Origin of the sequence: Gloeothece verrucosa PCC 7822 (genome assembly GCF_000147335.1) — a bacterium.
Classification (GTDB): Bacteria; Cyanobacteriota; Cyanobacteriia; order Cyanobacteriales; family Microcystaceae; genus Gloeothece; species Gloeothece verrucosa.
The window spans coordinates 4,549,472-4,607,142 of sequence record NC_014501.1 but is presented as its reverse complement, the minus strand read 5'-3'; the positions used below and the strand labels follow the sequence as shown (position 1 = coordinate 4,607,142).

At 41.0% G+C, this 57,671-nt stretch carries 49 protein-coding genes (1 of these 49 cut by a window edge); 17 read left to right on the top strand and 32 right to left on the bottom strand.

Annotated features, from left to right (window positions below):
- Positions 1-958 carry the 3' portion of a purple acid phosphatase family protein gene (locus CYAN7822_RS20495; protein WP_013324165.1) on the top strand. Its footprint begins 749 nt before the window's first position, so only the last 958 of its 1,707 coding nucleotides appear in the window; the start codon falls outside the window, past its left edge; its stop codon occupies positions 956-958.
- Between the two features lie 29 nt (positions 959-987).
- Here the strand turns inward: CYAN7822_RS20495 and CYAN7822_RS35880 are convergent, their stop codons facing one another.
- From CYAN7822_RS35880 to fbp, 13 genes are all read right to left on the bottom strand, one after another.
- The gene (locus tag CYAN7822_RS35880; RefSeq protein ID WP_013324164.1) at positions 988-3,705 is read right to left on the bottom strand and encodes an EAL domain-containing protein; all 2,718 of its coding nucleotides are present in this window, start codon (positions 3,703-3,705) and stop codon (positions 988-990) included.
- Between the two features lie 28 nt (positions 3,706-3,733).
- Positions 3,734-4,174, bottom strand: a complete 441-nt coding sequence (locus CYAN7822_RS20485) for a response regulator (protein WP_013324163.1) — start codon at positions 4,172-4,174, stop codon at positions 3,734-3,736.
- 236 nt (positions 4,175-4,410) lie between these two features.
- Positions 4,411-6,555, bottom strand: a complete 2,145-nt coding sequence (locus tag CYAN7822_RS34740; protein WP_013324162.1) for an ATP-binding protein — start codon at positions 6,553-6,555, stop codon at positions 4,411-4,413.
- A 278-nt stretch (positions 6,556-6,833) separates the two neighbouring features.
- Positions 6,834-7,205 carry a hypothetical protein gene (locus CYAN7822_RS20475; protein WP_013324161.1) on the bottom strand — a complete coding sequence of 124 codons (372 nt, stop codon included), beginning with the start codon at positions 7,203-7,205 and terminating at the stop codon, positions 6,834-6,836.
- Positions 7,206-7,290: 85 nt separating this feature from the next.
- The gene (locus tag CYAN7822_RS20470; RefSeq protein ID WP_013324160.1) at positions 7,291-8,157 is read right to left on the bottom strand and encodes a 6-pyruvoyl trahydropterin synthase family protein; all 867 of its coding nucleotides are present in this window, start codon (positions 8,155-8,157) and stop codon (positions 7,291-7,293) included.
- A 113-nt stretch (positions 8,158-8,270) separates the two neighbouring features.
- A complete protein-coding gene (locus CYAN7822_RS20465) occupies positions 8,271-8,975 on the bottom strand; it encodes a J domain-containing protein (protein WP_013324159.1) in 705 nt (234 codons plus the stop codon).
- Positions 8,968-9,933, bottom strand: coding sequence for a cysteine synthase A (gene cysK / locus CYAN7822_RS20460; RefSeq protein ID WP_013324158.1), 966 nt, complete (start codon positions 9,931-9,933; stop codon positions 8,968-8,970). The genes CYAN7822_RS20465 and cysK overlap by 8 nt, the downstream gene beginning before the upstream one ends.
- A gap of 358 nt (positions 9,934-10,291) precedes the next feature.
- Entirely contained in the window at positions 10,292-12,202 is a 1,911-nt protein-coding gene (locus CYAN7822_RS20455) for an iron uptake porin (RefSeq protein WP_041933326.1), read from the bottom strand.
- 541 nt (positions 12,203-12,743) lie between these two features.
- Positions 12,744-14,147: a cobyrinic acid a,c-diamide synthase CobB gene (locus CYAN7822_RS20450; protein ID WP_013324156.1), complete on the bottom strand. Its 1,404-nt coding sequence runs from the start codon at positions 14,145-14,147 to the stop codon at positions 12,744-12,746.
- Positions 14,148-14,243: 96 nt separating this feature from the next.
- Positions 14,244-15,611, bottom strand: coding sequence for a glucose-6-phosphate dehydrogenase assembly protein OpcA (gene opcA, locus CYAN7822_RS20445; protein ID WP_041933883.1), 1,368 nt, complete (start codon positions 15,609-15,611; stop codon positions 14,244-14,246).
- Positions 15,612-15,829: 218 nt separating this feature from the next.
- The gene (gene zwf, locus CYAN7822_RS20440; protein WP_013324154.1) at positions 15,830-17,359 is read right to left on the bottom strand and encodes a glucose-6-phosphate dehydrogenase; all 1,530 of its coding nucleotides are present in this window, start codon (positions 17,357-17,359) and stop codon (positions 15,830-15,832) included.
- A gap of 270 nt (positions 17,360-17,629) precedes the next feature.
- A complete protein-coding gene (tal, locus tag CYAN7822_RS20435; RefSeq protein ID WP_013324153.1) occupies positions 17,630-18,781 on the bottom strand; it encodes a transaldolase in 1,152 nt (383 codons plus the stop codon).
- A 91-nt stretch (positions 18,782-18,872) separates the two neighbouring features.
- Positions 18,873-19,922 (bottom strand): class 1 fructose-bisphosphatase, encoded by a 1,050-nt coding sequence (gene fbp / locus CYAN7822_RS20430; RefSeq protein ID WP_013324152.1) that lies wholly within the window; start codon positions 19,920-19,922, stop codon positions 18,873-18,875.
- A gap of 216 nt (positions 19,923-20,138) precedes the next feature.
- Here fbp and CYAN7822_RS20425 point away from each other — a divergent pair, with 216 nt between their 5' ends.
- The 3 genes from CYAN7822_RS20425 (at position 20,139) to CYAN7822_RS20415 (ending at position 21,315) form a co-directional block, all read left to right on the top strand.
- Positions 20,139-20,750, top strand: a complete 612-nt coding sequence (locus CYAN7822_RS20425; protein WP_245602612.1) for a DUF1499 domain-containing protein — start codon at positions 20,139-20,141, stop codon at positions 20,748-20,750.
- Between the two features lie 8 nt (positions 20,751-20,758).
- Positions 20,759-20,893, top strand: a complete 135-nt coding sequence (locus tag CYAN7822_RS20420; protein WP_013324150.1) for a hypothetical protein — start codon at positions 20,759-20,761, stop codon at positions 20,891-20,893.
- Between the two features lie 224 nt (positions 20,894-21,117).
- Positions 21,118-21,315, top strand: a complete 198-nt coding sequence (locus CYAN7822_RS20415) for a hypothetical protein (RefSeq protein WP_013324149.1) — start codon at positions 21,118-21,120, stop codon at positions 21,313-21,315.
- 196 nt (positions 21,316-21,511) lie between these two features.
- Here the strand turns inward: CYAN7822_RS20415 and psb34 (CYAN7822_RS37825) are convergent, their stop codons facing one another.
- From psb34 (CYAN7822_RS37825) to rfbC, 9 genes are all read right to left on the bottom strand, one after another.
- Entirely contained in the window at positions 21,512-21,682 is a 171-nt protein-coding gene (psb34, locus tag CYAN7822_RS37825) for a photosystem II assembly protein Psb34 (protein ID WP_013324147.1), read from the bottom strand.
- 52 nt (positions 21,683-21,734) lie between these two features.
- On the bottom strand, positions 21,735-21,905 hold the full coding sequence (gene psb34, locus CYAN7822_RS37820; RefSeq protein ID WP_013324147.1) for a photosystem II assembly protein Psb34: 171 nt from the start codon (positions 21,903-21,905) through the stop codon (positions 21,735-21,737).
- A gap of 52 nt (positions 21,906-21,957) precedes the next feature.
- Positions 21,958-22,128, bottom strand: a complete 171-nt coding sequence (gene psb34 / locus CYAN7822_RS20400; protein ID WP_013324147.1) for a photosystem II assembly protein Psb34 — start codon at positions 22,126-22,128, stop codon at positions 21,958-21,960.
- 52 nt (positions 22,129-22,180) lie between these two features.
- Complete coding sequence (gene psb34, locus CYAN7822_RS20395; protein ID WP_013324147.1) at positions 22,181-22,351, bottom strand: photosystem II assembly protein Psb34; 171 nt, start codon at positions 22,349-22,351, stop codon at positions 22,181-22,183.
- 52 nt (positions 22,352-22,403) lie between these two features.
- A complete protein-coding gene (psb34, locus tag CYAN7822_RS37815; protein ID WP_013324147.1) occupies positions 22,404-22,574 on the bottom strand; it encodes a photosystem II assembly protein Psb34 in 171 nt (56 codons plus the stop codon).
- Positions 22,575-22,967: 393 nt separating this feature from the next.
- Positions 22,968-24,032, bottom strand: coding sequence for a dTDP-glucose 4,6-dehydratase (gene rfbB / locus CYAN7822_RS20385; RefSeq protein WP_013324146.1), 1,065 nt, complete (start codon positions 24,030-24,032; stop codon positions 22,968-22,970).
- 18 nt (positions 24,033-24,050) lie between these two features.
- Positions 24,051-25,124, bottom strand: coding sequence for a glucose-1-phosphate thymidylyltransferase (locus CYAN7822_RS20380; protein WP_013324145.1), 1,074 nt, complete (start codon positions 25,122-25,124; stop codon positions 24,051-24,053).
- Complete coding sequence (rfbD, locus tag CYAN7822_RS20375; protein ID WP_013324144.1) at positions 25,121-26,005, bottom strand: dTDP-4-dehydrorhamnose reductase; 885 nt, start codon at positions 26,003-26,005, stop codon at positions 25,121-25,123. Before rfbD ends, CYAN7822_RS20380 begins: the two co-directional genes overlap by 4 nt.
- Before the next feature lie 38 nt (positions 26,006-26,043).
- Entirely contained in the window at positions 26,044-26,586 is a 543-nt protein-coding gene (gene rfbC / locus CYAN7822_RS20370) for a dTDP-4-dehydrorhamnose 3,5-epimerase (protein ID WP_013324143.1), read from the bottom strand.
- A gap of 609 nt (positions 26,587-27,195) precedes the next feature.
- Here rfbC and CYAN7822_RS20365 point away from each other — a divergent pair.
- Complete coding sequence (locus CYAN7822_RS20365; protein ID WP_013324142.1) at positions 27,196-29,229, top strand: FAD-dependent oxidoreductase; 2,034 nt, start codon at positions 27,196-27,198, stop codon at positions 29,227-29,229.
- Between the two features lie 115 nt (positions 29,230-29,344).
- On the opposite strand, the gene CYAN7822_RS20360 is transcribed toward CYAN7822_RS20365, so the two are convergent.
- Positions 29,345-29,581 carry a CDGSH iron-sulfur domain-containing protein gene (locus CYAN7822_RS20360; RefSeq protein WP_013324141.1) on the bottom strand — a complete coding sequence of 79 codons (237 nt, stop codon included), beginning with the start codon at positions 29,579-29,581 and terminating at the stop codon, positions 29,345-29,347.
- A gap of 126 nt (positions 29,582-29,707) precedes the next feature.
- Here CYAN7822_RS20360 and CYAN7822_RS20355 point away from each other — a divergent pair, with 126 nt between their 5' ends.
- A complete protein-coding gene (locus CYAN7822_RS20355) occupies positions 29,708-30,622 on the top strand; it encodes a LysR family transcriptional regulator (RefSeq protein WP_013324140.1) in 915 nt (304 codons plus the stop codon).
- A 72-nt stretch (positions 30,623-30,694) separates the two neighbouring features.
- Here CYAN7822_RS20355 and CYAN7822_RS20350 read toward each other — a convergent pair whose 3' ends face one another.
- On the bottom strand, positions 30,695-33,625 hold the full coding sequence (locus CYAN7822_RS20350; RefSeq protein ID WP_013324139.1) for a pentapeptide repeat-containing protein: 2,931 nt from the start codon (positions 33,623-33,625) through the stop codon (positions 30,695-30,697).
- Positions 33,626-33,708: 83 nt separating this feature from the next.
- Positions 33,709-34,362: an L-threonylcarbamoyladenylate synthase gene (locus tag CYAN7822_RS20345; protein ID WP_013324138.1), complete on the bottom strand. Its 654-nt coding sequence runs from the start codon at positions 34,360-34,362 to the stop codon at positions 33,709-33,711.
- Positions 34,363-34,373: 11 nt separating this feature from the next.
- Between CYAN7822_RS20345 and larC the strand changes: the two genes are divergently transcribed.
- The 4 genes from larC (at position 34,374) to CYAN7822_RS20325 (ending at position 38,275) form a co-directional block, all read left to right on the top strand.
- Entirely contained in the window at positions 34,374-35,621 is a 1,248-nt protein-coding gene (larC, locus tag CYAN7822_RS20340; RefSeq protein WP_013324137.1) for a nickel pincer cofactor biosynthesis protein LarC, read from the top strand.
- Between the two features lie 171 nt (positions 35,622-35,792).
- On the top strand, positions 35,793-36,842 hold the full coding sequence (locus CYAN7822_RS20335) for a leucine-rich repeat domain-containing protein (RefSeq protein ID WP_013324136.1): 1,050 nt from the start codon (positions 35,793-35,795) through the stop codon (positions 36,840-36,842).
- 18 nt (positions 36,843-36,860) lie between these two features.
- A complete protein-coding gene (locus CYAN7822_RS20330; RefSeq protein WP_013324135.1) occupies positions 36,861-37,484 on the top strand; it encodes a DUF1176 domain-containing protein in 624 nt (207 codons plus the stop codon).
- 239 nt (positions 37,485-37,723) lie between these two features.
- Positions 37,724-38,275 carry an REP-associated tyrosine transposase gene (locus tag CYAN7822_RS20325; protein ID WP_013324134.1) on the top strand — a complete coding sequence of 184 codons (552 nt, stop codon included), beginning with the start codon at positions 37,724-37,726 and terminating at the stop codon, positions 38,273-38,275.
- Positions 38,276-38,359: 84 nt separating this feature from the next.
- Here the strand turns inward: CYAN7822_RS20325 and gltB are convergent, their stop codons facing one another.
- Positions 38,360-43,015 (bottom strand): glutamate synthase large subunit, encoded by a 4,656-nt coding sequence (gene gltB, locus CYAN7822_RS20320; RefSeq protein WP_013324133.1) that lies wholly within the window; start codon positions 43,013-43,015, stop codon positions 38,360-38,362.
- Between the two features lie 523 nt (positions 43,016-43,538).
- Positions 43,539-43,928 carry a hypothetical protein gene (locus CYAN7822_RS20315; protein ID WP_013324132.1) on the bottom strand — a complete coding sequence of 130 codons (390 nt, stop codon included), beginning with the start codon at positions 43,926-43,928 and terminating at the stop codon, positions 43,539-43,541.
- A 159-nt stretch (positions 43,929-44,087) separates the two neighbouring features.
- On the opposite strand from CYAN7822_RS20315, the gene queA reads away from it, so the two are divergent.
- On the top strand, positions 44,088-45,185 hold the full coding sequence (gene queA, locus CYAN7822_RS20310; protein WP_013324131.1) for a tRNA preQ1(34) S-adenosylmethionine ribosyltransferase-isomerase QueA: 1,098 nt from the start codon (positions 44,088-44,090) through the stop codon (positions 45,183-45,185).
- 294 nt (positions 45,186-45,479) lie between these two features.
- Positions 45,480-46,217, top strand: coding sequence for a hypothetical protein (locus tag CYAN7822_RS20305; RefSeq protein ID WP_013324130.1), 738 nt, complete (start codon positions 45,480-45,482; stop codon positions 46,215-46,217).
- A gap of 89 nt (positions 46,218-46,306) precedes the next feature.
- On the opposite strand, the gene CYAN7822_RS20300 is transcribed toward CYAN7822_RS20305, so the two are convergent.
- Positions 46,307-46,894, bottom strand: a complete 588-nt coding sequence (locus CYAN7822_RS20300) for a pentapeptide repeat-containing protein (protein ID WP_013324129.1) — start codon at positions 46,892-46,894, stop codon at positions 46,307-46,309.
- Positions 46,895-47,225: 331 nt separating this feature from the next.
- Complete coding sequence (locus CYAN7822_RS20295; RefSeq protein WP_013324128.1) at positions 47,226-47,804, bottom strand: hypothetical protein; 579 nt, start codon at positions 47,802-47,804, stop codon at positions 47,226-47,228.
- A gap of 159 nt (positions 47,805-47,963) precedes the next feature.
- Here CYAN7822_RS20295 and CYAN7822_RS20290 point away from each other — a divergent pair, with 159 nt between their 5' ends.
- The 3 genes from CYAN7822_RS20290 to CYAN7822_RS20280 all read left to right on the top strand — a co-directional run bounded on the left by CYAN7822_RS20290 (position 47,964) and on the right by CYAN7822_RS20280 (position 52,731).
- Positions 47,964-50,333: a bifunctional serine/threonine-protein kinase/ABC transporter substrate-binding protein gene (locus CYAN7822_RS20290; protein ID WP_013324127.1), complete on the top strand. Its 2,370-nt coding sequence runs from the start codon at positions 47,964-47,966 to the stop codon at positions 50,331-50,333.
- Positions 50,334-50,446: 113 nt separating this feature from the next.
- Positions 50,447-51,499, top strand: coding sequence for an S-methyl-5-thioribose-1-phosphate isomerase (gene mtnA, locus CYAN7822_RS20285; RefSeq protein ID WP_013324126.1), 1,053 nt, complete (start codon positions 50,447-50,449; stop codon positions 51,497-51,499).
- Between the two features lie 2 nt (positions 51,500-51,501).
- Entirely contained in the window at positions 51,502-52,731 is a 1,230-nt protein-coding gene (locus CYAN7822_RS20280) for an NAD(P)/FAD-dependent oxidoreductase (protein ID WP_013324125.1), read from the top strand.
- A gap of 38 nt (positions 52,732-52,769) precedes the next feature.
- Here the strand turns inward: CYAN7822_RS20280 and bioD are convergent, their stop codons facing one another.
- Positions 52,770-53,456, bottom strand: a complete 687-nt coding sequence (bioD, locus tag CYAN7822_RS20275) for a dethiobiotin synthase (protein WP_013324124.1) — start codon at positions 53,454-53,456, stop codon at positions 52,770-52,772.
- Between the two features lie 291 nt (positions 53,457-53,747).
- Between bioD and CYAN7822_RS20270 the strand changes: the two genes are divergently transcribed.
- The gene (locus CYAN7822_RS20270; RefSeq protein ID WP_013324123.1) at positions 53,748-54,740 is read left to right on the top strand and encodes a ribose-phosphate pyrophosphokinase; all 993 of its coding nucleotides are present in this window, start codon (positions 53,748-53,750) and stop codon (positions 54,738-54,740) included.
- Positions 54,741-54,828: 88 nt separating this feature from the next.
- On the opposite strand, the gene lepB is transcribed toward CYAN7822_RS20270, so the two are convergent.
- Entirely contained in the window at positions 54,829-55,449 is a 621-nt protein-coding gene (gene lepB / locus CYAN7822_RS20265) for a signal peptidase I (protein ID WP_013324122.1), read from the bottom strand.
- Between the two features lie 136 nt (positions 55,450-55,585).
- On the opposite strand from lepB, the gene CYAN7822_RS20260 reads away from it, so the two are divergent.
- Positions 55,586-56,905: a dihydroorotase gene (locus CYAN7822_RS20260; RefSeq protein WP_013324121.1), complete on the top strand. Its 1,320-nt coding sequence runs from the start codon at positions 55,586-55,588 to the stop codon at positions 56,903-56,905.
- Positions 56,906-56,979: 74 nt separating this feature from the next.
- Here the strand turns inward: CYAN7822_RS20260 and CYAN7822_RS20255 are convergent, their stop codons facing one another.
- Complete coding sequence (locus tag CYAN7822_RS20255; RefSeq protein ID WP_013324120.1) at positions 56,980-57,378, bottom strand: hypothetical protein; 399 nt, start codon at positions 57,376-57,378, stop codon at positions 56,980-56,982.
- Between the last annotated feature and the right edge of the window lie 293 nt (positions 57,379-57,671).

Sequence of the window (57,671 nt, the reverse complement as noted above, 5' to 3'; positions counted from 1 at the left end):
TCCTCGTCTGCAAGCCGATAAATTATATCCAGAAGTTGCTGCTGAGGTGAACCCGAATGATGATCCTCTTGTTCAAAAAACTTGGGTGAAAGATTCTTCATTTAATACCGATACTTATGAAGAAATTTTTACGCTTCCTCAAGATAGTCCAGGGGGAAAACAATATTATGCGGTGACTTTTGGGGATATTCGCTTAATTGTTTTGTATGTGACGAATATTTGGCGTTCTCCTCATCTTAGTTCGGATGTCAAAGGGAGATATCAAGAACGGGAAAAAGACTTGGAACATCCGCAAAATTGGGGCTATGGACAACTGATTTTTGAACCGATTTCTCAGGGAAGTCCTCAATATAAATGGTTAGCAGAACAATTGCAGAGCGAAGAATTTCAAGCGGCTAAATATAAAATGGTGATGCTTCATCATCCGCCGCATAGTTTAGGGGCTAATATTGTTCCTCCTTATACAAATCCTCTGCCGAAAATTAGTTATGATTCTCTAGGAAAAATTCGTGCTGTTAATTATATTTATCCTCAAGAAAAAGATTATATTATACAAGATTTGATGCCTTTGTTAGAGTCAGCCGGCGTTCAATTGGTTTTTTATGGACATTCTCATTTATGGAACCGTTTTGTGAGTCCAAGCGGCATCCATTTTTTAGAGTCTTCTAATGTGGGTAATAGTTACGGAGCCTATTTAGGCAGTCAAAAACGTCCTATTCCGATGGGAGAACTGAACTATAATTATGCTTTAACAGGTAATCCGAATGGGTTAGAGGCTGTGCTGCCTAATCTTGCACCTTTATTAGATGAGCATCATCAACCCTTGCCTTATATTGCTAGTAATGATATAACAGTATTTAGTATTTTAGATACAGGAAAAGGAACGGTAAGTAGTTATTATTTTGATACCCGCGACCCGAAAGGGCCTGTTATTAAATTTGATGAATTTAAAGTTTAGGCAAGAGGCAAAAAAAGGGTTTTAGCTATTTACCAAGTGTGTAATTTATTGGTCATTAAATTGCTTAATTTTGTGCTATCAATGGGGGGAGAAAACCAGTAACCCTGTCCATAATGGCAACCTAAAGACTGTAAAAATAAGCGTTGTTCTTGGGTTTCGACTCCCTCAGCAATGACTCTTATTCCTAATTCTCTTGCCAGGGTGATGATAGTACGAATAATGCTAGAATTAGAGCGGTTCTGTTCTATATTACTGACAAAAGATCGGTCAATTTTTAAGATATCCAGAGGAAAGCGGTGTAAATAGCCTAAAGAGGAGTAGCCTGTGCCAAAATCATCTAAGCAAACTTGAATTTTTCTTTCGATCAATTGCTGTAACATTTCGGCGGCTGAGTTAGGATTTTCAATTAATACGGTTTCAGTAATTTCTAGTTTTAAATATTTTCCCTCTAAACCAGTTTGATTAAGAATAGAGTCAATTTTTTTGATTAAATCTGGTTGAGAAAATTGCCGACCAGAAAGATTAACACTGACCGTTATGGGTTCTAAATAGGGGTATTCTTGTTGCCAAAGCCGCATTTGCTCACAAGCGGCATTCAACACCCACTGATCGAGAGCGACAATTAAACCGGTTTCTTCGGCGATCGGAATAAATTCAGCCGGGGAAACCATTCCCTGTTGAGGATGTCGCCAACGGACTAGAGCTTCTACTCCTTGCAAAGAACCTGTCGTTAGAGAAATTATCGGTTGATAATAGACCACGAGTTCATCTCGTTCGATGGCCCGACGTAAATCATTTTCTAAATGTAGTTGTCTGAGCGCATGAATGTGCATTGAGGGATCAAACACTTCATATCTGGCTCGGCCACGATTTTTGGCATAATACATTGCTGTATCAGCATCTCTAAGAATTTGTGCAGGTTGTTGGTAGCGGTAGGCACTGAAAGCAACACCGATACTAGCAGTAATAAAAACTTCTTGCTGATCAATAATAAACGAGGAGGAGAGAACCTGATTAATGCGTTCTGCCACGAGGATCGCCTCTTCAACTTTACAAAGATCTTCAAGCAAGATGACAAATTCGTCTCCTCCTAGACGAGCGATGGTATCTGTGGAACGGCGAACTTGTTGTAGGCGTTCAGCAAAAGCCACTAAAAGCTCATCTCCGATTAAATGACCAAGACTATCATTTAATAGTTTAAATCTGTCTAAATCCAGAAATAAAACCGCAAAATTACTGCCAAAACGTCTTTTTTCTCGTTTAATAGCCTGAGCTAAACGGTCCATTAATAAAGCTCGATTGGGAAAACCGGTTAAGGTATCATGAAGGGCATCATGTCGCAATTGGGCTTCGATTTGTTTACGCTGAGTAATTTCGTGGCAGTTGAGGACGATTCCCTGCACACAAGGATCATTGAGTAGGTTGCTTAAGAGGGTCTCGACAATTAACCAAGTGTTATGGTAAGTTCTGATCCGATATTCTAGTGGATTGAGAGTGGTGGCTGGATTTTCTATGATGCGGTTGAGAGCTTTGGTAAATTCGGCGGCTTCATCAGGATGAATGAGTGTAAAAATGCTGGTGTGCATCAGTTCATGGGAATGATATCCTAAGATCCTTTCTACAGAGGGGCTGAGATAGGAAAAGCGTAACTGAGCATCTAAAATGACAATAATATCGGCGGCGTTTTCAATGAGCGCTCTAAAGCGTCGTTCGCTTTGTCTGAGGGTCATTTCTACTCGCTGACGTTGGGCGAGTTCGGTTTGAGCTTGTTGATAGAGTTGAGTATGGTGAATGGCAATAGCACAATGATCGGCAATGGTTTTTACTAAAGCAATTTCATTGTCTGTCCATTCCCGTTGGTAATCACATTGATGTAGTGCGATTCCGCCTAAATAACATTGCTGATACAACAGAGGGATCAGCAGCAAGGAACGAACTTGATAAGTTCTGGCGATGGCTTGAAGTTCAGGGGGGAGATGGTCATCAATTTTGTTAATAACGACGGCCTCTCCTTTAGCTAAGTCAGCACCATAATGTCGATAAAAATTACAATAAATCCCTAATAAACTATGGCCTTCACGGGTAGATTCACTGGGGGACCGAACGAGTTCCGCACTGACATACTGAATTCGCATTTGTTGCTCAAGGTCAGGCTGAAAAATTATACAACGACTGACTTGAAGGGCTTGATGTAATTCATTAACGGTAGTAGGCAGGATGATTTCTAATTCGAGCTTTTCTCGGATGGCTTGAACGATACGATTAATAATTGCCTCTCGCTTGGCGGTGGCTTGAATTTGGTCAATGGCTTCCTGTCGCTGACGACGAAGTTCAAATTCTTCTAAAGCACGAGATAAGACGGTGGGTAGACGAAACAAACGTTCTTTGAGAACATAGTCAGTCATGCCGGCTCTTAAACACTCAACAGCGCCTTCTTCTCCTAAGCTGCCGGTTACTAAAATAAAAGGGATCTCTTGTGTAGACTCTTGTAGTAATCTAAAAGCCGTTAAGCCGTTGAATTCTGGTAATCGGTAGTCGGCTAAAACAGCATCATAACTATTTTCTTGTAAATATTTATGATAGAGGGCGCTAGTTTCAACCACATCGTAAGTAAATATTAAACCGGCGGTTTGTAGACTCAGAACGATTAGTTCTATATCTTCTCTTAGGTCTTCTAGGATTAAGAGTTTCAGAGGAGATGACTTTTTTAATAAAGGTTGTGCCCCTAGGGGGGATCGTTCTGACATAATTGCCTGCCAGTTAATTGTTGTTAAGTTATATCGGCGGCTCATTTATCCTCATCCAATAAATACCTACCTGACGCGCTACATCAAGATATTGAGCAAAATTAATGGGTTTGACGATATAGCTATTGACACCTAAATTGTAGCAGGTTTGTATATCTCTGTCTTCTGCTGATGAAGTCATAACAACTACTATTAAGTCTTGTGTACGGGGGTGGTTGCGAATTCTTCTCAGAACTTCAGTACCATTAATTAAAGGAAGATTTAAATCGAGTAACACAAGTCGAGGAAGTGGCCGAGATAACAGATCGGCTTCTGCTCCTAACAAATAATCTAGAGCTTCTTGCCCATCAGTGGCTATGTCTATACTAATGTGACTCCCTAATTCTTCGTGATTTAAGGCTAGAGATATTAAGTCAATCTCGCGGGGATCATCCTCTACTAGGAGAATTTTGCTAATTCCTATAAACATTATAGATTTTAATTTTTTTTGCTAAAATTTTTAAGCTAAATAATTTTACCATTTTAAGCTTTTTTTAATCTTTTAATAGGTATAACTTTTGTCCAATTTATGTAATTTTTAGACTTAAAAACTTAAGTTGTAAGCCTTCTCTATAAAATCCTTTATAGTTAAAGCTTCATCCGGGCAATTTTATTTTATTTGCTATAGCTTATGCTAAATTTTTTTGAGAAAATTAAGGGAATTCATCAAGCCAACTTAAAATAAAACGTCGCTCCTTTATCTAATTCACTTTCAGCCCAAATTTCTCCCCCATGACGATGAATAATACGCTGCACAATTGACAAGCCAATACCAGTCCCTTTAAATTTATTTTGAGTGTGCAATCGTTGAAAAGGACCAAAGAGTTTATCAGCATATTCTCTAGCAAAACCCACCCCATTGTCTTTAACAAAAATCGTTCCATCTGGGAAAGAGTTGATCTCAATGATCGCCGGAGAGCGATCGCGACTAAATTTAACAGCATTATCAATTAAATTGACAAACACCTGTTTTAATAAAGTAGCATCTCCCTTGACAGAGGGTAAATCTCCGATAATAAATTTAATTTTTTGGGTATTTTTAGGAAAAGTGACAAGATGAATTGCAGAGTCCACTAAAGGACGTAAGCAGACAGTTGTTAAAATTAGCTCTTTTCGTCCAACCCTTGACAGAGTAAGTAATCCATCAATTAAATCTCCCATTTTTTGGCTACTTTCTTCGATGATTTCTAAATAATGATTAATGGTAGTAAACTCAATAATTTTATAATTTGTCAGTTCTCGTTTCAAAGCATGAACAAAACCATTAATATGTCGCAAGGGAGCGCGTAAATCATGGGAAATTGAATAGCAAAAAGAGTCAAGTTCTTTATTAATAGCTTCTAACTGTACAGTTCGTTCAGAAAGTGTTTCTAATAATTTTTCTAATTCTTCTGTACGTTCTTTAACCCGTTGTTCTAGGTTTTGATTGAGGTCAAGGATTTCTTCTTCTGCTTGCTGACGGCGTTGCTCATTACGATAAGCTTCAATAATATTAGCACAAGTGGTTAAAAGCGGCTGAAGATAATTAATTAAATCTTGATTGTAACCTTGGGTTCGGTTAGCAATGCCTATGAGGCCAATTAATTTATTATTGCTGTAAAAAGGAAGCCCTAAAAAATCTTGAATAGATGGGAATTTTGGGGGGACTTGTCCTTGAGGAGTCTCGGCGGGAGATAAATTATTAGAAATAATGGGTTTGCCGGTGAGAATGACTGTGCAAAATAGGGGATTAAGCTGGTAAAATTGCCTTTCTTCAGGGCTGGTATTTGCCGAGAGGGTTTGAGTTTCTTCAGGCAAAACAGTCGTTTTTAAATTCGCTTTGGAACGCATTTTTAAAAAGGTTTTTTCGAGGTCAGGTTCTTGATTATTCCTGTAAAATATTTCTCCAATAAATCCATATTCACTCTCGGTTAAGTCAAGGATATTAGAGAGCATTTGATCAAATAAATCATCAGCAGCAACAGCCATGATATATTTTTCTTGAATCTTAGTAATTAATTCAAGTAAGGCATGACTCTCGTTCAGGGCTTTCTCGGCTTTTTTCTGTTCGCTGATATGGCGAATAATAATGATTATTTCTTGTTTTTCTAAGGGGACTAAACGGGCTTCGTAATATTGCTGTCCACTGGTCATCAATAAGCTATACTCGATCCTAACTAATGCTTGTTTCTGTTGTACTTGGGTAATAGCCTGCTCAAATTGCTGGCCAACCATCGGCGGTAAAACATCTTGCATTCGTTTACCGATAAATTTTTCTGGAGTGAGATATAAATCATCACTAGATTTAGTTCTATACTCAAAAATTGTGCCGTCTGAACTGACGCGGAAAAATAAATCGGGTAAGGCCTCAATAATGGCTTCTAGTTGAGCATTTTGGGCGGTAAACTTTTTTTCTATTTGACTACCTGGGTCTGCCGCCTGAAAGATTAGATTGATTTTTTTAAGCCGCTTGTTCGCATCAATACTATAAATTATTCCCACAATACTGATTAACAACAAGCCAGTTATCCCAACAATGATATTAATATAAAACTTCTCTGGCTCATATCCTTTAAAATCTAGTGGCGGCTGTATAGGGGGTCCCGACAAGCTCACCAGCACTGGGAAAGCATCTACAGCAAAAGTAGGAGGAGTATCAGTAAGAGTTAACTTATATTTCTCGGCTATATTTTGGAACATTTTAGCCGCTATTATCCAAGGGTTTTCCAGCACCAAAGGTTGATTAACCCAAATACTAATTATAATAACTGCTATGGTTGCTGTTACAATCAATTGCCATAGAAATGTTATGGCTATCACTAGGTTTTTCATAGACTATTGATAGATTTTTTTCTCAGTTATCTATTGCCCTTGATTAGTTAAACAGCAGGATTTGAATTAAATTTTCAGCACAGAATCAGATATTTCTTTTATTTTATAGCCGAACTTCAGAAGAGTTACAGGGTTTTAAATTCTTCTTTACTAAATGTCACCCCATCAGCTTGAGCATATTATATTTAAATGCGTCTTAGCTTAAAATACTTAAATAAGACCCCGCCAGAGAGGGCAGGGTGGAAAATAAAGCTATTTTTGGCGAAATACCCTAAAAATTAGGAGCCGCCGAACAATTTACTGAAACTTTTAAATAATTGGGCTAGAGGGTTATCCTCTTGAGAGGATTTTTCAGGAGATGTGGTGACTGTTGGTTGAGTCTGTGTGGGTTTAGCTTCGGTAGCCACTGAAGAAGCCATGTTGTTACCCTTGAGAAACTTCTTTAAGCGATCTTGATCATTGAGATTAGCTTGACGCGCTTCTCTGGCTTGTTGAGCGGCTTTGCTGTCGCCAATATAATTGAGCCAATTTTCAAAATCACCTCGAACGAGGTAGTTAATACTATCTTGAGGAAATTGTTCAGATATTTTTTTTAAATCTGCTACTGTGTAGGCTAATTGACCGTTGGCAAATCTAAAAGGTTCTGCCATATCTTACCTCCAAAGCTAGACAAATGGTTGACTAATCGGGTGCGACCTTCAATAAGATAACGCACCTGAACAAAATTTCCCAACTTTAACTAACTAATGCTACTTCTTGTTTGATGGGTAAGGGAGAATGAAGCCGGGTGCGGCAATAAATTTCACAGGAGTTATTAGGACTTTCAATCAGTTTTACCTTATCGAGTTCTGCCCCTAATTCAAGAATGGGTTGCTGTAATAATTGAGCAATATAAAAGGCGATATTTTCTGCGGTTGGGACTACTTGAGCAAAATAGGGAATATCTTTATTGAGGAAACTATGATCAAACGGCTCTACCACATACTCATCGATAATCTTTTGTAATGCCCCTAAATCTACCAGCATTCCCGTGCGAGGGTCTATTTCTCCGGTAACGGATACTTCTAGATGATAATTATGCCCGTGACCGTGAATTCGAGCGCATTTTCCATAAATTTCGCTATTTTCTTCTAAACTGAGTTCAGGTAAGGCCAAGCGATGAGCCGCACTAAAGTGAGTTTTAACGGTTAAAGTTGCTTCCATAAGGTTTCCTTGATAATCTGCCCAGAGTTCAGGGTGTTCAAACAGTTGTATATTGACTAAAGGTAAATGGGGGGCAAGACGTTGCCAAATCACCCGCGCGATATTTTCTGTAGTGGGTAGGGTTTGTTCAAATTCGGGCCATACCTCGTTAAGATAGGCATAGTCAAGTTGACTGGTAATTTCGTCTTTAATGACTCGCTTGACATAGGATAGATTTTCTACCATCCCATAGTGATCGAGTTCTCCATATAAAGAAACATAGAGGACATAGTTATGTCCATGACCCGGAAAGCGGCTACAAAGGCCAAAAAGTTTTTGATTTTCTGCTTCAGTGAGTTCTGGCAACCAGTACCGATGACTCGCAGAAAACTGTGCCCTACGATTGATAATGCAGTACATATAAGCTGATGTGTAAAGTTATGTTAACAACACCCTATCCTCAGCATAAACTAATTTGGGCTGGATTTACGAGATAAGATAGGCCAAAGACGAAATGGATAATTGACGAATAACTATCTCACGCAAGCTTTAGCATATTCTTGTGCTTCACTGCGTAAGCGAGACGCGATTCTAAAGAGTTCTTTACCGGTATGTAAATGATGATCGTCGTAGTTGAGGGTAAATAGTTCTAACTCTTCTATGCCATCGTTAACTTGATTGAGACAATAGTAAAGATTTGCCGCTACTTTAGCCAATTTAGGGGGATTGGGGCGAGAGGAAAAGAGCAGTTTAGCTTGGTTCAAATAATGGCGGCAGGTTTCTAAGTAACTTTGGAACACTTCCATCAGTTGATCATCAAATGGATCAGCCGACAAAGCTTCAATCTGACTATCCAAGGGTTTAATGATCTGATTAATTAAACGAATCACTTGGCTATAGGTTTGTTGATACCATTGATCCTGATAAGCCTCGCCATTTTTTTCGGCTTGACGATGATGTTGATAGATATCTTGAGCATCGGCGGTTCTTCGTTGTCGTCGCTTAGAGAAGTCATAAGTATCCCCAACGCTGAGTTGTTGATCGTAGGCACGACGGCGCTGAGGATCGCCTAAAACTTCGTAAGCTGCATTAATCATGACGATTTTGTCATGATCAGCAGTTTCACAGCGACTATCTGGGTGAAACTGCTTTGCTAATCGCCGATAAGCTTGTTTTATCTCCCCTTGAGTCGCTTGTTGACTCACTTCAAGTGTTTTATAGTGATTTGATTTAACCATGAAGCATAGCAATCATCCTCGGCTCTAATTCTTGGAACAGAGGGGTACTTAAATAACGTTCACCAAAACTCGGTTGAATGACTACTATTAGTTTACCTTCATTCTCAGGGCGTTTGCCAATTGTTATGGCGGCACAAAGAGCCGCGCCGCTTGAAATTCCTGATAGTAGTCCTTCTTCTCGTGCTAAACGACGACCAAAAATCATGGCATCATCATCGCTAACGGGGATAACTTCATCAATGAAATTGATGTTGAGAACTTCTGGGATAAAACCGGCACCTATTCCTTGAATCTTGTGAGGGCCGGGTTTTCCGCCTGATAAAATGGGGCTATTGGCGGGTTCAACGGCGATGGCTTTAAAGGAGGGTTTACGCTGTTTAATGACTTCGGATACACCGGTAATGGTGCCGCCGGTTCCCACGCCTGCGACGAGAAAATCGACTTTTCCGTCTGTATCTTCCCAAATTTCCTCGGCTGTGGTTTGACGGTGGATTTCTGGGTTAGCTGGATTATTAAATTGTTGCAACATATAGGCATTGGGCAGCACTCGCACGATTTCGTAGGCTTTTTGAATACATCCGCGCATACCTTCTGTTCCTGGGGTGAGTTCTAACTGGGCCCCATAAGCTCGCAACATGGCCCGCCGTTCTAGACTCATGGTTTCTGGCATGGTGAGAATGAGTTGATATCCTTTAGCCGCCGCGGCCATGGCCAAGGCTATACCGGTATTGCCTGATGTGGGTTCTACTAAAACGGTCTTTCCTGGAGAAATTAACCCGGCTTTTTCGGCGGCATCAATCATATTTACCCCGATGCGGTCTTTGACGGATGAGGCGGGATTCATGCCTTCCAATTTAACCACTATTTGAGCCAGGCAGCCTTCGGCTTGAGGAATACGGTTTAACTGAACTAAGGGCGTGTGACCAACTAATTCGGTAATATTGTTCGCAATTCGCATAATTTTCCCATGATCGTTTTAATCAAATGGTAACAAAAATTTTTTTTCTTAAACTGTTATTGATGATCTTGTTTTTGAACTGGCGTTATTTTCTGGTAAGAGCCATTCAATTTTTCGGACACGGCTCTTGTTTTTAAGACTTTTTTGCAGATTATTTATTAATTCTTTTTATGGTCTTTTAGCTAACTAATATTTTTTTAGATGACGACTTTTTTCGGGATAATTTTTATAAATCTTTTAGATTTGTCCTTGATTTATCTTAACTATTTTTGCCGAAAATAGCTACTTTAATTAGCTACTAAAAATCCCGCCTTGGGGCGGGTAATAAGATTTTTTAATCGATTAAGCTTTCGTCCTTTTAGAAGGTGAAAGTGCCACGCAGAGTTCCGATAACTTCGTCCACAGTTTGTTTAGCTTGTGAAGGCTTAGAAATCCAGATCACACCTGGGGTTAAAGAGATATTATCTGAAATTTGATATCTGTAGAATAGTTCTACGTGAACGGGGTTAAAGTCTTGCGCTCCAAGAAAACGAGTTTGATAACCTGGAATATCGTTATTATTTAAGTAGGGCTGCACACCAGCAAAGATGCCTAACAAGTTCCCTTCTTTAAATAAGTCAGGGAAGGCAAAACCACCACCATAAGTCCAGATTTCACCATCTCCAATACCGATGAGCTTAACATCAGTATAGGTTCCAAAAGCGCTGAAGCTTACCCAAGGGAAGAGTTGAACTGCCATTTCAGCACCGTAGCTGTTGGTGATTTTTTGGCGGAAGTCGTAGGGTTGAATGTTATCAATGAATCCTGGATTGTTAGCAAAGGATTGACCGTTCCCTGTGGGGGCGAAGTCAACTGTACCACTGTTATAAGAATTTCTAAGCTGACGGTGAGACAGGTTAGCGAGGGCAGTACCATTTAGCCCGATGTTGTTATCACCGTAACCTAAGCCCTGACCGAAAATTGGGCTGTCTGCACTGTGGTAAGCGTTGCTGTAGGTGAAACCTAGATTAACGCGGTTGAATAAGTTGAAATTAAGTTGAGCTAGGGCAGCATAGTCCCCGTTGAAAAGACCGGTGCCGGGTTGAGGATTGTTGGGTTGCGCTGCTAAGTAACCGCCGCTTAATGTGGTGGGACCGAGAATACTGTCTAGGAAGCCCAGACGCACACTAACACCTGCACCTGCACCACCACCGATGTTATAGATGGGGTTTCTTTGGGCAAAAGAGCTTAGTGAACCGTTACCACCGTCGAAGTCTTCAAAGTAGGGGTTGAGGGTAGGAATAAAGTCAGGGAAGATACCGCCCCAAGGAGTCACGTAGGTGTTAACTACAAAGTCTTTGCTGATTTCAATGGGCGCGTAGTAAGCTAACCAGTCTACGTAAACGTTGTTATCTGTACTGGGAGAGGTTTGCCAGGTTTGTGAGTAGGTGGGAGATTGCAGGTTATCATACTGAACGGTTCTTACCGTACCATTCTTGTCGGTGGCAGTGGTTCTGAAATCATCCCCGAAGAACTGGCCGGTCCCTGCTGATAAACGAGTGACTAAGCGGTCTTTCCCTGTGAAACTGGTGTTAAAGTTTAAACGAACCCGGTCTTGGAATACCGCTTGGGTTTGGCGGCGAGTTCCGTTAGAGTTTTCTCCAAAGGTATCGCTCAGAGCAAAGATGACTTCCCCTTGTAATTTGGTGGTCGTAGAGAACTGGTGGTCTTCTAAGAAGGCTACCCGCGCTTCTAAGTTATCTACTCTTGCTCCTAATGCCGCTAGTTCGGCTTCAAATTCTTGCATTAACCGTTTGAGCTTTTCGAGGTCTTCGCGTACTACGGCAATACCTTCTTGAATTAAACGCTCCATGACGTTTAAGCAGGCGTTTAAACCAGCCGCAAATTCCCAACGGGTTAGAGCGCGGTCGCCTCGGAATGTCCGGTCTGGATAACCGACGATACATCCGTAACGTTCTACTAAGCTCCGTAATGCTTCATAAGCCCAGGCTGTCGGCTCAACGTCGCGTAGTTGGTTGACGTTGGTGACTTGACCTTGGCTAGTGGTTCCGCCTTCGTTCCCATATTGTTCTATCTGCTGCAACATCTGATCGTTATTTTGAGCGATCGAGTCTGGCTGAACTTGGGCTATTTGAGAATTAACAGAATCTGCTTTTAGGGTTTCTGTCTTGGTTACATCTTCTGATGCACTTGCATTAGATGAAACTACGAAGACTGCCCCTAGAATAGCTGGACTAACCAGCAAAGATTTCCAGAAGAGTTTTAACATTGTCGGCTTTTCCTCACACCTAAGGTTGACTATATAGTTCATAGCCTTATTCTCCATCCTATTATACATCTCTTTTTTGGATAGATAGTAAGGTAAGTAACTTTTTTTTTGAGACTCTTCTGAGGCAGTTACTCTCTGGGTTTAATGGGTTTTTTGTTTGAGAGCGTCCTCTTCAAGTCCGTATCTATATTAATAGTTGTTATAACGCTAACTGTAGGGAACTATTCTAAACTTAAAATTTTTCTTAAATTTTTTTTCTCATGACCTTTAGAAACTATCCGCTCCCCCTTCTTCATGTTACAGATTAATCTATAACAGAGGATGGGAGAGCGGTCTAGCGGGTCTTCTGATTGAAACCTGACTGCCGGAAGGAACTCCTACATTCAGTATGGGAATCTAACTGTTTGTTAGAGAACGGCCCCGGCACACAGCCGGCTTACTTCAACCAGGAGACCCATGATATTACTACTACTATCTATCATAGGCATCACCTCCTTTTTTTACCCTGAACGGTTATGTTCTTATGATTACTTATGTAATATTAGCGTACCTGAAAAGAAAATGCAAGACAGTGAGCTAAAAATTTTGCGGCTAATGGTTGAGTTTCACCGAAATGAAGATGGATGTAAGACGCATGAAGTTTTTTCAAGTTCCATCCTTCCCAAAAAACGGCATCGGGGGAGGAAATTTTTTTGACTTCAAATAGAGAATCAGGGAATGGGGGAGTGGGGGTGAGCTTGGAACGATGAAATTCATGTCCGCATACAATTTCACCGGCTTTTAGCAGAAGACTGTCTGTGTGAGCGGCGGCTTGACGATAACCTAATGTTAAAGTTTCACTCATGATGGCGACAGTGGGCAAAATCCCTACCATTGGCCAAGTTTTTCCCTCAAAATCGCTGATTTTTTCCGATAAATACATTAACCCTCCACATTCAGCAATGGTGGGCATTCCCTGGGAAATGGCGCGAGCAACCGAGGCGCGGGCGGTGGTATTTTCTGTTAAAGCTTGGGCAAACACTTCAGGAAATCCGCCCCCAAAATAGAGTCCTTGAGTGCATTCTGGTAAATGGGGGTCAAGCATTGGACTCCAAAAAATCAGTTCTGCTCCTAATTTAACTAAAATGTCTAAATTATCGGCATAATAAAAATTAAAAGCCTTGTCTTGAGCTACCGCGATTTTAATCGAAGCAGGGGAAAGCGGCGGATGCAGCGAGATGTCTGAATGAGGAGAAGTAGAAGTTTTCAGCAAGGGGAAGAGTTGCTGCCAATCAAAACTTGTAGCCGCAAGCTGAGTCAGTTGCTCAAAGAGCGAAGATAAATGAGAAAGTTCACCAGCAGGCACTAAACCTAAATGTCGATCAGCAAGAGTAATTTGATTTTGCCGCCGTATAACGCCTAAAATGGGTAAACAGAGGGTTTCTAGGGCTTCTTGGAGCAATTGCAGATGGCGATCACTGCCCACTCGGTTTAAGACGACACCGGCAAGGTTCACGCGAGGGTCCAAGTCACGATATCCGGCGGCGATGGCGGCCACTGATCCCGATAAGCGGCTACAATCAATCACTAATAAGACGGGTAAATTTAACAGTCGAGCGATGTGGGCGGTACTGGCATAATCATTAATTCCATTGCCTCGGTTAGCTTGGGAAACCGGAGAAGCAATACCATCAAATAATCCCATTACTCCCTCTACTATAGCCATTTCCACCCCTTGACAATGACGAGCAAAGCACGACTGCACGTAAGTTTCCGAGGTGAGAACCGGGTCTAAATTTCGACAAGGGCGACCGGTGATTGCCGTATGATACATGGGGTCAATGTAATCAGGACCCACTTTAAAAGATTGTACTTGATGAGAGTGTGCAGATAAAAAACAAAGCAGGGAGAGAGTTACCGTTGTTTTTCCTACCCCGCTTCGTTCACCAGCAATAATAATAGACATTTTTTGAGTTAACAGTAATCAGTTAATAGTTAAGAGTTGTCAGCAGATAGGGGTTAGTCCCTTACCTTATCACCGATCACTGTTAACAGTTAAGGTTTAAGTGTTAAGTAATTTAAGGATTTTGTAGGTTAGCTCCATAGTTTCTTGATAGAGGTGATCTTGTCCCCAACGGCGTAATTGCTGACCTAATAATTGTTCGGTGTTTTGGTCCGCTAAAGAGGTCACTTGTTCAATGCGGCAAGATTGGGCCCCGCCTGACGCTTCCATTCGCATACATCCTTTAGTTTCTGAACACAAAACCGTACAACAGTCAGCCTGTAAATTGGTTGAACTGAGTTTGATGCTGATCAAGTCACCGGCGATATCTCCGTAGTCTTCGAGAGGTATGGCGGCTAATTCAGCTTCAACGGTACGTTTATCAGGACTCATGAAGGTCACGCGCCGTAGGTCATAATCTCCGCCTTCTTGTTTGTAGGCTACTGGTAACCATTTTAGACGACTGGCTACCCAACCTAAGAACATCCAAGCTTGAGCCGGGTTTCCTTTTTCATAATCAATGACCACTCGGTCAATTTCTCCGATCGCGCTACGACGTTCAGGGGCATCAAATGCCTCTGCTGTCAATTCTTGCCAAGCCGCCAGTCTGCCCCAGTTTAAATCAGCCATAGGCATTTTTTTCTCCAGCATTTCGCCGATTTTCAGGAGGTCGGTTTCTGGGTTTGTGAAGGTGCTAGAGTCGATGATTACGCTATCACTTTGAGCCGCTAGACGTTTAAATAAGCCGTATTCTGGCTCGGGGCTGGCTTTCCACCAGATATATTTAGGCAGTTCGGTAATCGCTAACTCGGATATCATGCCGCCAATTCTGTCTAATGCCTCGGCGGTTCCCCGCAGGGTAATATATTCACAACAGATTAAGGTTTGTTGTGAGCGTTTGTTAATCGGGCAATAAGCCGATACTTGAGCGGTTACGCCTTCATCTTCGCCCACTGTGGGACATAGGGTAATGATACGACAGGGGTTAACGGCGGCAATTGCATCCGCGAGTCCGGCTCCTTCTAAGTCCGAAGGGTACATTTGTACCGCTTTCTCTTCGGCATTGGTTAATCGTCCCTCAGCGATGGCTTGAGCGTAAGTTTCTTGTAATTTGGTCAGTAATTGCTGATTAGATTTGCCGGTGATTTCTAATCCATAGGCTTTTTGAGCGGCTTTGATAGCGAGGACGGTTCTAGGTCCGGCGATGCCATCAATTGGGCCAGAATAGTAGCCTAGGGCTGTTAATAACTGTTGAGTGCCTTCGGTTTCATAGACGATAAAAGTAAAGGTGGTTGCTCGAGTTGCCGCCAGCCCATCATCTTTATTATTGTAGGTTTGCCATATATTGGTTAAGGATGTTTCTAGTTCATCAATCGAGACATCCTTGGGAGCTTGTAACGATACCAACGGAGGTGTGTCTGTGGTCATCATAGTTCGTTATTGCTTATGTAGTCATGGGTCAATGGGTCATAGGTCATTAGTCATGTATCACCGAGTCATGGCTATGGGGGATCATTGATGATTAATCTGGGTTATTTTTTTAACGGTTATCCTAATCACTCATGACTAGGGACTATTGACTAATGACTAGAGACTATTAACTATTAACGATTAACTGTTAACTGATTACTGTTTACTGTTAACTATTAGAGTCTGCGCCAACGGCGACCATCGCGGTTAATGAAAAATTCAGCTTCTGGGGGGTCCCATGTGCCGGCTTCATATTGGGGAATGGTGCTGGGATCTGAAGGTGCATCCCAAGCGGCTAAGGCGGGAGTTACCACGCGCCAAGCTTCTTCTACTTCATCGCCTCGGGTAAATAGGGTTTGATCGCCTAACATACAATCAAGCAGGAGACGAGAATAAGCATCTGCGGTTGCCATCCCAAAAGAAGACCCATAACTAAAGTCCATATCGACGGTCCGAGTCCGTAAGTCGGCTCCGGGCATTTTTGCCTCAAAGCGTAAGGATATGCCTTCATTGGGTTGAATCCGCAAGCTTAATACATTAGGATTAGCTTGATGAGCGACGGATTCAAAAATCAGTAAGGGGACTTCTCGAAACTGAATGGCTATTTCTGAGACTTTTTTCGGCAGACGTTTACCACTACGTAGATAGAAGGGGACACCTTTCCAACGCCAGTTATCGATCATTAATTTTAACGCGACGAAGGTGGGGGTAGTGGAGTTAGGGTTGACCCCGGGTTCTTCGCGGTATCCGGGTACGGGTTTTCCTTTCATCCAGCCGGCTTTATATTGTCCCCGGATGGCTGATTTTTCTAAGTTATGAATATCGGCTAAATGAGTCGCTTGTAGAACTTTTACTTTTTCGTTGCGAATACTATCAGCATTGAGTCCGTTGGGCGGTTCCATCGCAGTTAGACAGAACAGTTGCATGAGATGATTTTGAATCATATCTCGCAGGGCACCGGATTTATCATAATAGCCAGCCCGGTCTTCTACACCAACGGTTTCTGCCACTGTAATTTGAACGTGATCGACAAATTGGCGGTTCCATAGGGGTTCAAAAATGGCGTTAGCGAAGCGGAACACCAAGAGATTTTGAACGGTTTCCTTGCCTAAATAGTGGTCAATACGATAGACTTGTTCTTCTTTACAAACATTTTGCACCACTTGGTTGAGGATCTTAGCGGAACTGAGGTCCTTACCAAAGGGTTTTTCAATCACAAGGCGGTTTTTGATCGGATCGGCGAGCATTCCGTGAGAACCGAGCAGTTTAATGGCAGGGGCGAAGAAATTCGGCGCTACTGATAAGTAAAAGACTCGATTTCCTCGGGTTCCTCGTATTCCATCTAGTTCTTCGAGGAAGTCTTTTAATTTTTGATAACTGTCTGGGTCATCCATATTCCCAGAACTATAATATAGTCCTTGGGCGAAGTCGTTCCAGAGTTCTTCGTTTTCTATGCCGCCGCCAAATTCTTCAACGCCTTGGCGCATCTGTTCTCTAAAATAGTCGTGACTCCATTCGCGCCTCGCCACCCCTACTACTGTCAATTCTCGCGGAAGCCGTCTTTCTTTTCTAAATTGATATAAAGCGGGTATAAGTTTTCTTTGGGTTAAGTCTCCTGATGCCCCAAATATGACCAGAATTAGGGGTTCAGGCGTTTTCTCTTGCGAGAGTCCAACGCGGAAGGGATTTTCTAATAGTGTTACCATGGGATTGTTTTTTCTCCTATGATTGTTTTTAGTTTACCTATTTGGGGTTAACCATATTCCTAAGAGAAGATTAAATTCATTGGATTAAAAGCTATTTTTGCTGTTCGGTTTGTTTTTTTGATTTTTGAGAAACTAATACTTTTTTGAGGATTTATCCTTGAGATTGAAGTTTAAGATGGTTCTTTTTTAATTGAGTCACTAGCCAAAAGTCTTATTTATTAATCTTTTAATGTCAAAGACTAATGACTAATGACAGCAATTGGTAATTATTTACACAGTTGCTAAGTGATTGACTTTTTCTGCCAAAGAAGATATTAAAGACTCAAAGGGTTTGATAAATTTTTCAATCCCATCCTCAAGTAATTCTTCCATCACGGCATCGAGATCGATGTTAATGTCGGGGTCTTTGAGACTTTCTATGAGATTATAAGCGCTCTCGACATCACTTTCAAGGCGGCTAGCCGGGTGACAGTGATCTGCACAAGCTTCGATGGTGGTCGGGGGTAGGGTGTTAACGGTATCGGGACCGACTAACTCGTCAACATACATCACATCGCTGTATTCTGGGTTTTTGGTTCCCGTAGAGGCCCACAGCAGACGTTGAACTTTTGCTCCTTTGGCGGCTAAAGCTTGCCAACGCTCACTGCTATAAATTTCTTTATACTTTTGATAGGCAATTTTGGCGTTAGCAATGGCTATTTTGCCTTTAATTGCTTTTAATTTTACCTCTTGTTCGATGGTATCTACACCGGCGGCTAGTTTAGCATCAATGCGATCATCAATATTGGTATCTATTCGAGAGAGGAAGAAACTTGCCACAGAAGCAATATGACTAATATCTTTTCCTTCGGCGGCGCGTTTTTCTAGTCCTCGAATATAAGCCCAAGCGGTATTAACGTAGCTATCCACTGAAAACAGCAAGGTCACATTAACATTAATTCCCTCACTTATAGCGGTTTCAAATGCCGGCAATCCTTCTTTTGTGCCGGGAATTTTAATCATTAAGTTCGGGCGATCTAGGGTTTGGAAATACCGCCGAGCTTCGGCGAGGGTACTTTCAGTATCTTTAGCAATATTGGGAGGAACTTCGATACTGACATAACCATCTAGTCCGTTGCTTTGCTGATAAACTGGCTTGAAAATCTCACAAGCGTGGCGAATATCGTCAAACACTAATATTTCATAGATTTCTTGAACGGATTTTTTGTCTTTGATGCCTGCGTCAATATCTTGGTCATAGATTTTATTGCCTTTGATGGCTTTTTCAAAGATGGCTGGATTAGAGGTAAGGCCTTGAATGCCTCGATTAGCGATTAAGGCTTCCAGTTCTCCAGACTGAATTAAATCTCGGTTCAAATTATCCATCCAGATACTTTGACCGTATTTTTGCTCAATTTCTAAAATAGGATTTGCTGCTGTCATAAAGTTGCCCTCCGATGTGTTTTTTTACCTCAAAATCTCGCAAAAAGTTGAATAGAAATGAGGTAAAGTTTGAAGTTTTTTAAGAGTGTTGTTACTTTTGAGCCGCTCGGCGTTTGTGGTCATCAATAAAGGATTCTACGAGTTTGACATCTTCTGCACTGCCAATAATTAAGGGGGTGCGAGTGTGTAGATGAGTGGGAACCACATCTAATAAGTTTTGTTCGCCATTACTAGCCCGTCCGCCGGCTTGTTCGATCAAAAAGGCTAGGGGGGCGGTTTCATAAAGTAATCTTAGCTTCCCTTCGGGTTTTTTGACTGTACCTGGATATAGAAAAACTCCACCCTGTAATAAGATGCGGTGAATATCTCCGACTAATGCCCCACTATAGCGGGCTGTATAGCCTTCGTGACGGTGTACGTAGCGAGTATAGTCTCGAATGGCTTCATCCCATTGCCAGAAATTGCCCTCGTTGGTGCTATAAACGGGGCCGTGATCGGGGATGCGGATATTTTCTTGGGCTAAGATAAATTCGCCTAAACTGGGGTCGAGGATAAAGGAGTGTACCCCATAACCGAGAGAATAGACTAAGACGGTGGATGGACCGTAAAGAATGTATCCTGCGGCGAGTTGTTTGTGTCCATCTTGGAGTAAATCACTGGCATCACCATTTAAGTCTTCGCCGATGCCTTGTCTGATGGAGAAGATGGAGCCGACATTTAAGTTAATATCGACGTTAGAAGACCCGTCAATGGGGTCATATAGTAGGGTATAGCGTCCAATGGGACAGTTTTCGGGGATGTAGTAGGGGTCATCCATTTCTTCTGAAGCAAGGCGGCAGACTAACCCACTTTGTTTAAAGACGGCGATGAATACGTCATTGGCAAAGACATCCATTTTTTTGACTTCTTCGCCTTGTACGTTGGTTTCACCGGTGAATCCGAGGACATCGGCCATTAAACCAGCGCGAGAAAGGCGGCGGGAAATGAGTTTTCCGGCTAGGGCAATGCGATTCATGATGGCACTGAGGTCTTGTGCATCGGGTGAAAAGCTTTGTAATTGTTGTAAGACGTGACGGGACAGGGTGGTACAATCCCTATCTAGACTCATTTCTTGCTTAACAATGGGTTTTGCACTGAGCATACTCTCTATCTCCCAAGATGTGGCGAATGTAGTGACCTTAATGACAACGAGGCTATCAAGGTTTTTTGGTCGCTTTTACTGATCTATGGTAGGCAAGAATTCTTGATTTGGTTAAAAACTTTAGACAAGTTTCAGGTTGGCAATGTTTTTGTGACAATTTGAGTATATTTTAAGCACTTTTGCTTAAGTCTTTGGGGAGAAATAGCGGTTTAAGTATTGGCTATTACATTTTTAGAAAATTTAATTATTAGGTCAAAATGGTTTAATAATGTAGATCAACTTAAGCTTAATAATCCAAACATGAGCCGCTATCTAATTGCACTAATTTTAGCCGCATTTATCACCCTGTCAAACGCTGTAACTCCCGCCTCGGTTTGGGCGTTGGAATACCCCTCTACTCCCCTAGCCGCATTACCTTTAATCAATCAACTGTTTAAAGGAACTGCCCCTGACAATATCGGAATACATGAGGGTAAATTAGCGGCTTGTCCGTCTACTCCTAACTGTGTGGTTTCTCAAGATGCTGATTCAACCCATACCATAGCACCCATTACCTACCAAACGGACCGAGATGCCGCTAAACAAACTCTAATTAAAGTTCTCGGGGTAGTCCCTCGTACCACCATCATTGAAGAAACCGATGATTACATTCGGGTAGAATCTGAAAGTCGTCTGATGGGATTTATCGATGATGCAGAATTTTACTTTCCCCCGGATGAAAAAGTGATTCATGTCCGTTCAGCGTCACGCTTAGGAGAATCTGATTTAGGAGTTAACCGCAGAAGATTAGAACAAATACGCCTAGCAATGCAAGATTTAGGAGTTTAAGCAGAATTATGAACCAAACTTGTCCGCATTGTGAGGGAAAAGGATACATTGAGATTCGAGACTGTAGCGGCGAAGTTCAGCGTGAGGAAACCTGCTTATTTTGTGGGGGTACTGGGCACCTAACCCAAGATGATGATGATTAATTAATTGAAAAATTTTAGGCGGAGTATGTCAACACTTCGCCACCCCGCCTAGAACATTATGCTACAAAAATATTACAAACAAGGGCTTGATTTTTCCATTTAATTCCACTTTGATAGAGAGTCCTCTAACTATCAGACACTATATTTTCCAATAATTTTGGGACTGACATCACCCCAGGCCGCCTCGTATTCTAAAGATGTCGAGAGCAATAGAGGCAACCAAAATGTTAAACGCTACCACCCACAACACCCAACTAATTCGCAACTACATCATCGCCGCTACTACTGTTATGTTAATGAGTGCTGGGGTAGCTGATATGTTTAACAATCCTCAAAGAATTGCTCAACAAGACAAATTAGATGGCTATGGCCGCTACATTGGTGCAGGGTTAGTTAGCTATGGTAAAAGCCTTGCTCGTTAAACCGTCTATTTTCTAAATTTTTGCCTTAATAAAAACTCTTGTCAACTTTTCCTGCTTATAACAGCAGGTTTTTTTATGACTTTCAAAAACAGCACAAATAGCTAATCCCCCAACCCTCAAAATTAAAAACCTCGGTTGTCCGAGGTCGAGAGTAGGAGAAATCCAAAATGTCGATGCTTTTTTGTCAAAAATTTGATTAGCTGATTACCAAGGAAACTACTACCAGTGTGGTGACTAATAGAGTAGCGAAAATGCCTTGAAGTAAATAGCGGCGCTGTTGATAGGGAGCGGGATATTCAGCATAGTACATATCAGGTTCGGTGGCGTAGTTGTTGAGATGTCCTTGTTCGTTAACTGTAGTGTACATAGCTTGTTCCTCCGTTTGCGTTTTTTATTGAGATGTTTACTTAAAAATTTGATTAGCTGATTACCAAGGAAACCACTACCAGTGTGGTGACTAATAGGGTAGCGAAAATGCCTTGGAGTAAATAGCGGCGCTGTTGATAGGGAGCGGGATATTCAGCATAGTACATATCAGGTTCGGTGGCGTAGTTGTTGAGATGTCCTTGTTCGTTAACTGTGGTGTACATAGCTTGTTTCTCCGTTTGCGTTTTTTATTGAGATGTTTATTGAAAAATTTGATTAGCTGATTACCAAGGAAACCACTACCAGTGTGGTGACTAATAGGGTAGCGAAAATGCCTTGGAGTAAATAGCGGCGTTGTTGATAGGGAGCGGGATATTCAGCATAGTACATATCAGGTTCGGTGGCGTAGTTGTTGAGATGTCCTTGTTCGTTAACTGTGGTGTACATAGCTTGTTCCTCCGTTTGCATTTTTTATTGAGATGTTTACTTAAAAATTTGATTAGCTGATTACCAAGGAAACCACTACCAGCGTGGTGACTAATAGAGTAGCGAAAATGCCTTGGAGTAAATAGCGGCGTTGTTGATAGGGAGCGGGATATTCAGCATAGTACATATCAGGTTCGGTGGCGTAGTTGTTGAGATGTCCTTGTTCGTTAACTGTGGTGTACATAGCTTGTTCCTCCGTTTGCATTTTTTATTGAGATGTTTACTTAAAAATTTGATTAGCTGATTACCAAGGAAACCACTACCAGCGTGGTGACTAATAGAGTAGCGAAAATGCCTTGGAGTAAATAGCGGCGTTGTTGATAGGGAGCGGGATATTCAGCATAGTACATATCAGGTTCGGTGGCGTAGTTGTTGAGATGTCCTTGTTCGTTAACTGTGGTGTACATGATTTGTTCCTCTGTTTGTTTCCTCATGTAAATAAATGTAACAAATTAGTAACGAATTGTAAAGTATGCTTGACAAATTTTTTTAGATAGTATCCATAAGTTATAGTTATCTAAGGAGACTCTTCTGTTGGGAGACAGGCATCAATAATAAGCCCCCTCACCTGGTAAGCTGTTACGCATCTAAATTATTAGTCCAGATAAAGAAGGGGGAAAGGGGAAAGGGGAAAGGGGAAAGGGGAAAGGGGAAAGGGGAAAGGATTGAACCTTTGTACCAAAAATAAAGTTATAAAAATTAAATGCGTCTTAGCTTAGGCGAAGGGGATGGAGGAGAAGTATCAATAATAAGCCCCCTCACCTGGTTGGCGAAGGGGTTGGGGGAGAGGTCAATATTGATTAAACACTGACACCATAAACTTTTTGATAATAATCCTGATATTCTTGGGATAATAAAGGTTGCCACCATTCGCGGTTGTTGAGAAACCATTGAATGGTTTTGCGTAACCCTTCTTCTACGGTGACCTCTGGAGTCCAGCCTAATTCAGTCTTAATTTTTGTGGCATCGATAGCATAACGTCTATCATGTCCTGGACGGTCTTTAACAAAAGTAATTAACTGTTTAGAGGGTTTAACGGGTAAATCTGGGGCTAATTCATCCATCAATTCACATAATAAAGTGACTAAATCGATGTTTTTAACCTCATTATTTCCCCCGACATTATAAGTCTCTCCGGGTTGTCCTTTATGGATGACAATATCTAAAGCCTTACAATGGTCTAAGACAAATAACCAATCTCTAATGTTTTGCCCATCTCCATAAACTGGTAACGGTTTTCCTAAGAGGATATTAATACACATCAACGGTATTAACTTTTCCGGAAAATGATAAGGGCCATAATTATTAGAACAATTGGTAATAATGGTGGGAACCTTATAAGTATGAAAATAGGCTCTCGCTAAATGATCACTAGCCGCTTTTGAAGCTGAATAGGGGCTATTAGGCGCATAAGGGGTTGTCTCTGTAAAAGCCGGATCATCTGGGCCTAAGCTTCCGTAAACCTCATCGGTTGAAACATGAAGAAAACGGTAATTTTCGGGGCTTCCTTTTTCCGTCCAATAATGACGAAAACTATCTAATAGTGTAAAGGTTCCCACCACATTAGTTTGAATAAAAGCATCAGGGCCTAAGATAGAACGGTCTACATGAGATTCTGCCGCAAAATGAGCCACTGTATCCACATTTTCCGCTCTTAAAAGACTATCAATCAAAGAGCGATCTCCTATATTGCCCTGTACAAAACGAAAGTTTTCAAGGGATTCTAAAGGGGCTATATTTTGACGATTTCCGGCATAAGTCAAAGCATCCAAAACAATCACCCGGTCATTGGGATAATTATTACACCAATGATGAACAAAATTCGAGCCGATAAAACCTGCACCACCTGTAATTAAAATAGTCATTTGTTAGTCCCTATGATCTTATGCTAACTCGATGTGAGAATCATCTCCAATCATAAATCGTAAAGCAATTGGACGTTGTGGTGCCGGTTCGAGTTTAGCCCGTTGTCCAATGACGCTATCGACGATTCTTTGTTTAATGCCAATTATAGAAGCTTTTTGTAAAATTACGCTGTGTTCTAAATCGGCATCTTTGAGGCTCACTTCATCGGCAATACTGGTATAAGGGCCAATAAAGCAATTTTCTATGTGGCAATTATTACCAATAATAACCGGTCCGCGAATGGTACTATTAACAATTTTCGTGCCGGCTCCGATTTCTACTCGTCCAATGATTTGACTTTGAGCATCAATCTCTCCATTTTTAGAAATTTCTAAACAGGTATCTAAAATAATACGATTAGCTTCTAACAAATCATCTTTTTTCCCGGTATCTAGCCACCAACCGGTTAGTTGTAAAGCTTCTACTGGTAATTGTCGATCAATTAATTCTTGAATCGCATCTGTAATTTCTAATTCTCCTCTAGCTGAGGGTTGAATGGCGGCTATGGCATCATGAATAGCGGGCGAAAATAGATAAATTCCCACTAAAGCCAAATTAGAAGGAGGATTTTTCGGTTTTTCGATTAACTGTAAAACCCGTCCTTTTTCATCCACTTTAGCCACACCAAAAGCCGTTGGATTAGATACAGTACGTAACAAAATTAGAGCATCTAGGTGTTGTTTAGAGAAAGTTTCTACAAAGGGAATGACTTCATCTTGAATTAGGTTATCTCCGAGATACATAATGAAAGGAGAATCCCCTAAAAAGGGTTGAGCTATTTTAACGGCATGGGCTAATCCTAGGGGTTCATCTTGAAGAATGTAAGTGATGTTAGCGCCAAAGCGCTCTCCATTACCGGTTTTAAGTTGAACTTCTTGGCCGGTTTCAGGACTAATAATAATACCAATATCTGTAATTCCAGCTTTAACGATCGATTCTATTCCGTACCAGAGAATCGGTTTATTAACCACAGGAACTAATTGCTTTGCTCCTGTATAAGTTAAGGGACGTAATCTTGTACCTTTACCGCCAGATAATATAAGTGCTTTCATGAGTTTTGAGAATATAGTTGAAAGAGCATTTGTTTCAGGGAGTCTCGCCAGTAGGGGGGGTAGTTTCCCAACAGAGGGCGAATTTTTTGCTGAGAAAGGACTGAATAGGCGGGACGTTTTGCCGGGGTGGGATATTCAGCAGTAGTAATGGGGACAACCTCGTTAATTTTTAAGGGAAAACCGATTAATTTGGCTTCCTCAAAAATTGCCCTAGCAAAATCATACCAACTAGCTACCCCACTATTAGTAAAGTGATAAATTCCGGTGGGAGTTTTTTCTTCTAACTCAAGCAATTTTGCGATAGCATCTGCAATATCTTTGGCCCAAGTAGGAGTTCCCACCTGATCGGCAACTACTCGTAGTTGTTCTCTTTCTGCTCCTAGGCGCAGCAGGGTTTTGACAAAGTTACTTTTTCCATAGGTGCCGTATACCCAAGCCGTCCTAAGAATAATATAACGCTCACAATTTTCAGCAATTGCCTTTTCTCCGGCGAGTTTAGATTTAGCATAAACACCGATGGGGTTAGTTTCATCGGTTTCGGTGAGGGGAATGCCTCTAGTGCCATCAAAAACGTAATCTGTAGAAACATGTAAGAAGGTTGCCGCTAATTTTTGGCTTTCTCTGGCGAGAATTTTGGGGGCTATTTCATTGACAGCATAAGCGAGTTCTGTTTCACTTTCTGCTTTATCCACTGCGGTGTAAGCAGCCGCATTAACAATCATTTCAGGATGAACTTGTGCGATGAGTTGACGGATACTCTCGGTTTGAGTCAAATCTAATTGATCTCGTGCGACTGAGATGATTTCGCCTAGAGGGGCTAGGGTAGTCTGTAATTCTTGCCCTAATTGCCCGTTGCTTCCTAGCAGTAAAATTCGTTTCATAGGTTATGGATCATTCTCTATTGATTATTAGTCACTGATTAAAAGACCTCTGCTTCTTTGAGAAGTTTGCCGGCTAGGTCTTTATTAGACAAAATTGGCTCACCTTGAAGGGGCCAATCAATGGCTAAGTCGGGATCATTCCAGAGAATAGATCTTTCATATTCTGGGGCATAATAATCTGTGGTTTTATATAAAAATTCGGCTGCCTCTGAAAGAACCAAAAAACCATGAGCAAAGCCGGCTGGAATCCAGAATTGTCGTTTATTTTCTGCGCTGAGTAAACAGCCTACCCATTGGCCGAAAGTCGGGGATGAAGAACGAATATCAACAGCCACATCAAAAACTTCTCCCACCACAACCCGTACTAACTTGCCTTGAGGTTGTTGAATTTGATAATGCAAACCTCTCAAGACGTTTTTCAGGGAACGGGAGTGATTATCTTGGACAAAATCAGTTATTATCTCGGTTTTGTCTTGAAAAGCTTTTTGATTGAAACTTTCATAAAAAAAACCTCGATCATCCCCGAAGACTTTAGGCTCTATGATCAAAACGTCAGGTATTTCTGTAGGTATAATTTTCATGAGTCAGTCATCAGCGATTAATTTTGTTTATTGGTTTCCCAGGCTGTCAGACCTAGAATTTTACTCTGTGTAAGTAGTTTATCAACAATTGAGCCTCTGCTAAAAACCAGGAGCCAGATATTAGGCCTCTTGTAGTTAGAAGATGTAGATCCTTATCGAAAACGAAGAAAGCTTAACGGAAAAAATCCAGTTTTCCAGCTTGCTCCACATTAACTCTACACTTTGAGTAGCTTTACCTAGGATCAACCCAGTAGGCTATCATGTTTGGGCATGAGTTTCAAGCTGATCCCCTATAGCGATTAAAGGGCGGCGACGAAGTGCGGCTTAGGTGGCTATCCAATTTTTTGTTTATTTAATTGGGAATGAAAAATGAAGTTAAGTAAAAACTCGTAATAAATTTTACTTTTTTATTAAAGATTATGAGGTAATACCTGCCCGTCTAAATACGTAAAAATCGGGCAATTATTGAATTAAAGTTAATTTTATTGGCACTTTAGAAAATAAAAAGTTAGATATAGAAAATAGAGATTAATTAATTCTTCAATGATTTTTCGGGTGAAGTGCTGACTTCTCCTTACTTTAATCAGGTTGAAGGCTTAGGGTATATCAATGAAAAAAAACGATATTAGACGATTTATTCGTCTGAATACTTTCTCACGACTCACACTGCCTATTATTTTATTAAGTCAATCCATTTTACCAGCCACCGCATTAAATAAAAATCATATAAAGCCAGATGAAACAGTAAACTGTGAAATTCTGATCGTTGGAGGCGGATTAGCTGGTGTGGCTAGTGCTTATGAAAGTTTACTTGCTGGTCGTACCGTTTGTTTAACGGAGATTACAGACTGGGTAGGCGGGCAAATTACGTCTCAGGGGACTTCGGCGCTTGATGAAGGAGAAAAACAACGCTCTCTGAATTATTTTCCTCGCGGCTATCAAATTCTTCGCAGTGGTATTGAGCGATTGTATGGTCAACTTAATCCTGGCAATTGTTGGGTTAGTCACAGTTGTTTTATCCCTAAAGATGCTCAACAAATTCTCTTTCAAGAATTACAGTGGGCTGCCAGACAAGGTAATGGTCAACTGAAATGGTTTCCTTCGACGGTAGTTAAAGAATTAGAAATCTCTGCTGATGGTGATCAGATTAACGGAGTGATGGCTATTCAACATACCCCTAAACCCGGTCAACCTCCTATTAATAGCTTTCCTCTGTCGAAAATCTATCAAGATGCTTACCGTTATGAAGATTCTCCTCAATTAAGTAAAAAAGTCATCCACTTTGTGCCTAAAACGCCCTTAAGAAAGGGCCCGGCCGATTGGTATGTTATAGAAGCGACAGAAACCGGAGAAGTGATTGCTTTAGCGGATGTTCCTTATCGTTTGGGACTTGATCCGCGTTCGGCTTTAAATCCTTCCTCGCCGACAGATACCAGCAATCCTTATTGTACCCAAGGCTTTACCTACACCTTTGCGATGGAGCAAACGAAAACTCCTGTTTTCCAAGAAGAACCTCCGTTTTATGCCAAATATAAAGCTTATTACGGTTATGACCCTAATCCATCCAAGGCGAATTTTGATTACGTTTTTACCTATCGACGCATTTGGAACCCCACGCCAGGGAAATTGATGCAATTTGGAGGGGTGAAGTTTACTGAACCTATGCCAGGGGATATCTCGATGCAGAATTGGGAATGGGGTAATGATTATCGTCCTGGCACTTCTCTTGATAATCTGATTTATAGCCGACAACAGTTACAAGAAACCGGACAACTAAAATCTGGCAATTGGATGGGCGGCTTACGCCAAGAAACTCTCCGCAAAGGTGAAGAACACGCTCTTGGTTATTACTATTGGTTAGTAGAAGGAACCACAGATTCTCAGTTAGGAGATGGTGTTAAAAAACCTTATCCTAATCATATTCTGCTTAAAGGTTTAGATTCTCCGATGGGAACTCTACATGGATTATCTAAGTACCCTTATATTCGGGAAGCAAGGCGAATTATTGGGCGTTTTTCTGGGGATTATCCCGACGGATTTGCTATTAATGAACTGGATATCTCAGCAAAGGACTACTTTAATATTCATTATCGGGATGCTATTCCTATGAGTATGTATTACGATGTTTGGCGGCAAGTGACGCGCTTAGAGATTTTTACTAAAGGAGTGCAGCCGATTTCTCAAATGCAATATACTCGACGCACCAGCGCAACGCCTTTTGCTGATGGAGTGGGGATTACTCAATATAGTATGGATTTTCATCCCTGTATGGCCAATTCTCCTCCTGAAGCACCCGGAAATCGAGAACGAGAAGATGTGCGTTGGGGTTATGCTCCGACTTATCCGGCTCAAATTCCTTTAAGGGCTATGATTCCTCAAAAGATTGATAATTTGTTGGTAGCGGGGAAAACGATTGCTACTAGCCATATTGCGGCGGCGGCTTTTCGGGTTCAATCTTTTGAATGGGCTGTTGGGGCGGCTGCCGGAACGACCGCAGATTTTGCGTTAAAAAAAGGTATTTTCCCTTATCAGTTGGTAGAAGATAATTCTGAGCATAGTTCGGATTTATTGGAGTTAAGACAAAAGTTAGAAAATAATGGTAATCCTACTCATTTTCCTGAGTATGAATTGGGTAGAAAATAAGAGGATGTCTAAACTATGATTTAAGTGATTATTTGATTGACTATGATTAAAATTATAGCCCTCATTTAATGATTAAAATCGTAGTTTAGACGAGTTTATTAATATTTAATGAAGTTTATAACTTAGCGTGAGTTCCATCACACAAAGGAGAATTATTCGTTTTTTTACATAAACATAAAGCAACTTTTTTGGCTTCTTCAAGCGTAAATTTTACAGGAACAAAATCTGTTCCTTTATGCCCTCCATCACAATAGGGTTGATTTTTAGAATTGCCGCAACTACACCACCAATAATCACCGGCTTCTAGTTCTAATACCACAGGTTTTTTGTCAACAATAATCGGTTCAGACATAGTATTCTCCTCTCAATTTTTAATGGTTTTTTGCTGTAAAACTTTCTGTGATTATTGTAGGTTGTTTCTTTTTAAAAGACAATATGTTATTTTATAAACACATTGTTTCTGTTTATTCTACAATTGATGGATAAATTTGAAAGTATAAAAGCCTTTACACAAGTCATTAAGGCAGGAGGATTTGCCGCCGCCGCGCGGGAAATGAATTTATCTCGCTCAATGGTGAATAAGTTGGTGATTAATTTAGAAAATGAGCTAGGAGTGCAACTCTTACAGCGCACTACTCGGCAAGTCACGCCAACTGCTACCGGTTTGGCGTTTTATGAGCGTTGCCTGAGTATTTTGGCGGAATTGGAAGAGGCAGAGTTGGCGGTTTCTCAACTTCAGAGAGAACCTAAAGGAATACTGAAAATTAATGCACCGATGTCTTTTGGTACGTTGCATTTAGCACCGGCGATCGCTGATTTTATGTTGCAATATCCCGACTTACAGGTACAACTGACGTTAGAGGATCGTTTTATTGATCCGATTGCTGAAGGGTTTGATGTTACCGTTAGAATCTGTAAACCGTTTCAGGCAGCAGGGTTAATTGTTCATCCTTTGGTTGGGGTTAAACAGGTTCTCTGTGCTGCACCGAGTTATTTCGATAAGCGGGGTATTCCCAAGCATCCAAAGGAATTAGGGGAGCATTCTTGTTTGCATTATGGCTATTTGGCGGCTGGTAATCAATGGAAATTATTCGGGCCTAAGGGAGAGTGTACAGTTAATATTAATGGGGTTCTCTGTTCTAATAATGGAGAGGCGCTATGTAGTGCGGCACTTAAAGGTTTAGGGATTGTTTTGTTGCCGACTTTTATTATTGGGGATGAGTTGAAAACGGGGAGTCTGGTACAAGTTTTACCGGATTATTTTGGGTTAGAGCTTTTTGTTTATGTGATTTATCCGACTAATCGTCATCTTTCGATTAAGATTCAGTTATTTACTGAGTTTGTTAAGGGTGTTTTTGGTGAGCAGTCTTGTTGGGGTTTTGATGTTGTGTAGCGGCTGGTTTTTCCTACAAAGACGCAAAGCCGCAGAGAAGGACGCAAAGAGGTTTTTTGTTGGTATCATTATTTATTCTTCTTCATTGATTGTGTTATCAAAAATAGCTTCATCTAAATTTACTTCTGTAAACTCTGTTCCTGTAAGATCTGCATCAGTAAGATCTGTATCTTCAAAATTTACGTCTGTAAAATTAGCATTAGTAAGATTAGCACCGGTAAGATCTGCACTTTTAATACTTCCATTGGTAAAATTCACACCTGAAAGATTAGCATTAGTCATGTCAGCTTCAAAAAAAAGTAGACCTTCCAAATAAGCATTTTTAAAATTAGAGTTTGTCAAATTTGCTTCTGTAAAATCATTCAGAAAAATTATATCTTGATAAGTTTCATCAGAGCTTAAAAAGGCTTCTGTAAAATATGTATTTTCAAAATAGGATTCGCTTAAATTTGCTCCTTTAAATTCTGTTGCCATAATTTTTGATTCGGAAAAATTTACTTTTTGTAGATTGGCGCAGTTAAATTTTACAGAAACAAGAGTAGAATGAGATAAATTTACTCTTATTAAATTTGTACATTCAAGATCTAAATCCATAAGAACACAATTTTGTAAATTTAAAAAACTCAAACACTTACGAGTTATTGTATCTTCTTGAATTTTTTGATATTCTTTTATTTGTAATCTATAAATCCATTGCCCAAAAGCACTAGGAGAAGGCCAATTAATATTTGATAATTCTTCTGTTCTCCTCGCACAAGCATTTAACACTACTAATAAAGCTTCTTCTGCATTCCTTGCTTGTCGCATTTCTTCTTGAAAATTAGGGCGAGGGTCTATTTTTTCCATTGGCATTCCATAGATTAACATAAATTCTATGAGGTGGCATAACATTTGTTGCCATTTTTTGACTGTTTCTAAATCTTGTAAGCGAATTTCATCTTTTAAAAATTCAAATAAATATCTATTTATTGCTGATGGTCCAGATAAGATAGCCCATTTTACTAAAGCTTCTCTTTTATCGTATCCCTTGCGATAGTTCTTTTCTCTTGCGTCTAACTCTTCATCAATATCTTGAACTTCCCTTACAATACGTCTAGCAGTTAAATATTCTCCAAAGCTTTTATGAGTAAATTCAAAGGTCTTATCACTTCCTCTTAATTCTCCGCTTTCCCGAAAATAAAAGGCTGTTAAAAGCCGAGTAATACTCGCTTTACAATCTTCTTGTAAATCCGCTTGAAAACGATTTAATATTTCTTGAACTCCACTATTATTGCAATGGTTTTGTATTTCATTAACTGTTGTGGTTCGCCCATCTCCATGCCAACAAGCGAGGGCAATTTCTTCTAAAACTCCGATAAATTCTTCTTTTTTAATACCTTTTGTTACCGGATATTCATGTTTTTCATAACCTCTTTCATAAACCGCATATAATAAATCAGCATAAATTTCATTTAAGTTTGTTTCTTCATTAAATATAATTTTTTGGCGTTCATAACTGAGGGCAATTAAATAATTGAGTAAAGGTTGGGCTGTTATTTCTGTTAGATTATCTTGATCTAGATCTAATGGAAGTCCTTGATATTCTTTTCCTTTGGCTTTGCCATACAATTGCCACCAATACTGACGTTGATCCTCAGCTATCAAATTTTTATCATCTATATAGTTTTTATTCTCTCTTTCATGTTCTGGGATAAAATAAGAAAATAGATACAGCAATTGAGGCCTTTTTCTGAGTTTGCTATGATTAGCTTGTATAACCACTTCTCGCCCACTTATTAAAATCTGTAATCGGGTTTTATGATAATTAAAGTTATTGACTGTTGTTTTCACTTCATCAATAAAATCTCTTGCCAAATTTTCAGCAAATTTCCCTTGCATCGAAAGTTCATCTAAGCCATCAAAAATAATTAGTAACCGTAACCCTTCATTATCTGGCTGTAGAGGATTATCATATAAAAAACCGTCAAACTGAACAAAGTCCCCAACCGCTTTAATTAAATCATCAGAAAGCCTAAACCGATGCAAAGGAACATATAAAACTTGTATATTTCCTTTTTCTGCTTGCTGTGCCGCAAACATTTTGGTAAAAGAAGATTTTCCACTTCCCGGACTGCCACTAATTAAACGAATAGCATCATCTTTATTACCTTCTTCTAACCATTTTTCTAATTCTTCACTAACATCAATAATTCTACGGTTTATTTTTCTATCTTTATCTTTTGCAATTGAAGTATTGCCTCTTAAATCAAGTTCTTCTCTTTCAGTAATAGAAGTTTTGAGAGAATTATTATCTTTTTCTTCTTGCTCATAATAGCCTCGCAAGGGAACATAAACCTGTTTTAAGCTAAATGTTTCGAGAAAGACGGGTTCATCAACTTGTTTTTGCAACCAAGCACGATATTTTAACCATCCTTGTTCTCGTTTTGTAGCTTGAGTGAAAGGTGTATCTAATTCTTCTTTGAGAATGGCATAATCTTGAGAATGTTCTAGCCATTCTTTATTTAAAGCAAAAATAAAATAAGTAGGAAGACGACGACTAATATTTTCTGTGTCAACCTTTTTATCAACAAATTCCTCCAACCACTGAGCAAAACTATTTAGAGCTTTTTCTAACAGAGGGAAGTTTTGAGGATGTTCAAAAAAGTTGTGATCGATAATTAATTCATGATCATTTAAAGATGACTCTAAACTTGAAAAGAATTTTTTTAGGTTATCCTTATCCGGCTTCTTATTCAATAAATCTTGATGTTCTTTTAATAAATCTTGTATCCCGTGCATTAGTGAGCGAATGAGCAATAAACCCGCAATTTCTTCGGGCGTTTTTTCAAGTCCCAGTGATTCTAAAATTTCTAGCCCACTTTCAGTAAGATCATCCCATTTTCCAAACCCTAAATTAATACTTGCTTTTCCTAGTGAAAACACTAAACTCTTAACATTAACTTTAATCTCCTTTTGCAAAATAGATTGTGATTTTTTAGGCGTAATCCCTGATTTTTCAACCATACTTAACTGATACTGCTAGAAAATAATTTTTACCTTCTTATTCTAGCTTGTTATCTCTGGTTTATAGTTCATGCGTCCTCTAACTAACTCATCACCGCAATCCAATTCTGCAATTGTTCCCATCCTAACCCCTCTCTAACAATGACCGGCTCATCTTGTGTCAGGTCAAGAATGGTGGATACTTCAAAACCGGGATTAACGCCTGTATCAATGATAATATCGACTAGACTATCCATACTATCAAATAATCTGGCTTTTTCTAAGCCAAGTGTGGGAAAATCTCCGTCATCATCCGGTAAATGAGCCGATGTAGAAATAATGGGATTCCCTAGGGTTTGTAAGATAGCCTGACATACCTCGTTATCTGGTACTCTTATGCCTGTGGTCTTTCGTTTTGGACTCATCACCAATTTAGGGACTAATTTAGTTGCCGGTAACAAAAAAGTGTAAGGACCTGGTATCAAGCGCTTCATAATTCGATATGCTTGATCTGTTACTACAGCATATTCTGAAATATTCGACAGAGACGAAGATAAAAAAGTGAGGGGTTTATCATTAGATAGCTGTTTGAGTTTTCTAACCCGTTCGACGGCGGATTTAGTATTCATATCACAGCCAATGGCATAAACTGTATCTGTGGGATATAACATGATAGCCCCCCTTTTAAGAGCATCAACAATTTGATCAATCTGACGTTTTTGTGGGGTTTGAGGATGAATTGAGTATAAAGTAGCCATAGTATTTAGTCATGAAAAAGTTAGCCTATTTAGAATGTCCTACCGGTATCGCCGGTGATATGTGTCTCGGTGCAATAGTTGATTTAGGTTTACCCATAGAATACCTCAATGAACAGCTTAAAGGTTTAAGAATTCATTCAGAGTATCGCTTATGGGCCCAAAAAGTCCACCGTAAAGGACAAGAAGCAACAAAGGTTCATGTAGATTTAACGGGCGAGTCGGATCGCGGAACCGTTGATCATCATGACCATAACCATCATAGCCATCATCCCCCGGCACGACATTTACCAGAAATTGAACAATTAATTCTTAATGCTTCTTTACCCCCAAAGGCCGAAGAATGGAGTTTAGCCGTGTTTCGTCAATTAGCACTCGCCGAAGGGGCCGTTCATGGTATTGAGCCGCAAAAAGTCCATTTTCATGAAGTGGGAGCCACCGATGCCATTGTCGATATTGTGGGGACTTGTTTGGGTTTAGATTGGTTAGGTATAGACCAATTATACTGCTCTGCTATGCCTACCGGTGGAGGAACGGTTAAGGCGGCTCATGGTCGTTTACCGGTTCCGGTACCCGCCGTTTTAAAATTATGGGAGTTGCGGCAAGTACCGATTTATTCTAATGGGATAGATAAAGAGTTAGTGACTCCTACAGGTGCAGCGATCGCCACTACTCTCGCTACAGGTTTTGGTTCACCGCCGGCGATGACATTGCAAAAAGTCGGTAACGGAGCCGGAACAGCCGATCTACCTATCCCTAATTTACTCAGATTATGGCTTGGAGAGAGTCATGATCCGGTGATCGAAGAAGCTTTCCCAACCGAGAAGATTTCAGTCTTAGAAACCCAAATTGATGACTTGAGTCCTCAAGCTATAGGCTATGTATTTGAGTGTTTATTTGAAGCGGGAGCGGTGGATGTTTTTACCAGTGCCATCGGCATGAAAAAATCTCGTCCGGGTATTCTTTTAACGGTTATCTGTCCTCCGGCTCAAGTGAGTGCTTGTCAAAGGGTGATTTTCCGAGAAACCACTACGCTCGGGATTCGTCAGCTAACTCAAGAACGCAGTATTTTACAACGGGAGATTTACTGGGTGCAAACCGCTTATGGAAAGGTTAGAGTTAAGGTAGCTAGTCAAGGTATGGGAGAACATCAAGAGATTATCAATGTTCAACCTGAATATGAGGACTGCGCTCTCTTAGCCCGTAAACATGGTATCCCTTGGCGCATTATTCATCAAATGGCACTGTCGAGTTGGAAATGAGCAAAAAAACTCAGGTTTCGAGTTTAAGGATTTTCCGAAGTTTCTAAAAATCTTGCTATATTTGATTTGCCGGTGTTTTTACTTCAGCACTAGGCTAACTCAAGGCTAACCTGTAGAGCGTTAAGTATTTTTTACCAGTTATGATCAAAACAAATAGATGAGATAGTTTTTATGCAATGGCAGAGAGTGAATAAATGGCGAAAGCTAGTTAAGTTTATTTTTTGGAGTCTATCTGGATTCTTGATGATTCTGGCTTTTTCGGCTTTCCCGTTTCTGTATGCCTCTAATTCTTTTACCTATATGTGTCTCAATCGAGAGCATCTGCCTTTAGAACAACAGCATACCATTGAGGTATTGCTCTCTAAAACGGTGACCTCCAACTGTGCAGGGGCATCTTGGCAGTTAGGGGAGATGAGAGAGCTTAATTTGATGGGCACTGAGCTTGTAGATTTAACGCCTCTGTCTTCTTTTAATCATTTAGAAAACTTAACTCTAGCTAATAATTTAATCAGCGATCTGACCCCTTTAGCCGCTTTGACTGGTTTAAAGAGCCTTGAGCTTTCTAATAACCCAATTAGCGACCTAACTCCTTTGTCTTCTTTAGGGAATTTAAAGACTCTTTCGCTTTGGAATAATGGCCTTACTAATCTGGCTCCTCTATCTGCTTTAACTGGATTGAATCGTCTTTATTTAGCTCAAAATTCGCTCACGGATCTTTCCCCTTTGTCCTCTTTATCTAATTTAAATTATCTGCTTTTAGATCAGAACAAAATTAGGGATATCACGCCTTTATCTTCTTTAAAAAATCTCAAAGGAATTTCTTTATCTAATAATCTCATTAAAAATTTAAATTCTTTATCTTCTTTAACTCAGTTAAAAGTTTTAATTGGAGAGAGAAATAATATCAGAGATTTATCACCTCTTTCACTTCTAAATGAGTTAAATCTGGTCATACTTAACCAAAATAAAATTGATGATTTAACTCCTTTATCTTCTCTAAAAAAATTAACTGTACTCTATTTAAATTCTAATAAGATTAGGGATGTAAGTCCTCTGGCAGAGATTGAACAATTACAACAAATAGGGCTGGCTGATAATCCCATTAAAGATGTGAATGTTTTATCGTCTCTTGAGAATTTAACCAAGATTAATTTATCTAATAATTCTCAATTAATTGCCTCAATTTGTCCGGTTCATCCTGAGACAATTTGTCAATTTTAATTTTAGCCTTTAAACGGTATGTTTAATTTTCAAAAGAGTTTCTTGATTTTAGTGCTTTTATTGATACTTCCAAGCTGTTCTAATAAAGAAGGATTAAAAAAAGACTCGTCGTTATTAAATTATTCAGATCAGTCAGATAAAGAATTAATAGAAGCTCAAAAGTCTAATCCGAAACTGTTACAAGAGGTTAATAAAGCTCTAAAAAAAGTCAATGCTTGTGATGGACAAATAGATGTTTCTGTTTCTGAGCAAAATTCTTCTATTTATCCTATTAATAAAAAACAATATTTAGTAGAGTTTCTCTGTTTTTTGGGTGCTTATCAAGGGAATTATGAATATTATTTATATGAAAATTTGGCTTCAAAACCTAATATTAAACCTCTAAGTTTACCGGTTTTTGAAGTAGATCAAGCCGGACAAGTGACTAGAAGTGATAGCCGCTCTATAGGCGGCATACCTGATTATAATTCTGTACAACAAACTTTAACAGTTGTAACTAAGTATCGAGGGTTAGGAGATTGTGGTTCATTGGCGAAATATAAATGGCAACAAAAGGAGTTTAAAATTCTTGAGTATCGAGTGAAAGCGAGTTGTGATGGAAAATATTTAGAACCTGAACAGTATTCTCGAGTTTATCCTTGAGGTTAAAATCAAAAAAGCATCGTAGCCACGTAGGGTGTGTAAGCGGAAGCGTAACGCACCTAAAAAAAGTAGCCGCGTAGGGTGTGTTAGCGAAGCGTAACGCACCAAAAAAAGTAGCCGCGTAGGGTGTGTTAGCGAAGCGTAACGCACCAAAAAAAGTAGCCGCGTAGGGTGTATTAGCACTTTTTGTAAACTCTCAAACAAACCGGACAATAATTATAATTTAAGAGCAAACTTTTATGCCTAATTATCGCAGACCTCATGTTTCAGGGGGAACTTATTTTATAACACAGGTTACTTATCAAAGAAATGCTTGGCTTTGTAGCGGCATAGCTAGAAAAGCTCTCAGAGAAGCGATTGAAAAAGTAAGGAAAAAATATTTCTTTTCGATTGATGCTTTTGTTTTATTACCCGATCATTTTCATTGTTTGTGGACTTTACCCCCGGATGATTCAGATTTATCAGTGAGATTGCGATTAATAAAAACCTATGTTACCAAACATTACGGGCAAGAATTAGGGGTTAATGGAGAGGTTTCTCGGTCACGACAAAAGCGAGGAGAAAAACATCTTTGGCAACGTCGATTTTGGGAGCATTTAATCCGAGATGAACGGGATTTTATTCAACATTGTGATTATATTCATGATAATCCTGTGCGGCATGGATTCTGTAAAAATCCCCAAGATTGGCAGTATTCTAGTATTCATCGGTTTATTGCTTTAGGGATTTATCCCCAAGATTGGGGAAGCGATGGCACATCAGAAAAGCCGCAAGGTTCTTGGGATGATTAAAGTAGTTAACCTTAACCCAATAGAATTAAGAATAAGGTGCGTTACGCTGTCGCTAACACACCCTACATATACATCTACTTATTCCTACACTGAAGTCAGGGTTTTTTCTGGTGATGTTTTAGCATCAGGATTGGTTTCTGGACTATTAGCCTCCGAAGGCGGAACCGCTTGCCAGAACTTGCCTAAATAAGCCTCCCAATTGGCCAAAATCAGCTTACCTTTCTCAGAGTTAGTTCGTTCCACATGAGCCGCAATTAACCCTTTCAACTGCGCCTCACCGGCTGCCGTACAAACCCCTTGAATCTTAACATCGCGGTTCACTTTCTCCGGGAAACTCCCATCTTCATCGAGAAAATAAGCGAGTCCTCCGGTCATTCCAGCACCCACATTGCGCCCCACACTGCCGAGAACCACAATCACACCCCCCGTCATATACTCACAACAGTGGTCACCGGTTCCTTCCACAACGGCCGTACAATTAGAATTCCTCACCCCAAAGCGCTCACCGGCTCGCCCATTCACATAAATAAAGCCGCCTGTGGCCCCATATAGACAGGTATTCCCGACAATGGAATTATCGGCCGCCGCATATTTCACAACAGCCGGCGGCACAATCACAATCTCACCGCCATACATCCCCTTACCGACATAATCATTGGCCTCTCCTTCCAGGAACAACTTCATCCCCGGCAGATTAAACGCGCCAAAACTCTGACCGGCCGCGCCGCTAAATTTCAGGGTTATTTCCCCTTTAAAACCATCATTGCCGTATTTTCGGGCAATCACTCCGGCAATGCGTCCGCCCACAGTCCGGTCGGTATTGACAATCTTCAGGGACTTAGTCACCGTCAGTTGCTGCTCAATGGCTTCAGCAATGGCCGCATCTGCCAAAATCTCCATATCCAACACCGGACCATTCCCGTGAACCGTCTCATGCTCCAACCAAGACCTATCAGAACGCACATCGGGGAGATTGAGCAAACAATCTAAATTCAAGCCGCTCGTTTTGCTCACTTTCACCTCAGAGCGCGCCGAAAGCAAATCTGTCCGCCCAATAATTTCATCCAAACGGCGATAACCCAACTGCGCCAAAATAGAACGCACTTCTGTGGCCAGAAAATAGAAGAAATTCACCACTTGCTCCGGAGTGCCGCTAAAGCGCTGCCGCAGCCGCTCTTGTTGAGTGGCCACCCCTACCGGACAGTTATTGGTATGACAAATCCTGGCCATAATACAGCCTTCAGCAATCATCGCAATGGAGCCAAAGCCATATTCTTCTGCTCCCATCAGTGCCGCCATCACTACATCCCAACCGGTTTTGAGGCCGCCATCAGCCCGCAACAGCACCCGCGAACGCAATTGATTTTGCAACAACACGCGATGCACCTCTGTTACGCCCAATTCCCAAGGGCCTCCGGCGTGCTTAATGGAACTCAGAGGAGAAGCTCCCGTTCCCCCATCATGACCGGAAATTTGGATAATATCTGCATTGGCTTTGGCCACACCGGCCGCAATGGTGCCAATGCCTATTTCGGCCACCAACTTCACCGAAACCTGTGCAGAAGGGTTAATTTGATGCAGGTCAAAAATTAACTGAGCCAAATCTTCAATGGAATAAATATCATGATGCGGCGGCGGCGAAATTAGGGTTACCCCCGGTTTCGAGCGGCGCAACATAGCAATATAAGGACTTACCTTAGTCCCGGGTAACTGTCCTCCTTCTCCGGGCTTCGCTCCTTGAGCCATCTTAATCTCAAGCTGCTTGGCATTAATCAAATACTCAGGGGTTACCCCAAAGCGCCCCGAGGCAATTTGTTTAATGGCAGAACTGGCTGTATCGCCTTTGCGTAACCCTTTTAAATGGGGAAACTCAGCAGAACTCCCCGTCTCATCTATTTTATCCAGCACTCGGAAACGGGTGGGGTCTTCTCCTCCTTCCCCAGAATTGGACTTACCTCCGATACGGTTCATCGCAATGGCTAGAGTTTCATGAGCTTCCCGAGACAAAGCGCCCAGAGACATTCCCCCCGTACAGAAGCGCTTGACAATCTCTTCTATGGGTTCTACGTCTTCTAAGGATATAGGAGCGCGGTCACTCTTGAACTCTAACAAATCGCGCAGTGCCGTGACTGGCCGCTCGGCCAAATATTTACGGTACAGTTCATAATAATCCAAGGCCTCTGCATTAGCTCCATTGCCGCTCGCTTGGTACGCTTCCACTGCTTTATGTAAATACTTCGCCATTTCTGGGGAATTCATGTGATATTCACCCCCCGGGCGATAATTCACAAAACCGTAATTTTCCAATTTCTTCGCCGACAGAGACGGGAAAGCTAAGGAATGAAAATGAATCACCTCTGTGGCCACTTCAGCCAGAGTTAACCCGCCCACGCGGCTTGTGGTGCCACGAAAAGCTTTGTCTATCACCTCGGCACTCAGCCCTATCGCCTCAAAAATCTGCGCCCCCTGATAAGAAGACAGCAGAGAAATGCCCATTTTGGAGAGAATTTTCAGTAAACCGGCATCTACCGACTTGCGATAGCGTTTTAACGCTTCCTGCAAGCTAATCGAATCGAGCTTCCCATTTTCCATCATTTTTTGGGTTCTCGGTTCCTGCCACCACTGACGAATCGTTTCTAAAGTTAAATAAGGACAGATAGCCGTAGCCCCATAACCAATTAAACAAGCAAAATGATGGGTACTCCAACACTGGGCCGTATCGGCAATAATGGAAGCCTTCAGCCGCACTCCGGTGCGAATCAAATGATGATGGACCGCCCCCACCGCCAACAGAGGCGGAATATAACTGGTTTGCTCATCAATCATTTTCCCTTCGGGACGGTCAGTTAAAATGATTATTTTTGCGCCTCCTTTCACCGCCTCAGCCGCCCGCTCACACAGTTGGCTAATAGCGACTTCTAGTCCGGAGGGGCCGGCGCTAATCTCAAACAGGGTGGATAAGGTCACTGTTTTCAAGGGAGAAGTTTTAATCGCTTCCAACTCCGTCCCATTGAGAACCGGCGATTCTAACTTAATCACCCGCGCATTTTCAGGACTCGGGCTAGTCAAATTCCCCCTTTCTCCTAAAAATATGGTCAAAGACATCACCAAACTTTCCCGCAGGGGGTCAATAGGCGGGTTGGTCACCTGAGCAAAGCGCTGTTTAAAATAATCATAGAGCAGACGCGGCTTAGAGGACAGCACAGCCAGAGGGGTATCATCTCCCATACAAAAAGTGGGTTCCTTGCCTGTGGAGGCCATAGAAACAATCACCATATCCAAGTCTTCGGCCGTATAGCCAAAGGCCGTTTGCACTTGCAACAATTGGCTACTCTCTGGCAGCACTCGCGCTTCCGGAAAAGCCATCGGCTTTATTTCCGTGCGATACTGCTTTATCCATTCTCCATAAGCCGCTTTTTTGGCAATACGCTCTTTAACGGTCCAATTTTTCAGGATTTCCCTTTTTTCCAAATCCACCACCAGCATTTCTCCAGGACCCAAGCGCCCTTTTTCTAGGATTTGGCTTTCATCGAGGTCCACCACCCCCGCTTCGCTGGCCACAATCACATAATCATCTTGAGTAATACAATAGCGAGCCGGGCGCAAGCCATTACGGTCTAAAGTCGCCCCCACCGTCGCCCCATCACTAAACACCAATAAGGCCGGACCATCCCAAGGCTCTTGGATGCCGCTAAAAAACTCATAAAAATCGACAATTTCCGGATAATCTTTGAGAGCCGGCTGAAGAGCGTAAGCTTCCGGCACCAAAATCATTGCCGCTTCTGAAGGGCTGCGTCCCGTGCGGACGAGTAATTCTAGGGTACTATCGAGGTTATAAGAATCGCTATTATCGGGGTTAACAATAGGAGTTAAGGCTTCTTTTTGGTGTTCGCTCCAGTCAGATATCTCTAAATCTCCCTCGCGGGCAGACATCCAATTAATATTGCCTAAGAGGGTATTAATTTCCCCATTATGTCCCAATAGCCGCATCGGTTGAGCGAAGGGCCATTTTGGCATGGTATTGGTACTAAAGCGGCGGTGATAGACAGCAAATTGGCTCTGATAAGCCGGATTGGTTAAATCTAAATAAAAATCTCCCAATACCACCGAGCGCACCATCCCTTTATAGACAATGGTGCGGCTACTAAACGAGCAAATATAAAAATCATCGGCCAAACGTTTGCCAATACGGGAACGGGCCACATAAAGAATGCGGTCAAGTGCCGCGCCTGCCAGTCCTGGTGCTGTCACGAATAATTGAGCTATATAGGGCTGATTTTCTCGAGCTTGCCGTCCTAGCACTTCAGGCCGCACCGGCACTTCTCGCCAGCCCAAAATTGTTAAGTTTTCCCCTTTGACTACTTCTTCTACATAGGCCAGTGCTTCAAGTCGTTTCGCGTCATCTTGGGGCAAAAAGGCCATAGCCACCCCTAATTGATTTTCTGGTGGCATTTCTAGGTTATGGTTTTTAAACCAGGGTTCAAAGAGTTGTCTAGGGATACCGGTCATAATGCCGGCCCCATCTCCCGAGTCACTGTCCGCGCTACAGCCTCCCCGGTGTTCTAAACATCCCAAGGCGACCAAAGCTTGTTCTATGAGTTTGTGGCTACCAAATCCTTTTACATCCGCGATAAAGCCTACTCCACAGGCATCACGTTCTTCGGTGAGCCATCGCGGTCCCCAATAGGGGTTGTCAGAGGATGTAGAAGTGCTTATATGATTCCAATGAGTGTTTTTCATTCTTTTGTGAAGCTGCCAAAATAGATTAAGTGGGAACAGAGGGGAAAATCAACCTAGGTTCGGGTGGGGCTTGTTTGGGTTTTGCGGCTTAAAAAGCCTACTTTTGTTTACTTTTCATCGATTGTTTCGGTCAGTCCCTGAAACCGCAAGGACTGATTCTATTGTACCCTAGCGGTTTAGTTAGTTTTAGTATCCTATAACCTATTGGCTTTTTTTTAAATCACTTCTTGCCTATTGACTTCTATCGAACCCAAAAATCTAATACCCCGCGCTGGGCGGGGTTGAAATTCAGAGCTTAATTGCGCTGGTTCAGGTTTAATTTAGCATTTCATCAAATTTTCATGACGTGGTCGCGCACCGAACTGGCGTTGTTCTTTGTTTTTACCAAGTTTTGTGATAGTTTGAGCGAAAAATCTATTTCAAGACACTCAACAGCTAAGTTACTGAAAAAGAGTCAACGGAACTGGAGATATAGATTAAAACTTTTTCCAGGGTCACCCATGACTGAGGTCGCTTTTGTTGTTTAGGCTAAAGTTTCTGGACAATAGCCTAGCCCTCGGGTGAACTGTTGGCGAAAAGCCTCGATATCGCTCACATCAGGGTTACCATGAGATACGATGGCTACTTGGTAACGACGCATGACATCGATGGGAGATTGTCCTGTATCTAGGCTCCAAAAAACCATTTGCATCCGAATTTCAGGATTATAGGGAATTCCTAGCTCATTCATATAAGCTCTAAAATCCCCATGTTGCTGCGGTGTCAGGGATTTATTAAATTTGATTTTAATAATCCAGCCGTTGATTTGATGAATCACTGTGATGCACGAAGTGGGAAAATGATTCATGCGACGCAGATACTCAATAACTCGCAAGGTCAGACTTGCATTAGGTAAAAAATAGAGGTAATCCATGTTTGTCGCTTGGCTAACAGTCTCAGGAAATGCTATACCTTATTTTTAGTTTGACAAGAAACCCCTATTTTTCCTAGGGGAAAAGCCCCCTATTTACCCTTTTTTTTATGGGGGAGTTTACCCAATCTTTAAGATAATATAAAATTGCGGTTTTTCAAGATGACCAACGACCAGTTATTATCGAGTTACGATTATGAGCTTCCCTTGGATTTGATCGCTCAAAATCCTGTTGTCCCTCGAGATATGTCTCGTCTTTTGATAGTTGACACTCCGGCTAGTCATACCCATAGTATTTTTCGAGAATTACCTAAATGGCTTTTGCCGGGTGATTTACTCGTTTTTAATAATACTCGCGTGATCCCCGCCCGTCTTTATGGGTGTAAATCTACAGGGGCCCCGATTGAAATTTTACTTTTAGAGCCTAAATCTAATGGATGTTGGTTAGCTTTGGTCAAACCCGGTAAGCGCTTTAAAGTAGGTTCAGAACTTTGGTTTTATCCTCCCTCAGCTAATCCAAAAAACCCAGAAATTTTCTTAAAGGCAAAAGTCTTAGATCGCGATGAAGCAACCGGCGGCAGAATTCTACAATTTCTCTGGGATAATGATCAATCTTTTTGGGAATTATTAGAGAAAATAGGACAAGTTCCTTTGCCTCCTTACATCACTTCTTCTGATGCAAAAAGTTCTCAATATCAAACTGTTTATGCCAAAGAACTCGGGGCTGTGGCTGCTCCTACAGCCGGTTTACATTTTACAGATGAGCTTCTTAAAAGTCTACAGTCTATAGGTATAGATCAAGCCTGGATTACTCTTCATGTGGGTGTGGGAACTTTTCGCCCTGTGGAAAAGGAAGATATTACCCAACATCAGATGCACACTGAATGGTTAGAAGTGCCATCGGCAACGGTAACAAAAATACAAGAGACGAAAGCTCGAGGAGGACGAGTCATTGCTGTGGGAACAACGGTGGTACGGGCTTTAGAAGGAGCGGCTAAGGAAACTCAAGCCCCTGAGAGTGAGTATCTTTTACCGTTTCAAGGTAGAACAGATTTATTTATTTATCCGGGTTATCGTTGGCGGGTTATCGATGGAATGATTACTAATTTTCATTTACCTAAATCGAGTTTGTTGATGTTAGTGAGTGCTTTAATCGGACGTGAGCGGTTGTTGGAATTATATCATCAAGCGATTCAGGAAAAATATCGTTTCTATTCTTTTGGCGATGCGATGTTGATTTTACCCACAGCCGTCTTATAGGCAGCCTCAGATTTTTTCCCAACTTGTGGCTCAACTCTCATCAGACAAAGGAAGTAAGCTAAAAGTCAGATCCGCCGTCTCTTTTAAGGGCTAAAAAAAGTCTAAAACAAGATAGGTTAAAGCTTTCCGCTCTGGCTCTATCTCTTTTAATAGACCAATTTTTAGCCAAAAAGTAGATAAGTTTTTCGTTCTCCAGACAGAGTATTAGACAGAGTTTATCTTGATAAGCTACCTATTAGTTACCAATGATAACGGTTTCAAAAATCCTCATAAACAACATTACGAGAAAAAACTATGTTGAATCATTTAAAAGTTTGTGGTGGTGCGGCTTTAACTCTATTTTTATCTGCACTGGTTATCGCTCCAACTGAAGCTAAACCCGTTAGCGAAGTAAACATGGGTGTTTCTTACCCAATTGCTGAACTTGATAACGATCAGAGTATTCAGAGAGTTTATTATCCTGTCGGTATTGTGAGAACTATCGAAGGAAATACAGTAACTCTTCAACTGGCAAATGGTGAAACCAGAATTTATCAAGTATCACCAAACGATATGCAAACTTGGAAACTCTACACCGGTTCCTATGTGCTGGTGGATAATAATAACAACAAAATTTTAGATACAGTTTACAAAGGCGAAATTAAAAGTATTGTAGGGACTGTTGTCACTGTCAAGTTAGATAACGGAGATTTACAAAAATATGGCGTGGACAGAAGAGGTTTGGGTGCCATGAACTTGATTGAAGGACAAGACCTCTATGTGACTAAATCACAAATTCTCGCTTTAGCGCCTGAGCCTGATGTCAATCGTGAAGTCTACTTTATTAATAATATTCGTCCTGTAGATACCTATCAAGACACTCAAGTACAGCAAACCCAGACCCCTAACCCCATCGTAGAAAATAATCAATCTCAAAATACTGATATGAATCAACCCGGAATGTATCAGGATCAACAAAGAAATTCCTCTGATACCCAAACTTATCCCCAAGATACTCAATCTCAGGATCAGCCGGTCAGAGGAATGTGGTAATTTTTCTGCCTAAAATTTGGGAATTCTCATAATACTTGGTAGAGACGTTGCATAGAGCGTCTCTACTTTTAGTATGGGATTTGGTCTAATTACTGAATAGTTAATCCTAGGGGTAAGGTGGCTTTTTCTAAATCAGCCCCCCGCAGGTTAGCGCCTAATAGGTTAGCATCAATTAAATTGGTTTTTTCTAGGTCGGCTCCTTGTAAATCGGCCCCTTGCAAATTGACTGCTTGTAGGTTGGCTTTTTCTAAATCAGCCTCAAAAAGGTTAGCGCCTTGTAAGTTGGCTCCGGTTATGTTGGCTTTGCCTAAATCTGCGCCTTGTAGATTAGCCGCTTGTAGGTTAGCTTGCTCTAAAATTGAGCCTTCTAAAGATACGTCTTCCAAGTTTGCGCCTTCTAAGTTGGCGGCAGTTAGATTTAATCGATCTAGATTTGCTCCTCTGAGATTGCATCCGGGACATTCATTGGTTTGTAATAACCGTGTAATGTTTGCTGATACAGAATTGACGGGTGCTGTGATAGGTGCTGCTGGTAAGACAGTGGGAGATGTGGCGGGTTCAGGTAGAGATTGAGCGGTAGCACTGGACTGAAATAGCAGAGAAAACGCGGCTACAAAGGCGACAAATACTGCGGCTAGAAGCCAGTTAACGAGTTTTTTAGCATTGAGTTTGTTCATGAGTTTCTCCCGGTCATGATTGGTCGTTAATTTAATAGCAAAACCAGACAACACAAGGGCAAAGTTCTTTTTACTCGTTGCTGTTGAATAGTTTTAAGGTTCTAAAAATAAATTTAGCTTATTTTTTTATTGTTTATAATCATCTTTATCTATCAACTGGATAAAGTCAATCTATTGAACCAAGTCTATGTAACTGTTAAAGAGCCAAAAATAAGGATTGCAAAAATTAAATAATCTTGATTTTTTAGAGTTTTTTTAATAAAAAAATAATCCACCCCATCAGGAGTGGACAAATAATTTTTTTGATTAAATTTTACTTTTAAACTTGTAATTAATTATTTACTTCAGCCATTTCAATGACTCGTTCTTCTATATCTTTAACTAAAAAGTTAAGCGGCTTATTGCGGCGAATTTTATATTTTAAGCGCCGCGCCTGTACTCGCAGTAAAATTTCGTCTAAACACTGACGGTCAAAACACACATGACGCTGACGATTATTCGGACCGAAACTTGCCCCAGAAATAATATGTAATTGAGTATTCTTTTTTAACTGATACCACAACCCTTCGCTGCCGCGTAACTGGGGATTAGTTGCTGTGGTAGTGGACAAATACATCGGATCAACGCCACTGGTTCCTAAAACTTGTTCATAATTATAATAATAATGTAGAGGAACTTCTGCCACTGATAAATTCAGGAGTCCTTCATAAAATTGTTTAGCCACTTCTAGGTCAGAAACCATAATGGTATGAACTTTAGGGGCGCTGGTGAGAAACATCCACATGGCTAAGGCATAGGCAGCCAGCAGCATTACCATAATGCCCTGAGTCGAAAATATACTATCTACTGGCAAAAATGCGCCAAAATAATAAGAGATAATTAACTCACTATTCACTAAGGGGATCAACATCATCGCTTCCAGCGTTGCTTAAAAATTTTTCACCTGGGGGATTGCTATCTAATTAATGATAACACAAAGCCCTGTTGAAGCTTCGGTGATCCACTGATAGCATAAATGGGTGTTATCTAAGCTTATAGAATAGCCAGTTACCCAAACAGGGAAATTGTCATGCTCAAACCAGGGGATATCCTGAATGGTCGTTATCAAATTATCGCCAAAATTGGTCAAGGAGGATTTGGTCAAACCTATCAAGCTGTCTATGTAGAGGCATCCAACCCTCTTTCCTGTGTGGTTAAGGAAATTGTCCCGCCTCCCTCTCCCAATCCTCGCGTCTTAGGCGAAATCGAACAGCGATTTGCTCGAGAAGCAAAAAGCTTGGCTAAATTAGGAGAGCATCCTCAAATCCCCCAACTTTATGACTATTTTCAGCAACAAGGTAAGTTTTATTTAATTCAAGAATATATAGAAGGCCACGATCTTAGCGAAGAAATTGCCCCAGGTAAACCGAGTTGGACTGAAGCTAAAGTGATACAACTTTTAGAAGAGGTGTTACCTATTCTTCAATTCATCCATCAGCAAGATATTATTCATCGGGACCTCAAACCCTCTAATCTCAGACGATGTTCTCAAAATGGCAAAATTGTTTTAATCGATTTTGGGGCCGTCAAAGAACTCACCAGTGTGGTGCTAGAACCCGAAGAAACCTCCATGAACTTTACTCAGGCCATCGGAACTCCGGGCTATATGCCGGCTGAACAACAAAGTGGAAATCCTCAACTTAATAGTGATCTCTATGCTTTAGGCATGATCTGTATTCAAGCGTTGACTGGCTTTCATCCGAGAACTTTACCTTCAGATCCCAGCACGGGAAGTGTTATCTGGCACTATTCTACGGCGGACCGAAATTTAGTAGAAGTCAGTCCAGGTTTAGAGCAGTTGCTCAACAAGATGGTTCATTACCATTTCCGAGATCGTTTTGCCTCAGCCGCCGAAGTTTTAGAAGCTTTACATCGCGTCCCTCAGCGCCCGAGTTCAAAATTAAAAGTTTTAAAGCCTTTACCTGCTAAAAAAAGGCCTTCATTGCCGATAAAATGGTTTTTTTGGGGTTTTTCTTGTTTAACTCTGGCTTTGGGAATGACACAAATTCCTAAGTTACAAAAACAAGCTTGTTCGGTTGAGGTAGGAGATAACATCAGTTGTGGGGAAGAAATTCTTTCAAGAAATTTTTTAGCACCGGAAAAAGAAGAAGGGGTCAAAGCTTTTTCGCTAGGCAATTATAAAGAGGCTGTGACTTGGTTTGAGTTAGCCAGAAAAAAACTCCCTAGTGATCCTGAAACATTGATTTATCTTAATAATGCTCAATTGGCTGCACAACGCGCCCCATACTATACCATAGCCGTTGCTGTTCCTTTAGGAAATCCTTCTGACGGAGGAGATTCGGGACGAGAAATTCTGCGCGGTGTTGCCCAAATTCAAAGCCAAATCAATCAAACTAAAGCGATCAATGGCTCAGGTTTACAAGTTGTTCTAGCTGATGATGCTAATACTTCTTTTCGCGCTCAACAGGTAGCCGAAAAACTTGGGGCAAGAGCGGCTATTTTAGGAGTGGTTGGACATTATACCAGTGGCAATACTCGCGCGGCTCTGCCGATTTATGAAAAATATAATTTGGTGTTGATTTCTCCCACCAGTACAGCCCAAACTTTAGCTCAAGATAGTAAAGTTTTTTTTCGCACGGTTCCTCAAGATCAGGTAACGGCTCAAGCTTTAGCTCAATATCTTTATCAACAAGCTAAAACCCAAAAAGTTGCCATTTTTTATAATCGCAATAGTAACTACAGTAGCTCTTTGCGAGATCAGTTTTTACTCAGTTTTGATGAGTTAGGAGGGCTGGTGGTGAGACAATTTGATTTATCTGAACCTTTTTTTGATGCTGATGCCACTATTGATGAAGCGGCTAAACGGGGAGCCACCGGCTTAATATTATTTCCCGATGCTAAAGAAAATCCTTATACTTTTACCAATAGTTTAAAAGTGATTAGAACTAATCAAAATCGCTATCAAATAGCGGGAGGAGATAGTTTATATACTTCAGATATTCTCCAAGAAAAAAAAGCCTCAGAAAATCTTTTAATTGGCATTACTTGGCATGAATTAAGCAGTAATAATTTAGAGTTTGCTGAAACGGTGAAAAAGTTTTGGGGCGGCAATGTAAGCTGGCGGACAGCTATGGCGGCTGATGCGACTCAGGTTTTAAAAGTCGCTCTTTTACAGCAATCTTCTTTGAGTTGGCTAGAATCTTTACAGGCTATATTTGATGCTAATATTCGTCGGCAGAAGATGCTAGAAACCCTCAGAAAACCGGATTTTAAAACAGTGGGAGCAACCGGAGAAATTAGTTTTAAAACCAGTGGAGATCGCGCTCAAACGGTGGCCGAGTTGGTTAAGGTTGTTCCTTCTCGTTGTTCTCCTTATGGTTATTTATTTATTCCTGTGGAGTATAAAACGGCTCAAGAAGCGGGATTAAAATGTGATTGATATAAAAACAGACTTGATTAAATGTAAAAATTTAATTCGCCCAAAAGAGCCAAAATAAATTAGAGTAGACCATAGGATCATTAATTTTTAGTCTTATTAGACTTCACCTCATCATGAATGCTATCAAGAGCGAAATCTATCCCGTAATTTGGAAAAATGATCAAGTCTTACTCATCGATCAAACTCGCTTACCCAACGAATACAGCGTCGTAGAAATTAGCCGCTCGTTAGACATGGCACAAGCTATCAAAACGATGATTGTGCGAGGAGCGCCCGCCATCGGAGTAGCCGCCGCTTATGGAATGTATTTAGGCGCTCTGGAAATAGAAACCGATCAACGCAAAGATTTTTTACAAAAATTAGAAGAGGTTGCCCAACTCTTACAGCAAACTCGTCCCACCGCCGTTAATCTATTTTGGGCTATTTCGAGAATGTTAAAAACCGCTTATGAAAGTCTCGGAACAGTAGAAGAGATTAAAGCTATCTTACTGAAAACCGCTCAAGATATTCAACAAGAAGACTTAGAAACTTGTTACGCCATTGGGAAAAATGGTCTTTCGGTTTTACCGAGCGAACCTCATCAATTGAGAATTTTAACTCATTGTAATACCGGCGGTTTAGCGACTGCTGGATATGGTACAGCATTGGGGGTGATTCGTTCAGCTTGGCAGTCAGGACGACTCCTAAGAGTTTATGCCGATGAAACTCGTCCCCGTTTACAAGGAGCAAAATTAACCGCTTGGGAATGTGTACAGGATAATATTCCAGTTACCGTTATTTCTGATGGGATGGCGGCTCATTGTATGAAGCAGGGAATGGTGGATGCGGTTATTGTTGGGGCTGATCGCATTGCGGCTAATGGCGATACGGCTAATAAAATTGGGACTTATTCTTTGGCGGTTGTTTCTAAAATGCACTCTATTCCTTTTTTTGTAGCGGCTCCTTTGTCTACTATCGATTTTGAGTTGCCCAATGGGGAGCAAATTCCTATTGAAGAACGAGATCCAGTGGAAATTTATCAAGTGGGTAAAACCGTGATCTGTCCTGAAGGGGCTGATTTTTATAATCCGGCTTTTGATGTTACTCCAGCCGAGTTAATTACTGCTATTATTACTGAAAAAGGCGCTTTTAAACCTAGTGATTTGTCATTATTGATGAGCCGTTGAGAATGCAATATTTTGATGTAGTCATTGTGGGAGCCGGTCCGGCTGGCGGCCACTGCGCTAGATTATTGGCTAAGTTAGGCTATTCTGTTTTATTGGTAGAGCAACATGAAAGTTTTCAGCAAAATATTTTTTCTAGTGCGGCTACTCCTTTAGAAACTCTCGAATTGTTTAATTTACCTCCCTCGGTGGTGGCAAGTTTTTGGCACAAACTCGAAATTGTGACCACTAAAGTTCATCGCCACTGGGAGGCGAATAATACTTTAGGAGCGGTTTTTGATTTTGCTAAACTGAGAGCTTTTTTAGCGAAAGATGCTGAAATTAATGGGGCAAAAGTTTGGTTAGGGCATCGATATGTTAAGGCTCAACAGGAGTCAGAAAAACTTCTCATCTCTCTGAAGCCAAAAAGAGGAGAAGAAATTACGGTTAGCAGTCAAGTTTTGGTAGATGCGACGGGGTTTGCTCGGGCGGTGATGTATCCGGATAAACGTCAAAAACCTAAGTTTCTCAAAGGGACAGGTATTGAATATTTGATCGAAGTTGAGCAGGATATTTATCAAAAGTATGCTCACTCTCTTGTATTTTTTATGGGTTATCAATGGAGTCCTAAAGGCTATTCCTGGATTTTTCCCATGCAAGAAAATCAATTTAAAGTGGGTTCTGCCTGGATCGATGCACCGCATAAATTTATTGCCGAAGTTAAGCCGCTTAAGTTTTATATTGGTCAAATCATTAAAGATTATTTAAAAATTGAGGACTATAAATTATTAGATGTTCATGGTTCGATTCTTGAATATTCTATAGGTTTAAATGATATTTACTATCGCGAACCAAATATTATTGCGATTGGCGATGCTGTTTCTACGGTTAATTTTTTGGGAGGTGAAGGGATTAGACACGCCCTGAAAGGAACTGAAATAGCGGTGCCTTATATTGAAAATTATTTAAATAGTAAATGTTCAAATTTTCGCCAGTATCAAGAAGAAATAAAAAGCTATTTTGCTCCTAAATGGAATCTTTCTGAACAAATTAGCCGCCGAGTTTATCTCGAATATAGTGATCAGAAAATTGACCAAGGTGTGGCTTATCTTAAATATTTAAGTTTATCAGATCTGATGGATATTTTATTTTACTACAAATTTGAAAAGTTTACTCGAGGGTTGGGCGGCTATTTAAAATCTAAAATTGGTCAAATGCTCGGAAAGATTAAGAGTCTTTGGAGCAATAAATTATGAAGGTGCGTTACGCTCCGCTAACACACCCTACTCGACTGTTAAATTAATCCGGGTAAGAGTTTTTCTAAATCTAAATTTGAGGCGGCCCATGTTAATTTTTCTAGGTCATCTAAATTACTCAGATGAGGTAAAACGCCTAACACGGGTGTAGATGTTAAAGATTCTATTAAGGGTATCGGTGTCCAATCGGACAATTGTTCTGCTGAGGTGGGTTGAAAACAATTAAGAATAATTCCTTTTAGTCGGATTTTATGTTGGCGAGCTAGGGCCACATTAGCCACTGCTTGGGCGATGGCTCCTAATTTAACCGGGACAACTAAAACGGTATCGAGCCGCCAATCAGCGGCCACATCAGCTACAGTGAGTTCTTCGGTAACTGGCGATCCCAAGCCGCCTAATGCCTCTAGTAAAACAAAATCTTGTTGTTGCTGTAGGGAACAAAATTCTTGCCAAACTCGTCGGAGGTCTAGGATTTTGCCTTCTTTAGCGGCTGCTACTGGAGGAGCCACAGGGGTTTGAAAATAAAGAGGTACGCGAATTTCGAGGTTAGCCTGATGAGCAAACAACTGTTGATAGCGTTCGTAGTCGCCGATGCCTGCTTGTATGAGTTTGATCACTCCTAGGGACTTTTTGGGGCAATAAGTGCGCCAATAAGCGGTTAAAGAAGTAGTTAAAACGGTTTTTCCTACTTCAGTATCAGTTGCGGTTATCAAAAGAGCGTTCATGTAGGTTAAGGAAATTATTATATTTTTATTTTTATAACTACTGTATACTTTTGCCGTGCAATTGGGAATACTAGATTTATCTAGATTGCCATGTTCTGTCCTTTCATCTTTCGGGGATCATCTTAGAAAGTATGCCAAACGATGCAACAAAATGCAATCTTTTTTCAATATATTCTGCATAGAAATTAATCATCAATTTAGTTAAGATTAAAATTGCCAGAAAATCTGCTCTGTTGAGTTAAAAACCTGAGAAGATAAAACAAGCCATGAGTTGAGGGTAAAGAGTTTGCCGTGAGCTATTCTGCTACATTAACGCTTCCACCGATAGCCCAGTCCCTATCGGATAGTAACCGTCTTCGTTTATTTGCCGGTTCTGCGAATGTTCCCCTAGCCCAAGAAGTCGCCCGCTATTTGGGAATGGACGTAGGGCCGATGATTCGCAAGCAGTTTGCTGATGGAGAAATTTACATCCAGATTCAAGAGTCTATTCGAGGTTGTGATGTTTATCTAATTCAGCCCTGTTGTAATCCTGTGAATGCCCATCTGATGGAACTATTAATCATGATTGATGCTTGTCGTCGGGCATCAGCACGGCAAATTACAGCAGTCATTCCATATTATGGTTATGCTCGGGCTGATCGCAAAACCGCAGGAAGAGAATCCATTGCCGCTAAATTAGTGGCCAATCTAATCACTCAAGCGGGAGCTAATCGTGTTTTAGCAATGGATTTGCATTCGGCTCAAATTCAAGGTTATTTTGATATTCCTTTCGATCATGTTTATGGTTCGCCAGTGATTATTGATTATTTACTCAGTAAAGAACTACCAGATTTAGTGGTGGTTTCGCCTGATGTGGGAGGGGTCGCTAGGGCTAGAGCCTTTGCTAAAAAGCTTAATGATGCGCCTTTGGCGATTATTGATAAGCGGCGACAATCCCATAATGTGGCTGAAGTCATGAATTTAATTGGAGATGTCAAAGACAAAACAGCCGTTTTAGTTGATGACATGATTGATACAGCCGGAACCATTACTGAAGGGTCCAAACTGCTACGGGAAAAGGGAGCAAGACAAATTTATGCTTGTGCTACTCATGCGGTTTTTAGTGGCCCTGCTGTGGATCGTCTCTCAAGCGGTTGTATCGAAGAGGTGATCGTTACCAATACGATTCCTGTCTCAGAAAACAAGCACTTTGAGCAATTAACCGTGCTAACAGTGGCTAATGTTCTCGGTGAGGCCATTTGGCGAATTCACGAGGATAGTTCGGTGAGTAGTATGTTTAGATAATTAATTCCTACACCGAATTTGTGGTTTACGGTGTAGGATTTTGCCATTTTATTCTTATTTAGGGGTAATCAGATGGCGATTGCCCCTACTATTGATGGGGTTGAACGGGACTTGGCGCTGGGGTTGAGGCATTCTCGCTCTCAGCTATTTCACCGGCTCGATTTAGCGGCCAAAATCGGATGGCGGCGCGACCGATAATTTTGTCTTTAGGGACAAAACCCCAGTAATGAGAATCATAACTATTGTTCCGGTTATCTCCCAAGACTAAATATTGTCCTTGGGGTACGGTTACGGGTCCATAATCATAATCGGGTTTTTGGGCGATGTAGTCTTCTATCAAGGCTTCACCATTGACATACACTTTGCCTCCCTTGACTTCTACTGTATCTCCGGGTAAGCCAATCACTCGTTTAATAAAAGCATCTTTAAAATTTTGTTTGATTAGGGCTTCTGTGGGGTTAAAAACCACTACATCACCTCTTTGGGGTTCTCGGAAATGATAACTGATTTTTTCAATAATCAGGCGATCGTTAATTTGTAAGGTAGGCTCCATCGAGGAAGACGGGATGTAGCGTGCTTCGGCTACAAAGGTACGAATTCCCAAGGCGAGAATTCCTGCGTAGATCACGGTTTTGGTTAACTCTAACCAAATATTTTCCGGGCGAGAATTGGAGTGAGGCTGTGGTTTTTGCTTTATGCTACGGGTCATAGTAATTTAGATGAGGACAAAGTAACAAAGGTGTATCAAAGGCTCAGAACAGGTGCAATCTTAAAAATATTTTGCTTTCAGTTTAACGATTCCTAAGTTGATGTAATCATTAAAGTATTCTGCAATTGTTAAGCAAATGTCTACTGAACCCTTGTTAATCCGCCAAGCCCGAATTCTCCTACCTAGCGGTGAGTTTTTCAAAGGAGATGTTCTAGTTCGTAATGGCAAAATAGTCGAAGTCGCCTCAGAAATAATCAATGGAGATTCCCTTACTATCATAGACGCTACTGGATTGACTTTGTTGCCTGGGGTCATTGATCCACAAGTTCATTTTCGTGAACCGGGTTTAGAACATAAAGAAGACTTGTTTACCGCTAGTTGCGCTTGTGCTAAGGGGGGAGTAACTTCCTTTTTGGAAATGCCTAATACTATTCCTCTTACCACGACTCAATCGGCTTTAGATGATAAGCTACAACGGGCACAAAATAAGTCTTTAGTTAATTATGGCTTTTTTATGGGCGCAACGCCAGAGAATTTACCTGACTTAATTGAGGCTAAACCGACCTGTGGCATTAAAATTTTTATGGGATCGGCTCATGGTGCTTTATTAGTCAGCAAAGAAGAAGATTTAGACCCGATTTTTGCGCGTGGGAGTCGTTTAATTGCTGTTCATGCAGAAGATCAAGCCAGAATTTTAGAACGACGGCGACAGTTCGCAGGAATTACTGATCCGGCTATTCATTCTCAGATTCAAGATGAACAGGCGGCTCTTAATGCTACTCAATTAGCTTTAAAACTTTCGAAGAAATATCAACGCCGTCTTCATATTTTACACCTGTCTACAGGGATTGAAGCGGACTTATTACGAGAAGATAAGCCGAGTTGGGTAACAGCAGAAGTCACGCCTCAACATCTTTTATTAAATACAGAAGCTTACGCTTCTCTAGGTACTTTGGCTCAAATGAATCCTCCTCTACGTTCTCCAGAAAATAATCAGGTACTCTGGCAAGCTTTACTCGATGGCGTGATCGACTTTATTGCAACGGACCATGCTCCTCATACTTTAGAAGAGAAAGCTAAGGGCTATCCTCACACGCCTTCGGGAATGCCGGGAGTAGAAACTTCTCTGCCGTTGATGTTAACCCAAGCGGTGGCCGGCCAATGTACAGTTGCTCAAGTGTCCACTTGGATGTCTACGGCTGTGGCGAGAGCTTATAAAATACCTAACAAAGGATTAATCGCCCCTGGATATGATGCGGATTTAGTTTTAGTGGACCTTGATACTTATTGTCCGGTGATCAGGGAAGACTTAAAAACTAAGTGCGGCTGGAGTCCTTTTGAGGGATGGAATTTAACCGGGTGGCCAGTAATCACCCTCGTAGGCGGACAAATTGTCTATGAAAGAGGCAAATTATACCCACAAGTAAGAGGGAAAGCATTAACATTTGACGAATAAAGCGATCCTTTATTCTTGGCATTTTGGCTTTCCCTAAAATCTCAGGAGTACCTATTTGGGTTTTTTATCGGGATTTAAAAGTGAGCAAATGGGATTTTGGACGAGGGCGGGTTATAATCCCCCTGAGTTGCTGATTGCCAGTCTTTTTGCTCTTGTTGCCAATTAGGAGAAGCTACATCTGGCTTGCTTTTATCATTGACTTGATAGATAGAGCCTTCAGAGATGTCTGAACTGTTGTTATCTCCTCCCATTCCCCACCATTGGTTGTTATTGTTGCCGCTAATTTCTCCTAAATCTTTTTGAGTGCCGCTCGGGGTTTCTAAGGGTTTAACGTTTTCAACAGAAATAACGGGTGTTTCTTCTACTGAAGTCGACGGGATTTCAGATGCCCCTAAAGGACGTGAACCCGTAAAAATCTCTATTGTTATAGCAATTAAGCCTATAATAACGACTTTTGTATATTGCTCTTTCATGCTCAAAACACTCCTAATTATTTCTATCAACTTAATTCAATTGACTTCAAGCTTGTTGAGATTTATCGTTCTATCTCAGCAAAATTTTTCAATGGTACTCTTTTACTAATCAAGAGTCTCCATCCGAAATTAATTTATCTGCGCGAAAATTTTATACACTCCTCTACCCTTTAGCACAGATAATTTTGTTGCAAGTAACTTGGCTCTATTATATTCGACAATCTCCGGCCAGATGAATGATCAGATACAATATTATATTTTTTTAGGATTTTAAAATAAAAACACAGAAGCAC

Bases quoted from the DNA above. Each gene is read 5' to 3' on its own strand.
- CYAN7822_RS35880 (WP_013324164.1), bottom strand. From the start codon at position 3,705: ATGTCAGAACGATCCCCCCTAGGGGCACAACCTTTATTAAAAAAGTCA.
- CYAN7822_RS20485 (WP_013324163.1), bottom strand. From the start codon at position 4,174: ATGTTTATAGGAATTAGCAAAATTCTCCTAGTAGAGGATGATCCCCGC.
- CYAN7822_RS34740 (WP_013324162.1), bottom strand. From the start codon at position 6,555: ATGAAAAACCTAGTGATAGCCATAACATTTCTATGGCAATTGATTGTA.
- CYAN7822_RS20475 (WP_013324161.1), bottom strand. From the start codon at position 7,205: ATGGCAGAACCTTTTAGATTTGCCAACGGTCAATTAGCCTACACAGTA.
- CYAN7822_RS20470 (WP_013324160.1), bottom strand. From the start codon at position 8,157: ATGTACTGCATTATCAATCGTAGGGCACAGTTTTCTGCGAGTCATCGG.
- CYAN7822_RS20465 (WP_013324159.1), bottom strand. From the start codon at position 8,975: ATGGTTAAATCAAATCACTATAAAACACTTGAAGTGAGTCAACAAGCG.
- cysK (WP_013324158.1), bottom strand. From the start codon at position 9,933: ATGCGAATTGCGAACAATATTACCGAATTAGTTGGTCACACGCCCTTA.
- CYAN7822_RS20455 (WP_041933326.1), bottom strand. From the start codon at position 12,202: ATGTTAAAACTCTTCTGGAAATCTTTGCTGGTTAGTCCAGCTATTCTA.
- CYAN7822_RS20450 (WP_013324156.1), bottom strand. From the start codon at position 14,147: ATGTCTATTATTATTGCTGGTGAACGAAGCGGGGTAGGAAAAACAACG.
- opcA (WP_041933883.1), bottom strand. From the start codon at position 15,611: ATGACCACAGACACACCTCCGTTGGTATCGTTACAAGCTCCCAAGGAT.
- zwf (WP_013324154.1), bottom strand. From the start codon at position 17,359: ATGGTAACACTATTAGAAAATCCCTTCCGCGTTGGACTCTCGCAAGAG.
- tal (WP_013324153.1), bottom strand. From the start codon at position 18,781: ATGACAGCAGCAAATCCTATTTTAGAAATTGAGCAAAAATACGGTCAA.
- fbp (WP_013324152.1), bottom strand. From the start codon at position 19,922: ATGCTCAGTGCAAAACCCATTGTTAAGCAAGAAATGAGTCTAGATAGG.
- CYAN7822_RS20420 (WP_013324150.1), top strand. From the start codon at position 20,759: ATGAACCAAACTTGTCCGCATTGTGAGGGAAAAGGATACATTGAGATT.
- CYAN7822_RS20415 (WP_013324149.1), top strand. From the start codon at position 21,118: ATGTTAAACGCTACCACCCACAACACCCAACTAATTCGCAACTACATC.
- psb34 (WP_013324147.1), bottom strand. From the start codon at position 21,682: ATGTACACTACAGTTAACGAACAAGGACATCTCAACAACTACGCCACC.
- psb34 (WP_013324147.1), bottom strand. From the start codon at position 21,905: ATGTACACCACAGTTAACGAACAAGGACATCTCAACAACTACGCCACC.
- psb34 (WP_013324147.1), bottom strand. From the start codon at position 22,128: ATGTACACCACAGTTAACGAACAAGGACATCTCAACAACTACGCCACC.
- psb34 (WP_013324147.1), bottom strand. From the start codon at position 22,351: ATGTACACCACAGTTAACGAACAAGGACATCTCAACAACTACGCCACC.
- psb34 (WP_013324147.1), bottom strand. From the start codon at position 22,574: ATGTACACCACAGTTAACGAACAAGGACATCTCAACAACTACGCCACC.
- rfbB (WP_013324146.1), bottom strand. From the start codon at position 24,032: ATGACTATTTTAATTACAGGTGGTGCAGGTTTTATCGGCTCGAATTTT.
- CYAN7822_RS20380 (WP_013324145.1), bottom strand. From the start codon at position 25,124: ATGAAAGCACTTATATTATCTGGCGGTAAAGGTACAAGATTACGTCCC.
- rfbD (WP_013324144.1), bottom strand. From the start codon at position 26,005: ATGAAACGAATTTTACTGCTAGGAAGCAACGGGCAATTAGGGCAAGAA.
- rfbC (WP_013324143.1), bottom strand. From the start codon at position 26,586: ATGAAAATTATACCTACAGAAATACCTGACGTTTTGATCATAGAGCCT.
- CYAN7822_RS20365 (WP_013324142.1), top strand. From the start codon at position 27,196: ATGAAAAAAAACGATATTAGACGATTTATTCGTCTGAATACTTTCTCA.
- CYAN7822_RS20360 (WP_013324141.1), bottom strand. From the start codon at position 29,581: ATGTCTGAACCGATTATTGTTGACAAAAAACCTGTGGTATTAGAACTA.
- CYAN7822_RS20355 (WP_013324140.1), top strand. From the start codon at position 29,708: ATGGATAAATTTGAAAGTATAAAAGCCTTTACACAAGTCATTAAGGCA.
- CYAN7822_RS20350 (WP_013324139.1), bottom strand. From the start codon at position 33,625: ATGGTTGAAAAATCAGGGATTACGCCTAAAAAATCACAATCTATTTTG.
- CYAN7822_RS20345 (WP_013324138.1), bottom strand. From the start codon at position 34,362: ATGGCTACTTTATACTCAATTCATCCTCAAACCCCACAAAAACGTCAG.
- larC (WP_013324137.1), top strand. From the start codon at position 34,374: ATGAAAAAGTTAGCCTATTTAGAATGTCCTACCGGTATCGCCGGTGAT.
- CYAN7822_RS20335 (WP_013324136.1), top strand. From the start codon at position 35,793: ATGCAATGGCAGAGAGTGAATAAATGGCGAAAGCTAGTTAAGTTTATT.
- CYAN7822_RS20330 (WP_013324135.1), top strand. From the start codon at position 36,861: ATGTTTAATTTTCAAAAGAGTTTCTTGATTTTAGTGCTTTTATTGATA.
- CYAN7822_RS20325 (WP_013324134.1), top strand. From the start codon at position 37,724: ATGCCTAATTATCGCAGACCTCATGTTTCAGGGGGAACTTATTTTATA.
- gltB (WP_013324133.1), bottom strand. From the start codon at position 43,015: ATGAAAAACACTCATTGGAATCATATAAGCACTTCTACATCCTCTGAC.
- CYAN7822_RS20315 (WP_013324132.1), bottom strand. From the start codon at position 43,928: ATGGATTACCTCTATTTTTTACCTAATGCAAGTCTGACCTTGCGAGTT.
- queA (WP_013324131.1), top strand. From the start codon at position 44,088: ATGACCAACGACCAGTTATTATCGAGTTACGATTATGAGCTTCCCTTG.
- CYAN7822_RS20305 (WP_013324130.1), top strand. From the start codon at position 45,480: ATGTTGAATCATTTAAAAGTTTGTGGTGGTGCGGCTTTAACTCTATTT.
- CYAN7822_RS20300 (WP_013324129.1), bottom strand. From the start codon at position 46,894: ATGAACAAACTCAATGCTAAAAAACTCGTTAACTGGCTTCTAGCCGCA.
- CYAN7822_RS20295 (WP_013324128.1), bottom strand. From the start codon at position 47,804: ATGTTGATCCCCTTAGTGAATAGTGAGTTAATTATCTCTTATTATTTT.
- CYAN7822_RS20290 (WP_013324127.1), top strand. From the start codon at position 47,964: ATGCTCAAACCAGGGGATATCCTGAATGGTCGTTATCAAATTATCGCC.
- mtnA (WP_013324126.1), top strand. From the start codon at position 50,447: ATGAATGCTATCAAGAGCGAAATCTATCCCGTAATTTGGAAAAATGAT.
- CYAN7822_RS20280 (WP_013324125.1), top strand. From the start codon at position 51,502: ATGCAATATTTTGATGTAGTCATTGTGGGAGCCGGTCCGGCTGGCGGC.
- bioD (WP_013324124.1), bottom strand. From the start codon at position 53,456: ATGAACGCTCTTTTGATAACCGCAACTGATACTGAAGTAGGAAAAACC.
- lepB (WP_013324122.1), bottom strand. From the start codon at position 55,449: ATGACCCGTAGCATAAAGCAAAAACCACAGCCTCACTCCAATTCTCGC.
- CYAN7822_RS20260 (WP_013324121.1), top strand. From the start codon at position 55,586: ATGTCTACTGAACCCTTGTTAATCCGCCAAGCCCGAATTCTCCTACCT.
- CYAN7822_RS20255 (WP_013324120.1), bottom strand. From the start codon at position 57,378: ATGAAAGAGCAATATACAAAAGTCGTTATTATAGGCTTAATTGCTATA.